Below are 57,373 nucleotides of genomic sequence, written 5' to 3'. Positions count from 1 at the left end.
AACGAATCACGCGGCCAGCTCATTATTAAGGGCACCTCCTTTGAGAACAACAAAGGATTCAACGGTGGCGCTATCTACAGCTTTAGCAGCACGACCTTCACCGTTGAAGATTCAACATTCTTGAACAATGTCGCTAAGAATCGCGCTGGCGGCGGCGCAATCATGACAGATGGAGTGAGTTCGAAGAACTATAACTCCGGTCTCAAAAATGACGGCAAAATTATCATAAAAGGCAGTAGATTTGAGGGCAACCGGGCTGAAGGTCTAGGTGGTGCGCTTTATCTATGGGGCTATGGAGATGATCAGGCAATCATCAAAGATACGGTGATTGTCAATAACACCGTCGATTTCAATCGTAAAAATCAAGCTAAAGGCGGTGGGCTTTGGGTAAAGATGAAGCTCAATATGGATGGTGTTACCGTCGCTGGAAACACAGCACAGCAGCAAGGCGGTGGCCTGTGGCTAGAATCTAGACAGCCTGCAGCCATCGTCAACAGCACCTTTTCTGGCAATGAGGCCGTTCGCGATGCTGGAGGAGCTATGTTCCTCAACAACAGCTCGAACCCTGTCAATATCACGAATTCTACAATTGCTTATAACGAGGCAGGTAGGGCCAACGGCGCACTGTGGTTTGATAGAAGGGGCCAAATCAAACTAAAAAACTCAATTGTAGCTTTCAATACCGCCCGCAAAGATCGTAGGCAGGATCAAGTTGGTTTTCGTGTCATAGACAACGGCGGCAATCTAGAATTCTCGCTATCTAGAAAAGCTATGCGGATGAGTTCTAAAAGCCTTGTAGCTGATCCTCTATTGCAGCCTTTAGAGAGGGTAGACGGTGTTCTAATCCATACTCTGGCCTCCGACAGCCCGGCTATAGACGCAGGCGTACGCAAAGGTACACCCGAACTTGACCAAAGAGGTCTAGATAGGGATAAACAGCCTGATATCGGTGCTTTTGAATATGTTGAGAAGACTAGTCATCCCATAGTACAGCCGCCAATGGGGTCGGTAGCCTATTTCGACTTCGATCAGACAGATGGAAATGTTGTGCGCGATCGCTCCCTTAACGGAAAATCCCATACTGGCAAGCTGGTTGGTCGGGCAAAGCTTGACCCAGGATTGAATGGTAACGCGCTTTACCTAAGCGGTAATCAAGACGGTATCAGAATAGGCAATTCAAGCGATATTAACTTAGATACGCATAGGCAACGAACGATTTCGCTAACTTTCAAAGCTAGTGAACTGAATACTGGCAAACAGGTTCTCTACGAAGAGGGTGGAAAGAAACGAGGTCTCAATATTTACATCGACAAAGACCGACTCTACGTAGGTGGCTGGAACAATGTCACCGAAGAGAGCAGCTGGAAAGGTACCTGGCTTAGCACTAGCAAAGTATCCGAAGACCAGTGGCACCAGGTTGAGCTAGTGCTCGACGGTGGAAAGGCTGTAGCCCAAGATGCCATACGCGGCTACATCGATGGAGAGCAGTTTGGCAGCGGTGCTGGTTCTCAGCTATGGCGACATAGCGGCGGTATTGGAGTTGGTGCAATCAACAGCGGTACTTTGTTTCACGATGGCATACAGGCAAGTAAAGGTGCTGGTTTTACAGGCGTTGTGGATGAAGTCGCGATATTTAATGATGCTCTAACCAATAGTGAAATCAGCGCGCTTTTGTGAGTCTGGATACAACGACTTACGAATAGAGACAGTAGGGTTAGATAGTTTTTTGACTACTCTGCGCTCTTGAATAGACACAGTTAAAGCCTCGAAATGGTTACGTTTCGAGGCTTTGAATTGGATAGCAATATGGTGGGCAGGACCAAAGTTTACCTATCTTGTCCTAGAATTTCTTTGAACGATTGCAATTTGATTGGTTTTCGAGTTGCTCGTAAATTTCGTATGAAGCCTCCGGGCGACCATCTAACTATGTCTTGATGTATGACAAAATTTAAAAAAATTGATATGTGGTTTTCATCCGAGCAGATCAGCTCGCTTCGGAAAACCCTTCTATTGTAATTAGTACAAATAAGAAAAACTGGCTTCTCATGCGACTAAGACTGCCTAGAATAGCCAAAAGCGTAGTGAAGGCTACTAGCTTCTGGAAAGAGAATCGTCTGATCTTGCGTGAGTTCAGACACTTTCGTCGGGTCGCCGTGTTAGCTGTTGTCTTTGCACTTATAGCGGCTTTTTTTGAAGGGGTTACGGTTGGCTTTATTGCCTCGTTTCTACAAGGCTTGACTAACCCTGAAGAACCCCCTATTCAAACGGGCCTTGCTTGGTTTGATACGGTAGTTTTAGCAACGGAAGCTCCCGCCGCAGAAAGGCTGTATCGGCTCTCTGGGCTGTTGCTAGTCGGTGTATGTATGAAGGCTGGGTTTGACTATTTAGGCAGCGTATATTCTAAGCGAGCCTCTTTGAGTCTAGTAGATCAGCTGCGTCAGAGAATCTTCGATCAGCTAGAAAGTTTGAGTCTGAGCTTTTATTCGACTGCTAACCCAGGCGCTTTGATCAGTACAGTTAGAGGAGAGGTCAATCAGGTTCAGAGAGCATTTAACGTGCTGTCTACTTTTATAGTTCACGGTTCTAAGCTACTAGCCTATTTAATCTCTATGCTGTTGCTGTCGTGGCAACTGTTTGTGACTTCGGTGCTAGTGTTTGGACTGATGTCTGTTGGTTTGACTTCTTTGACCGCAAGGGTCAGAGAAGCGAGCTTTAAGGTGCCAAAGGCTAACAAGAAGTTTACGTCTAGCGCACTGTCTTTTATCAGCGGAATTCGTACGGTTCACGCTTCTGGGACTCAGAAGTTTGAACGCCAGCGATACTATGCGGCTACGCGAGAAGTTTATCGGGCTCAGTTTAGCTTGATTAAGCTGTCGTCTCTCGTGCAGCCCATAGTTGAGGTATTAGGCGTGATACTCCTAGTTGGTATGGTAGTAGTGTCTTACAGCTTGTTGATTTCTACAGGGCGGCTAAGGGCAGCTGAGCTACTAACTTTCTTGTTTGTGTTGATCCGAACAACGCCGTTAGTATCGTCGCTCAACAATGTCAGAGTCACTTTTATTTCCTCACAGGGCTCTTTGGCGGCGGTTAGCGAGCTGCTGCAGCGTGATGATAAGCCCTACTTTGTAGATGGACAAAAGTTATTTACTGGCTTACAGCGGTCAATTGACTTTGAATCAGTTGATTTTTCCTACGTTCTTGGAGAACCAGTGTTGCATGACATCACTCTATCGATTAAGCGAGGGGAAACAACAGCTTTAGTAGGATCTTCGGGAGCGGGTAAAACGACCTTGGCAGATTTGCTGCCAAGGTTTTATGACCCTACTAGAGGAAGAGTGATAGTAGACGGTGTGGACTTGCGCGAACTGAAGATTAATTCGCTACGTCAGAAGATGGCAATTGTGAGCCAGGATACGTTCATCTTCAACACTACGGTCAGAGAGAATATTGTCTACGGCGTTGACCGTGCCACTGACCAGGATATCTATGAAGCTACGCGAATGGCTAACGCCTTAGACTTTGTTCTTGATCTGCCGTTAGGATTTGAGACGGTTCTAGGCGATCGCGGCGTTCGTTTATCAGGTGGACAGAGGCAGCGGATTGCGATCGCTCGCGCGCTGCTACGCAATCCAGAGATTCTAATTCTAGATGAAGCTACTAGCGCCCTAGATTCCGTAACAGAGAATTTGATTCAAGAGTCTCTGGAGAAGCTATCAAAAGGTAGAACAGTCATTGCGATCGCCCATCGCCTATCAACAATATCTGGCGCAGATAAAGTCGTCGTAATGGAAAAAGGGCGGATTGTCGAAGTCGGCAGATACCAAGACCTGCTAAGAGCACGCGGGGGGCTGTGGAAGTATCACCAGATGCAGCACAGCTTAGAACTGGCGTAGGATATATACTTACACACTAATTATGAATGTTTTAATTACTGGAATCGCGGGTTTCATTGGTTACTCATTAGCGCAGCGGCTACTATCAGAAGGTTTTTCAGTATACGGAATAGACAATTTAAACGACTATTACGACGTTAGTCTCAAAAAGGCTCGACTTGAAAAACTGCAAACTTTTCAGAATCTGACTTTTCAGAAGATAGATGTTTGTGAAAGAGAAAAAATACGCGATCTGTTTTGCGCCATCCAGTTTGACTATGTTTTCCATCTTGCGGCGCAAGCAGGCGTTCGATATTCAATCGAGAACCCGTTTGCTTATGGCGATAGCAACTTATCGGGCTTTCTAAACATTCTCGAAGCCTGTCGAAATGCACCGCCTCGACATTTTATCTTCGCCTCATCTAGCTCTGTCTATGGGGCCAACCGTAAAGTTCCTTTCTCGATCTCTGATAGCGTAGATCATCCGGTTTCTCTCTATGCTGCAACCAAGAAGGCAAATGAACTGATGGCGCATGCCTACAGCCATTTATATGAGATACCTACCACGGGGCTGCGATTCTTCACAGTGTATGGTCCCTGGGGAAGACCAGACATGGCTTACTTCAAGTTTGTCGATGCGATTGCTCACGATCGTCCGATCGAAGTTTATAACTACGGTAAGATGAGACGGGATTTTACATACGTTGATGACGTTGTTGAAGGTATTGTTCGCATAGCACGGCATCCGCCGGAATGTGTTGAATCGACGACTAACACTTCTAGCAAAGCACGCTTCAAGGTATACAATATCGGAAACAACAATCCTGTCGAGCTACTCGAGTTTATCAACGCAATCGAATCCGCGATGGGTGAGAAAGCGAACATGATCATGAAGCCGATGCAGCCAGGAGATGTCGTAGAAACTTATGCAGATATTGAAGAGCTTAAGGAGAAGATAGCGTTTTCTCCTAGTACCTCTATCGAAGATGGAATTTCAAGATTTGTAGAGTGGTATACAAAATACTATGTGCGCCTTTAGTTGAAGCAAATTTAGTCATAGTAGATGATCCTTGCAAGGGGTATATACGGAGATATTTTTATGCATTCTCTAAAAAGAAAAGTAGAGCCACCTCTAAGCTTCAAAGAAGAGGTTCCACTGGCACCTTATTCAACTTGGCACATAGGAGGTCCTGCCCGGTGGTTAGTAGAACCTACTGTTGAGGAACTGCCTAGTCTAATCAAATGGGCTTTTCATCACGACGTTCCTGTTTACTTTCTAGGTCGTGGCTCCAACATCTTAATTGATGATGCAGGTCTACCAGGTTTGGTAGTTGTGACTCGTAATTCTATGACTGAGCTACGACGAGAAAAAGACCTAATCGTCGCTGATAGCGGAGTTTTCTTACCTCACCTTTCGCAGTTTGCAGCTAAAGCGGGATTCTTAGGATTCGAGTTTCTTATAGGCATTCCTGGCACTGTGGGAGGCGCACTAGCGATGAATTCAGGACTGACTGTCTTTCGGCCTCGCGAGATGGCCTCTATTGTTAAAGATTTTGATGTTGTAAATGTTGATGGCAGCTTTGAAACGCTGACCCTCGAAGAGATCAACGTCGGCTACCGTAGGACGGATTTACTTAGCGGCAAACGATTCGTAACGAGAGTTCGCTTTCGGCTAGAGAGCAAAGGCGACCCGGAAGAGATTCGTAGCAGTACGCTCGCCCATCTAGCAGAACGTAAACGTAAGCAACCTTTGGATAAACCAACAGCGGGTAGCACCTTCAAATCGCCACCGGGTAGTAAAGGTGCTGGGTGGTACATCGAGCAGGCAGGGCTCAAAGGATTTCAGATCGGCCAAGCGAAAGTTAGCCCAAGGCATGCTAACTGGATTGAGAATCTAGGCAACGCGACCGCAGCAGATGTGCGATCGCTCATAGAACATATTCAAAATAGAGTCAAGGTACATAGCGACATTCAACTTGAGCCTGAAGTTATTTTCTTCGACTAAACTTAGTTATTATTGGACTCATCCCATGATCACAACAAGAATCAACCCTAAAAAGGCCAGCTCCTTAAAAATGCAGGTTGCAGGGCCGCAGGTACCTTCTGGAACAGTCCGGGTAAGCGGAGCAAAAAACGCAGCTACTCGCCTTATGGCGGCGGCGATGCTGACTGATGAGCCTGTCGTTTTGCTCAACTTTCCAACAGGTCTAGTAGACGCTCGGCATAAAGCTCGGTTTATAGAGGCAATGTCTGGAGAGGTCACTTTCGATACCCCCGGCTCAACTGCTTTTCTAAACTGTGCCGACTTCGAAGCTCGTCAGTTAGAAGATTATGACTTTCCTATTCGAACTACCTATCTGCTAGCAGCAGGCCAGTTAAATCGGCAGGGCATAGCCTATGTTCCCTATCCTGGTGGCTGTAAGCTGGGCGATCGCAAGTACGATTTGCACCTAATGGTGTGGGAATCTTTAGGCTGTCGTGTAGAAGAGAAGTCTGACCATATAGAAGTTTCAGGTCGTCTTCTCGGCGGAGATATTCACTTTCCCCTTTCTACTGTGGGCGGCACAGAGAATGCATTACTGTGTACATCTGTTGCTAAAGGTACATCTAGAATCCACAATGCTTACATCACGCCTGAGATCGAAAACCTAATTGACCTGCTCACGCTTATGGGGGCTAAAATCTCGGTTCGAGGAATCAGCCTCATCGAAGTAGAAGGGGTAGAACAACTGCGAGGAGCTACTATACCTGTTATTCCTGACCGGATTGAAGCGTTGACTTGGCTCGTGTTTGCCGCAGTTTCAGGTGGAGATGTTCTAGTCGAGAATGTGCCATTTTCTATGATGGAGATTCCATTACTTCATTTACAGAAGGCTGGAATTGACTATTTCGCCAACTCAACTTCTGTCTGGGTATCAGCAAGAGCGAAGGCGCAAGCGGATATTCAGCCCTTTGAAGTTGCCTGCGGTACCCATCCTGGCATCATCTCTGATATGCAGCCGTTTTTTACTCTGCTGGCGCTGCACGCAAAAGGCAGGAGTCTGGTAGTTGACTATCGCTATCCTGACCGAACGGCTTATCTAGAGCAGCTTTCAAAAATTTATTCCGATTCCATAACCTTCGAATCTGGCAAAATCGTTATCGAAGGCTCGAAGAAACCAACTGGTGCGGTTGTTACTTCGACTGATTTGAGAGGAAGCATGGCTTTGGTTTTAGCAGGGATATTAGCAGAGGGTGAGAGCGAGGTCAAAGATGTAACTATGGCTCTGCGCGGCTACGATCAGATGAAGGAAAAGCTGGCCAGCTTGGGTATTGATATTGCAATTGGCGCATAGGCTCTTTTGTAAGATTCTAGAAAGAGCTCAATCTTTCAAGGTTAAAACTGCACAGATAATTTTGTCCAACATTTCTAAAGGATGGGTGTAGTCGAAGATGGATGAATTAATTAGCGTAGTAACGGGCTTCTATAACAGGGGGGATTTAGTAGAGTCCTCTGTTGGAAGTCTGTTGAATCAGAGTTACCAAAATATTGAGATAATTGTTTTTGATGACAACTCAACTGACAATACTTACGAGGAACTTTTAAAAATAAGGGACGATAGACTTAAAATCATTCATCATGAGGTCAATACTGGATTCGTAACCGGGCTAATTAACGCCGTGGAAAAATCTTCGGGTAAATATATAGCCATACATGGGTCAGGAGATATTTCTTATCCAGAAAGACTTAGAAAACAATATGATCTGCTATCCTCAGACGATGCATTTGGTGCAGTTGGGTGTGACATTTTGAACTTTGCTCAATCTCCTGACGGGAAGATTGCAAGTTTTGTAAAAAAGTGTGTCGCAGATAAAAAAGACAAGGATGGATTGATAAATGGAAGCAACTGCTTCTCTCATGGAGAGGTCATGATGAAGCGACAGTATTACGATATGGTAGGTGGCTATAGAAAGGCTTTTTACTTCTCTCAAGATAGAGATCTGTGGCTTAGACTAATAGACGTTTGTAAGTTTGGCGCTATTAACGAAGTCTTATACGAGCGTATATATATACCCAATAGTTTAAGGTTCAACGTCAAGAAAGTAATTGCACAGAAGAAGTATTCAGAGCTCGCCAGACAGTGTGCGGAGATGAAAAAAACTGGAAAAGATGATCTGGTCGATTCATATGGAATACATGCTGTTGGATTTTTGAATAATTCAAAAAGACTGTCTTCTTCTTATTACCATATGTTTCTCAAGTACTTGAGAGAAGACTTTGAGACTTCTTTGGAATGTTTAAGATTGGCTAATAATGGACAGCTTAGATGGTTGAGTTTCGTCAGCTACAGCACAGTACGTATTCTAGGAAATAGCCGACTTTCTGTTTTCTTGGTTGGTAAGTTCTCTATCCTCTCGATGACTTTATTTAAGATAAAAAGAAAAGTGGTAAGCCAAGGCGGGAAATTTAGATCGTTTCTCCGCTCTGCAGATCTAACGGTGTATCCTTCTGGGCATGCATCCAAGGAGCAGACTTGAGTAGTACAGGGCAGACACGATGACTTGGACTATCAGAAGTAGGTCTCCTACTTCTGTAACTAGCATTGTATGGGTACTTAGTAAGCTTTAGAAATATTCTATCGATCAACCTTCACTACTAAAAGATTTAGGGTGCTACTTGGTAAGAAGACGGCATGACTAACGACACTAACAGCAGCTTCACGATCGGCATAGTCGTTCCCTACTTAAAGTCTAGAGGAACTGAAAAACAGGCACTAGCGCTTGCAAAGGGCTTCATAGATAAAAAGGCTAAAGTGATTCTGTTTGTGGTCCAAAGCTGGGGACTTGAGCATATGTATGACGCTTTCTCCAAAGCTGGTGTGGAGGTTGTCAACGTAGGTTTGGCAATTGATATCAATCAGAAGAAGGTCGATAAAAAGCGAGTCTTCAAGCTAGCAAGTTTGGCTCGTCACTGTCAGTGCAACATTCTGCTTAGCAGAGCAGGCATGACCAACCAGCTCTGTGGCCGTGCAGCAGTTCTAGCTCGAATTCCATCGGTTGTCGTTGCTTCTAGCGCAGTTTCATCTTCTAGAGTAGTTAGCAGTAATTCGGCGAAAGAGCTATTAGCAACATTGAAACGGCAATCTGAGTTTGGCTTTCCAAGCCGGGTTGTGACCGTCTCGACTGAGGGTAGCAAAAAGCTAACGTTAGATTATCCAAAGCTTGCTAATCGAGTCTATCCAATCAATAACGGTGTAGATATAGAGGCGGTGCGCCTGCTCAGCGAACAAGAAACATCTATCAGCCTGCCAGAAGATAAGTTCAACTTATGCTACGTAGGCAGCGTTGAACTACAGCGAAAGGGGTTGGACACACTCATTGGAGCTCTTGATCTACTAATTAACGAGTATGGACAAGAAGATATTCTACTAAACATCGTAGGTACAGGCGAGGACCAGAAGAAGGTGTCAGAGCTTGTTCAAGACTGCCGGTTGGATTCGTATGTAACATTTATAGGTGAGGTAGAAAATCCCTTCCCAATCACCAAACAAGCCGACGTTTTTATCCTTCCTTCGCGTAGAGAAGGACTGCCGAATGCCCTACTAGAAGCAATGTCACTTGGGGTATGTGCTATCTCTACCGATTGCAATACCGGTCCAAGGGAAATTATTCAAGATGAAGTCAATGGACTATTAGTCTCTGTAGACGATAGTGAAGGTATGGCTAAGGCAGTACTACAAGTCAAAGAAGATAGTGGTTTTAGAAACCGTCTTGCTCGCAGTGGACGTCAAACTATTGAAGAGTCATTTTCGTATCAAGGTATGATAGATGCTTACTACAGTCTTCTTTCTAGCCTTTCATCTAAATAGACTATTAAATAAAATCTGTAAATCTGTTCAAAAAGATGAATCTTTACGACATCATAGTAAGTAGTGCTAGTGCAGCCTTGTTATTGCAAGACCCACAAAAGGGAAGCATGCCTCCAGGGCACAATGGTTCCTATCATGACCTGGAGACGCCTGTACGCAACACAGCTCATTGGCTGATCACATTCCTCAAAGCTTACGATATTTCAGGAAAACAAAGCTTTTTAGATGCTGCTCATAAGGCTGCCGATTATCTATCTAGCAGCGACGCTCGCCCAATGGATGCAACTTTTTGGCATCGTAAAAATCCTGAGAAAGATACCTGTAACGGCCTGATGGGACAAGCATGGACTATTGAAGCGCTGACAATTGCTGCTGAGGCACTTGATAGACCTGAGTTGTTAACGCTATCAGAGCAGGTGTTTCTACTACACCCCCACAATTCAAAAACTGGGCTTTGGCAAAGCGTCAGCGTAGATGGCACCTACTTAGATTTTGACTACACATTCAATCACCAACTATGGTTTGCAGCCGCTGGCGGGTTGTTGGCGAAGCACGCCCTAGCAGACGATATTAATTTGAGTGTTCAGTGCTTTCTAGACCACTTGGATAGTAATTTTCGTGTGCATTCGTCTGGACTCATTAGGCATATAGTGTCGTTCCAACTTTTTCCAACTCGCAGGCGTGTAGAGAAGGCAGCAAGCAAAGTCTGGAAGATTAGGAATATAAAGAAACTATCTAAGCGTAATAAGTATCTAGAACAAAAGGAGATCGGATACCACAGCTTTAATCTATATGCGTTTAGTTTACTAAGACGTGCTTACCCCACACACTCTTTTTGGAAAAATAAGCAGTTTCTATCTAGCCTAGACTATGTGAGGTCCGAAGATTACTCAAAGCATGTTCGGGCCAGTAAATATGGATATCCATACAATCCACCGGGCTTTGAAATTCCTTTTGTTCTAGAAACTTTTTTCGCCGATGAAGAGTCTTATGATCTGCGATCGCAATGGGTATCTGAACAGCTATCACAGTGCTACGATTTTGACTCGAACTTAATGACTAATAACACTGCAGATAAACATACTCACGCTGCACGAATCTATGAGGCGACTCGGCTTAGCGACCTGGCATTGAACCTGCAAGAGAAAACTTTGAGTGGGGTAGCGTAAGATGAGAAAAAGCAGCAAAAGCTATAGATTCGTCTCTATTGTTATTCCTGTATATAATGATGCTGCTCGGTTGATCAAATGTCTCGAAGCGCTCAGCACTCAAACCTATCCTCATGATTTGTTTGAAGTCATTATCGTTGACAACCGTTCAGAAGACGACATTAAATCTCTAGTGTCTCAGTTTGACTGTGTAAAGTATGCCTTTGAATCTAAGCCCGGTTCATATGCAGCTCGCAATCACGGCTTGTCAGTTGCTAGGGGTGACATCATCGGTTTTACAGATTCTGACTGTGTGCCCGCTCCTGATTGGATAGAGAATGGTGCTAAAAAGCTGTTAGAAACAAATAACTGTGGGTTAGTTGCCGGACGTATCAACTTTTCATTTAGGAATCCTGAACGACCAACGACTGCTGAACTCTATGATAGCCTTACTTTTCTAAACCAAAAGCACTACGTTGAGATAGAACACTATGGTGCGACTGCTAACGCTTTTACCTTTCGAGAGGTATTTGAGAAAGTCGGATTATTTGATGCCGATCTTAAGTCGGGAGGTGATCGCGATTGGGGAAAGCGAGTCTACACGGCGGGATATCAACAGGTGTATGCTTCTAATGTCTGCATCACTCATCCGGCGCGTCACAGTGTCAAGGCGCTCAAAACTAAAGTTGTTCGTGTAGTGGAAGGTCAGAACGCGACGGATGTGTCAGAAAGAAAATTACTCTCTGCCTTTACAGATTTTCTAAAGGATGCCAAGCCTTACCTAGGTTACGCAAGATCAGTTCTTCGTAATGGAGAGATTTGTAGTATTGGCTATAAGATTGGTTTAATCCGCATACATATCGTTCTAAGGTATACAAGGGCCTGGAAAAAATTTCAGCTGAGCTTTCGATAGATATGAATAAACTCGTTTCCGTTATCATACCGTGCTACAACGCCGAACGCTGGCTAAATGAAGCCATCGATAGCTGCTTAGCTCAAAGCTATCAGCCAATCGAAATTATTGTAATTGACGACGGCTCTACTGATAGTTCATTAGACATCTTAAAAAGCTACAATAGTTCTTCTTCGAGGAAAGCAGACCAACGTATCCTCTTTGAAACTGGGCCCAACAGAGGTGGAAACTACTCTAGAAATAGAGGCTTTGCTTTATCCAAAGGACAGTATATTCAATTTCTTGACGCTGATGATTACCTACTGCCTAAGAAGATAGAGAAGCAAGTAGAGTTTTTAGACTTTACGAGCGTGGATGCTGTCTATGGGGATTGGCGACATCAATATCACCATGATGATGGAACGATCGAGTTGGATAGCATAAAGGTCTCTGATAGTCAGCCCGATATTCTATGGTCTTTACTATCTGGATGGTGGGTCTCGCCGGCTTGCCTTCTGTTTCGGCGTTCGGCTGTCGAAGCCTCGGGAGGCTGGGATGAATCGCTTAGCGTTGGACAAGATCGAGACTTTTTCTTGGCTGTAGTTATGGGCGGGGTAAAAGTTCGCTACCAGTCAGGCTGTGATTCTATCTATCGGCGTTATGGGAATGTCACTGTCTCGTCGAGTTCTCAACAAAAATATCTGTCAAATCACCTGAAGATTCTTGAAAAGTACGAAGCTCGCTTAAAGAAAGAAGAAGCGCTATCGGATGCCTATAAAGATGCTCTAGCACAGTCTTATTTCGTTATCGCTAGAAAGTATTTGCCTATTGATTCAGCACTCTACGACCAGTTCCTAGAAAAAGCACTATCGCTTTCGCCAAGTTTTCAGGCGCAGGGCTCAGAAAGGACTTTCCTCTATAGCCTTGCTCAGAAGATATTTGGTTTCAAAAAATTAGAGCTATTAGTCGTATCAGTGAAGAGATTTAGAAAGAAGATTCGGCGAGTGCTTGAAACGCCGCTCTCAGTGTGATCATTTTTTGTTTAAGAACTATACATAGATAGTCGTGTCGCTAGAGGAGAAAAAGTTGTATGTTGTCTACTCCTAAGAGTTTTGAACAACTCAAAAAGGGCTATGGATTTAGGAAGGCTCTATTCAAGGCCCACGTCAGAAGAAGCATACCTTGGCCAATTCGAACCAGACTAAAAAGTCCAATATTTATAATTGGCAGCAGCCGTTCTGGCACTACTATGCTGACTGACATCCTGGCGGCGGCAACCGAGGTCTGTAGCTTCTCGGAAAAGCCTATCGTCCGTCGTCATATGTGGAACATGGTAAAGTTCCCAGATTCTCTTTCTTACAATCTACCGCAGCTAGAGAAGACGCTTACTAGGCTCAGTGGGATTAAACCAGAACAGCGCTTGCTTGAGAAGACACCCGGTCACAGCTTGATAGCCGGTGCTCTAGCAACTTACTTTCCTGATGGCAGTTTTATCCACATTATTAGAGATGGAAGAGATGTCAGCAATTCTATGCTGGGACATAGCTGGATTTCTAGAGAGTTAAACGAGGAAGTAGAGGTGTTCTGGTTTCCTTACCTACCCCAAGTCTATCAAGAGAGATGGCCTAAGCTAGATTTATGGGAACGCGGAGTTCTTCGGTGGGCTGTCTATGTTACGGCAGCTAGAAAAGCCCAATCAGCGACAGAAAGATATTTCGAGACTAGCTACGAAGAAGTATGCAAAGATCCCCAACAGCATATATATCGACTCTTCAATTTCTTAGAGCTGACCGTTTCTTCAGACTGCAAGCAAGAAATTGCCAAAGTTAGACCAGTTAGTTCTAAAACAGATAAACGTAAGAATCTTAGCGAAAGGCACCAGCATTTTTATGAAGAAGCGCTATCAAATTTTGGCTTTAGTTCGCTGCAGGTAAAAAGCTAGCAAGAAAATTAAGTGACGTTTTTGGCCAACTAAATAAATGTTGAGGTGGAAGGAATTTGTACCACACCAGCATTTATCCTGTTCGCCTGTAGCGCTATGAATGGAGGGAAGTTCTACGCTGTCACATGCGGTTCGGAGTACCGCGCCAAGTACTTCTTGTACAGCTTAGGATAGCGAGACTGATAATAGAGGTCAAATTCATTTCTCTCTTCAGGTGTCAGAGCCTTTTTTGAATGGTACCTAAGTTGTTCTTCATCACCCAAAGTGACAGACTGCTGATTGTCCGTGTAGAGACTGATCGACCGCTGCTTGTGGAAGCTAAGGTCTTGTTTAAATTCCTCTAAGCTCTTCGATTTATGGCTAAAATCCATGAAATCTAGAAACTGGCTAAGCGTACTAGCTGGTTGAGTGACTAGGTCTTCATAATATAGTAAGGCCTTCTCTCCCCGGAACTTATCATATGCTTGCAGATTTTTGATATACCAATAAGCAGGCTGTAGAGCAGACTTACCTTCAAGAAAATCTGTAACAGTAGAGGCAGCTTTCCATTCCTCTGATAGGTGTCTCACAAGACACTCTTTGTAGTTACGTACGAGCAAGAGCACCTTTTCGTATTTGTCGATCTGCATAAAGCCTTTGTGCGCTCGATCAAATAGAAACTCACCATCGCCAGACTTGAGTAGCCTTTGGTGGCCAGGCGTAGGGTGTCCCGTTAGATATTCTGCTGAGTATCTCAGCCAATTCATTCCGCTCCTTGAGTAGCTAATCACAAGGGGCCTATCATACATTCTAAATCCGTATATCACATCTCCATCAGTTATTTTCTTTCTATACATCTTATAGGGAAGGGATAGAAGCGCTAGAGTCATTGGCCGATTTCTTACTTTGTTCCTCGATAGGTAGCTCTGTAATTCTTGAGAAAAATTCTTGAGATTCATTTGTTTGTCCTAAATCTTTCAAAAACGGCTCTACTCGATCACCGATGTACTGGCTAGCAATATTCAAGCTAAAATATAACAGGTTTCTTATATGTTCTCTCTTGCTACTGCTTTCAGAAGTATATCTAAGAGATCAAGTGTGTAAGGGTCAAACCTGTAGAAACTTCAGCAAGGCTCTTATCTGATAAGGTCCTGATAAGGTCTCTTTAGGGATGAATTCAAGGACAAATCGCCATCTATTCTTGTGCTCAAAGCCTACAACTTTACAGAATCTTTTTATTGTAAGTCATCCTTGTAAGTTAGGAAAATAGAGGTAGCTCAAACCGCTACCGAAGATACGCTTGAACATCAGACTAAATTACTCTTTGTATAAGGTAAGTGCTCTATGAGTTCTTCCTTCAGCAGCTCTTCTTGCTATCAGACTTCCTAACAAATAGCTTATAGAAGATGGCATTGCAGAGTATGGCATTCGGTAAGATGGATTACCTTACTTAAACCGCCGCAACATATAAGGTAAAGGAAGTGATGGTTATACCCCCCTCCGTCAGCGTCATTATTAATAACTACAATTATGAACAGTTCCTTCCAGAAGCAATTAATAGCGTGCTCAATCAAGCATACGAGCGTGTAGAGGTGATTGTTGTCGATGATGGATCTACAGATGGATCGAGTCAGGTGATTGCTGATTTTGGCGATCGCATTCAGGCTATCTTCCAAGAAAACGGTAAGCAAGCTGCTGCTCTAAACACAGGGTTTAAAGCAAGCAGCGGCGATATTGTTCTATTCCTAGATGCTGACGACTACTTACTGCCTGATGCTATTCAAAAGATCGTAGCAGCTTTCCAAGAAGGGGTGGGAAAAGTACACTTTCGGCTTCGAGTAGTCGATGGGAAAGATGAACCGCTAGGCTACTCTATCCCTTCTGCAGGAATGAGCCTAGCCACTGACGAAGTGTGGCGACAGCTACTACAGACTAGTAGCTACGTTAGCTCACCGATGAGTGGTAACGCTTACCTTCGCAAAACGCTAGAGCCGCTCTTCCCCATTCCTGACGAGTACAAAATGACTGCTGACGACTATCTGATGGTCTCCACGCCATTCTATGCAGGAAAGCTAGCTAGCATTGATGAAGAGATTGGTGCATACCGGGTTCACGATAGTAATCAGTGGGCACTAACTGCTGTTTCCGGTAGTCGGTTCCGCCGCTTCGTCAAGCACGACCTGCAGAACTTCGCGCTGTTGAGACAAAGGGCGAAAGCCTTTGACCAAAAGGTTCCAGAGGATCTAGAGCGGCGATCGCTCGGTCGCATCTGGTCGCGCCTAGCCTCTTTGCGGCTAGAGCCCCAGGAGCATCCAGTGAGCAGCGATCGCGTCCGGCAGCTTGTCTGGTGGGGAATCTACGCCGTCTGGCACTTCTCTAGCCACAATCTACCTAAAAGGGGGATCTACACCATCTTATTTTTGTGGGTGGGATTCATGCCTATCCCCTTAGCACGGTTAGGCATCACCTGGCTGTATGCGCCGCATCTGAGGCCAAAAGTGGTAGATACTACTCTGAATCGACTGCGCGCCCTGGTCAGCTAGGAGTAAACAAAAAGAAGCCTCATGCATATTGCTATTCTTCGCAGGGTGCCTAGATTTTCAGTCAGTATGGATGTCTATGCTGATGGACTGATAGCGGGTCTAAAGGCCGTTCGTCCAAGCTGGACTATCTCTGAGTTGCATCCTACCGTGTCAGATAGCAACGCCTTCAAGCCGCTCAACGGCATTCAGAAATATTATGAGCGATACTGGCGCTATCCCAATCGCTTGCGCCAGACCAAAGCTGATATCTTTCATATCATCGATCACAGCGACGGCTATCTTAGTAACTGGCTATGCCAAGACCAACAGCCAAATGTTGTCACTTGCCATGACTTGATCAATCTCATCCAGCCAGAAACGTTCAGGGGCCGCGCTGTATTCCCCTGGCTGAGTATGACGCTGTGGAAACAGGCTGTAAGGAGCATGCGACAGGCGGATCACGTCGTCGCGGTGTCTAGTCACACGAAGCAGGATACCGTAGAGCACTTGGCGATCGCCCCTCAATCTATCACTGTTGTTCCTAACGCCGTTGGCAGCCAGTTTACTGTTTTGCCTTTAGATCGCCGTCAGCGGGTTAGACAAAACTACGAGGCTGATACCAAAGCGTTTTGTCTGTTGAATATAGGGTCAAACAACGCTCGGAAGAACATCTCAGCTATTCTATCAGCAGTCGAAATTGCCAAAGATGCTGGCGTACCTGTACGCTTTTGGAAGGCGGGAGCCGATTTTACAGGCGAGCAGAAGCAGTTTATTGGCGATCGCAACCTACAAAACGAAGTAAGCTACCTTGGTAAGCTAAATGAAACCGAACTTATCGAGCTATACAACGCCGCTGACTGCCTGACGGCTCCTTCCCTATACGAAGGATTTGGGCTCACAATTCTAGAGGCAATGGCCTGCGGCACCCCCGTAATTACGGCTAATATCAACGCAATGCCAGAAGTCGCCGGAGAGGCGGCTCTATTAGTCAACCCTACTAGTATCGAAGAGATAGCTCAGGCCATTCAGAAGCTCTATAACCAGCCTGAACTAGCTAACATTCTGGTGGATAAAGGGTTAGCACGAGTTAAGAACTTTACTTGGGAAAAGACAGCAGAACAGGTTGCACAAGTTTATGAACAGGTTCTATCTCAAAACAAAAAGTGTAAAGATTGAGTAAAGCCAGATTGGCGGAGTTGAAAAAACAACAGATTTAGTATACACAAACTACTCTAAACAAACTTATAAGCAGAAACATATGAGTTACCAACTTCGAGATACCGTCCGTCTCCAGGGGCGAGACTTAGTGTTTGCAACTAAATACTGGCAAGAACGGCTGCTAAGTCAGTTGAAAGGCAAATTGCCCAAATCTTTAGTCATTTGTAACTCGTATCCCAAAAGCGGTACGCATCTGCTGTATCAGATCCTATACTCGATTCCTGGTTTGCAGCAGTGGGATGATATCGTTTCAGTTCAGGCGCTGTGCGGCATTATGAATACCCCATCTCATGTCCGCTGGAAGATTGGGTCTGCGCCCAGCGGCTCGATCGTCAGAAGCCACCTAATGCACTGCGATGAAATTTTAGAAGTGCTAGCTGAGTTTAACTGCAAGGTCTTATTTATATACCGCGATCTTCGAGATGTCGCTGTTTCTCACGCTCGCTGGGTAATGAAAGAGGAGCGTATCTTCTTGCATGACATCTATCAGCAGACTTCTGGCTTTGACGAACAGCTAATGAAGTCTATTAAAGGCGTTCCTGTCGGCAGTCCTTTTGCCTCCAATCTGTCGCAGCCCGATATCGGTACTGATTTTTCTAGATGGCAGGGTTGGGTGAGAGAAGATAACGCCTGCGCGGTTAAGTTTGAAGAGCTAGTTGGCGAGCGAGGCGGCGGGTCTGAAGAAAAAAGGCTGTATCTCGTAGAACAGATTCTGGACTACTTAGGCATTAATCTATCAGCTAACCAAATTAAGTCTCAGTTTGCCTCCTATGCGCTCAATCCAGAAGAGTCTCACACCTTTAGAAAAGGTGGCAAAGGAAATATTGGCGCTTGGCAGACGTCTTTCAAAGATGCTCATAAACAAGCTTTTAAGTCGGTAGCGGGGAATACACTAATCGATTTGGGTTATGAGTCACACTTAAACTGGTGAAAGAGACAGAAGCACTCGTATTCACTTTGTAGTGCAATACTCTGTAAATAATGAGTTAAATAATAAGTTGAATAGTCAACTGTAGATAAACAATCGATTAAGCACAGCTATTTTTTACGGTTGAGTTTGGGCTCAGTCGTAACATCAAGATATCAAATAGTATTGTCATAATTAATGTTATGGATAAAGAGTTTAGGCTTGGTGTCGTCTTCACCCACCCGACTCAGCATCACGGGCCGCTGTGGAGAAAACTGAGCGAGCAGCCTGGGCTTTCCCTCAAGGTGCTTTATCTCTCCGATGAAAACCAAGGTAGCGGCGATAGCTTTTTGGGTGAGAAAGCCCAGGCTTGGGATGTCGATCTGCTAGGTGGCTATAGCTATGAATATTTAAAAGATCTCTCTAATAAGGTGCCGACTAAGCGAACCAAGACCGTAATCAGTCCGGCGCTGCTCAGCCAGGTCAAGCCGCAGAACTTTGATGCCATCTTCATGCAGAGCTTCGTCAACTATTCCTATCGGATCACAGCGGCGCTGTGCAAACTGCGAGGCATTCCTCTGATTATGCAAAACGACGCCAGCATGATGAGTGATGGGCGCTACAGTCGCGCTCGGCTGATTGCCATGGCCTTTTTGTATCCTTGGATGAATAACCTGGCAGACTACTGGCTCTCTTGTGGGGATCACAACGAGGTTCATCTACGTCACTATGGCGTAGCCGATCGCAAGATTGTTAGAGGCTGCCATCCTGTAGATGGCGATCGCTTTCAAAAAACCATTGCTGCTCAGCCGAATGAAATTCAGCAGATTCGCCAAGAGCTCTGCTGGGATGAGAATACTCTGCTCTATGGTTTTATGGGCAAATACATTGAGCGCAAAAATCCCTTTGAATTTATTGATGGTATTGTGCTTGCCCATAAGCGCGACCCTAGAGTGCGAGGCGTTTTGTTTGGCGGCGGTGATCTAGAAAACGAGATTAATCAACGGATTGCAGAACTCAACGGTGAAGTGATTAACTATGGCTTCGTCAATCAGTCAAAAGTACCGCTTTACTTTGCGGCGCTCGATAGCTTCGTGGTCACCTCCTGGATTGATCCGCACCCGCTGGTTGTCTCAGAGGCTATGGTCTCAGGCACACCGCCTATCTTGAGCGATCGCTGTGGCAACTGGGGCTATAGCGATACCGTGCGCCATCGCTACAACGGACTGGTTTATCCCTGTGGGAGCGCTGAGGCGCTAGCAGAGTCGATTTTGACAATGGCAGATGGAGATACGCGATCGCGCTACAGCCAGAATTCAAAGCAGGTCTTTAGCGAGCAAGACATCAACTGCGAAGTCGGTGCGTTTCTAGAAGTGATTAAGCGTATTCAAGCGAACAAAGGCCATCGCTTAGCGACAGTAGATACCGCTAAAGATACTGCTGGGCTTGCTCAAACCTAAGCCTCGAACTTTTCTAATACTCGAATCGAACGGTAATCGAATGGTAGACGCTAGATAATGAAAGTACTGATATCTGCTTACTCTTGCGAACCAGGTCGAGGTTCAGAACGTGGCGTTGGCTGGAACGTTGCCTGCGAAGTTGCCAAGCGCCATCAGGTGTGGGTACTCACTCGACCGGACGAAAGCAAAGCAGCCATTGAGGCGGAACTCGCGGCCAACCCCAATCCTAATCTTCACTTTGTTTATTTTACGCTGCCCTTTTGGCAGGACAGTATGCGGTTAGGCCAGTCGGGCGCGATGCAGATTCACTACTACTTGTGGCAAATTCAGGCTTATCTTGTTGCCCGCCGCCTGCATCAAGAAATCGGGTTCGACATTTCTCACCACGTCACGTTTGTCAAATACTCTGCTCCAAGCCTACTCTCGCTGTTGCCCATTCCCTTTGTTTGGGGATCGGTAGGAGGCGGCGAATCCGCACCGCCTAAATTTTGGAAAGACTTCAGTCTGAAGGCTCGCAGCTACGAGATAGCGCGAGATATTTCTCGTAATATTGGTCAGCGAGATCCATTGGTAAAACTGACTGCCCGGCGCAGCACTGTCGTGCGATCAACGACCGATGATACCGCGAAGCGACTATACAAGATGGGCGCATCACACGTGGATATTGTTCCAGAGGTGGGACTGCTCGGCGAAGAGATTGCCGCGCTAAACCAATACCCCTTACCTCTATCGCAGCCAGTGCGGTTTATTAGCATGGGCCGTTTGCTGCATTGGAAGGGGTTCCATCTGGGCGTACAGGCATTTATCGAGGCAAATCTGCCTGATGCGGAATACTGGATAGTCGGTGATGGTCCCGAGCTAGAGTCTCTAAAGCAGATAGCGCAGGCGAGTAGTGTAGCTGGCCAAATCAAATTCTGGGGTAGGCTTCCTCGTGAGGAGACACTAGAAAGGCTAGGGGAAAGTCACGTTTTGGTTCATCCTAGTCTGCATGATTCTGGGGGCTGGGTATGTGTGGAAGCGATGGCTTCTGGGCGGCCCGTCATTTGCTTGGACTTAGGCGGTCCGGCTGTACAGGTAGGTGAGAAAACTGGAATCAAAGTGTCTGCCCAAACACCAGAACAAGCAGTCGAAGATATGGCAGTTGCCATGAGAAAGCTAGCTGCAGACCCTGCTTTACGCACGCAAATGGGCCGCTCTGGCCGTCAGTATGTCGATGAGAACTTTAGTTGGACAGTCGTTGGTGAAAGGTTAGATCAGCTCTATCAAAAAACGGTTGCCCTAGCTACTTCTTAGTTCTCTACCAATAGGATCAACTCACGAACGATTGGATCGTTTCTTCTCCGTATGCATGTGCTCATCCCGGCGCTCCATAGACCCACTAGGCCAACAGGCGTCTGCCGACATGCTGCAAATTTGGCCCTATGTCTGGCAAGTCGCGATCGCATCCACAGAGTCACGCTTATTATTGGACGCTGGCAACAGGGCTACTTCGAGCGTACGTTCGATCTTTCATCTGAGAAAATTACTGTTGTTCCGGTTGATATCAAAAACAGCTCGGCCTCTCGAAACTATTGGTTTTTGCAAGGGCTGCCTAAAGTTGCCAAAGCGCTAAGCCCAGACATTATTCATCTCTCTTTTCCATTTCCTTTTATTCGCAAATGGTTCAACGCACCTGTTGTCTCTACTATCCACGATTTGTATCCCTACGAATATCCCCAGAACTTTGGCTATCCTAGAGTACTGTTCAATCAGGCTTTCTTACAGCAGTGCGTGCGCGGCAGCGATGGCCTTGTCTGCGTTTCCAAAGAAACTTTGGAATCTCTAGAAACCTATTTTTCACGAGTCAAAAGTCAGAAGCAGACCACTGTTATCTATAACGTGGTTGATTTTTCAGGCATCTCACCTCAAATGCCCAGTTCAGTCGCTGAAGATCTCTCTAAGTCGTTTTTACTGACCGTTGCCCAGCATCGTCAGAACAAAAACCTGGATCTGCTCATTCGAGTCTATGCCACTTTATGCGACAATCATACGCTCTCGAATGAGACCAAACTCGTTATAGTAGGCAGTACCGGGCCTGAAACAGAAAACCTTCAGACCCTAGTGGCCAACTTAGGCGTACAAGACCGGGTTCTTTTTCTTTCAGGTCTCGAAGACTCAGAACTCCGATGGCTTTATGAGCAAGCTGAGTTGTTTGTGATTCCTTCTTCTACAGAAGGCTTTTGCCTACCGCTAGCTGAAGCTCTATCACTTGGTTGCCCGGCTGTCTGTTCAGATATTCCTGTTTTTAGAGAAGTTGGGCTCTCTTCCTGTCGGTACTTCAAGCTTGACGAGCAGGCCGCTCATACACTCGCCGAGGTAATGACCGACGAACTAAACATAGGCAGGCCATCGACAGCCATTGCCGATTCCCGATTTCTCAAGCAAACCGTATCCAAGCGGCTATTGGATTTTTATATGCAGCTCGCTGTCGATCAGTAAAAGCCATTTATCTAAAGGGCAACCCTTAATCAGCTATGGATCAGCTCAGACTCAAAAATCAAAGCTTTGCCTACCAGGAAAAGGGCATTGTTAGTAATTCTAGACTGATCTTGATTGGGTTTGCGAGTGCTTTCTTTCCCCGCCTGCTAGATTCGCTTGGCGCACCAGCGGTGATCAATTTTGTTCACTTTGGCATTGTTCCTGCAGTTTTCCTGATTGCTCTCTTTACGACTAAGACGCGCGATCGCAAAAGAACACGTACCGTTGCCCAGCTGGTATCAGCTATTTTCGCTCTGCTGATCACACTACTCATTAGCACTGTACTCAACGGCGCTGGCATGCCGAATATAGCTTTGCAGTTTATGTTTCAGGCGGAGCCATTCTTGCTGCTCACAGCCATTATTGCTGTGCCGATGACGGGCGAGCGACTAGAGAAATTTCGCTACTGGGTACTTGGGTTTGCGCTATTCAATCTGGTATTAGCGATCGCGCAGTCAATCCTATTGCCTTTGGGGCTGTATCCTAAACCTACAGGTGGCACGCTTCAAGACAACATCGGCGGCGTCTTTGGCGGCGGCGGCGGCAGTGCTGCTAACTATGTCTCCTGTACAGTATCACTTTACTTCAGTATTTACTTCTTTAATCATTTCAAGCAGTCTCCACTCTGGCTACGCGCTCTCCCTGTATTGGCGGCGCTGTACCAGACACAAGTATCAGATTCAAAGCAAGTCTTTATGGGGCTTGCTATAGGATGGGGGTTGCTAGCAGCTACAAACGTCGAGAAGCCACTAAAACTCATTGCTTACCTATCGGTTGGCAGCATTGCTGCCTTCGTGTTTGGCTGGATGCTGCTTAACCTAGATGCTGCCTTTCTAGCACCTTATCAAAATTGGACAAATCGACCTATTTGGGGATGGGATGGGTTAGCTGCACAAACTAAATTTGCTGGCTTTCGCATTATTCCGACCCATTTCGAGTCCCCTTTAAACTGGCTTTTTGGCTTAGGACCTGGCCATACGGTGAGTCGTCTGGGCGGCTGGGTAATGCGAGACTACAGAAGCTTATTAATGCCTTTGGGCGCAACCACGAATCAGGCATCGGCTGACGTTTGGGAAGTCGTATATACGGTCTATCTACCTCGTGAATCAACCGTCTATTTTCCACTGTTTTCCTGGATGGGTTGGTGGGGAGACTCTGGCATTGTCGGTATCCTAATCTATCTCTACCTTTGCTTCGTTGTATGGCAGAAAGTGTGCGTAGATGACTTTGGCAAGTTTTTACTACTGTCTACCGCTAGCTTTGGCTGGATCTTGACACAGATGGAAGAACCAGGACATGTACTGACAGTGGCCTGTTTGCTCGCGCTTAGGTGGCAAGAGACTAGAGAGAAAGAGACATCTAGATAGCGTATTCGATTAGAGCGCGTAGTGCGTATAAAGATAAGCTGGAACCTCGCTAAATATGTATCACTCAAAAAAAAGACTACAGAACGTCATCTATCAGTTGAATGACGTTCTGTAGTTAATTTGATCGCGGAACTAGTGCAACGAGCTTATGATTCTATGTCAACTCTACGCTTGCGAACCGCCGCAATGCCCATACCCACAAGTCCGGGAAGGAGCGCAGGCGTTGGTATGGGTGTACCATCAACAGGGGCACGGTAGAAGAGGCTAACGTGTGATACGTCTTTTAAGTTGCCGTTGTTGGGGTTTGTGAAAGGTGATGTCCAACTATACTCTCCATTACTATTAGGAACATTAAGGAGATATGCCACAACCGTACTCGGGTCTACGTTGTTGGCGGCTCCCTTGAATGTGAGCAAAAGATCTGTAGGACTCGATGAACCCTGACGACCACTGGTCAGCAACGTCACAACGCTTTGATCCAGTGTGGAATCGTTAAGCAGTTTAATTATGCCGTTTGTTCCGCCAATGAAGTTGAAGTCGTCGCCGCTATTTTGTCCGGCTCCATCGTCTTTCCCGGCAACTATCCAGTCGCTTTTACCGAAGAAAGCTTCGCTATTTATATCTGCTTCTTTGTCATTATTTAGAACATCTGAGTACTGACAGCCTAGCGATGGATTGTTTTGGTCGGTAGGATTTACTTGGGTGACCAAGGATGTGAAATTTGGAGCACAGGAGAGGGCAGCGGCAGCGGCAGGCTTGAGCTGAAGGATCCAGCTCGCCGCTACGGAGCCGACTGCGATCGCCGCTACGCTAAGCGATTTTTTCGTTAACATCATTTGTTGTTCCGAAAACGTAATTGTTAAGACATATGAGTTATTTCTGTCGCGCAGGATAGTAAAGAGTATCCACTTGGACAGTAACCATCATGAACTTTCTATAACCAGCCGTAAGAAAGGTGAAAATTTCTACGCCCCCTTTCTAACATGTTTGAGAGTTACCTGATCTGACAACTAACAAGAGTCAGAGCATGAGCACTCGGTTCAACAGGGCAGCTTGACAAGAAGTCACAATTAGTTAGAATACACCTATACAGCACATAGTCCCGTACGCAGCCTTACCTGTCAATGATTAGCTGCCTGATATATCAAAGTCTTTATATATATCGTGTTCGAGATTATATTCAACTAGCGTCAGTTGTCGTTTACCTTCGTGGATTTACTTTTGGCCAGACCTTCCACTACGTAATAGTAGATCGTAAACAGCACGCCTGAGAATATCTGCCCTCCCCAGAAGCCATGCCAGAACTTAAACCACTCTGGCCCCCAATATATCTCTGCAATGGTGACCAACATTAGCCGAGGGATATTGGCAAGGAATGCGATCGCCACTGCCATAGAAATCAAGGCGATCATTTGATTCCTAGGTTGCTTATACAAAATCCCCATGAACAATCCAGCGGCGGCCAGGGTAATTGCCATGTCCAAGCCATTACAGCCCCACCCCACTTCGACTGCCCCTTCAGGAAAAGTGATATATATATCCTGATTGACGGCAGGAAACCCTACGCTCTGCATTGCCAGCGTTGCCCCCCAGGCCATAGCCTTTTCCAAACCCTGATGAGGAACAAAAAACTCCCATAGGAAACGCGATATCAGACCTATCCGGGGATATACCGTAAGGCTAATAAAGAACGTTGGCATCAGAAACAGCCGAAAAAAAGCTGCGCCCCAAAGGCTAAAGACGATGCCGACAAGTATCAATAACCAGAGTAGAGACTGAGGCCAGATCGCAAAGCGGCAAAATGGAAAAAGAATCGCGCTAGAGCCGATTAGTAGATAGCCCAGCAGTCGGTCCTCTTCAGCCGATTCTAGCTGCCTTAGAACTTTTCGCTTGCTCCATAGCTCCAGGCCCGCTAAAAACAACATGCTAGCTATCAAAAACCAGCCTATCTTGCCTTTGAGTATTCGAGGAACTAGGTAGCCAAGCCAAGCTGGCAGATACAGCAAGCCAATAGATAGCCCTAATAGCGAAAACCGGCCCTGGTTAGTCTGTAGCGCCTGCTGTAGCAAACTTTGCAAATTGCTGCCAAGCTTTTGTTTCCATAACATGGTAAAGATATCCTCTCCGCATTGAGGCCGTTGCGTAAGTTTGTCGATTTAGTACTGAAGCAATACATCACTAACGACGCTTCAACCCAATTCGGCTTAGCCCAATCATGCCTAAGCCAACAACGACTAAGTTACCCAAGCTAGCAATCCCTGACTTTGTAATGCCTTGCCCTCTGGTTTGTTTGAGCGTTTGAGCTCGGCTAGAGATTTCTTGCGAGGCCTGACGTAGCTGATCTGGTGTCAGCTCAGCAGCTAGCTCCGGGTTGCTAATTGTTTCATCTATCTGCGCCTGTAGCTGTTGCTCTTGAGTAGAGATTGCCTCAAAGGCTTGATTCCTAAGAATTAGACTGTCGCGAATAACTAATCCAGAAGAAAGCAGCATGGCGACGCCCACGACCAGGCAAAAGAGAGAAAACGGTCTCTTTAGTCGACGATTGTCAAAGATGCTGTAGAGCAAAAGGGCAACACCAAAGAAAAAGACAATGCTGCGATCGCCCGCCTGCTGAAGAAAGCCAATGCGCCATTCTAAAGCTAATGGATTAGGCGGCGTACTCAGCACTAACAAATCGACAATGAAGCCGCCAACGCAGGCAATGCCGACAACAGTACAAATGCTTTTGGCCAAACCGCTGTTCTCATAGGCAAGCGGCTGTCCTGAGCTAGGTTGACGAGATTTCAGGATACTAGTCATGTTAAATACAAAGAGTAAGTTAGCTGTATTAGTGGAAGTGCATTGATTGCATTGATGGAAGCTTGATTAACTAATGCAATAGTTTATTTAATAGTAGGATAAGGCTTGTCGGTCATCGACTCTGATTAGTGCAAGTTTGATTAAGAATGTTTTTATACAATCAATGCTTTAGCTTCATCAACAAACTGTTAAAAAGCCGTCACAGAGCGTTTGTCTCTTATCTGAAGCTATTTAGCTGATACCATTCCGCTAAAGAATGACTTAGGGGCGAGAATTAAATAAAAGGTACAGTTAGTTTCCGAGCCCTCATCCCCAACCCTTCTCCCGGAGGAGAAGGGGGCCGGATCTAGCTCCCTCGCCCTTTGGAAGAGGGTTAGGCTGAGGGTGACAAGAAGCAGTAGCTTGGACAAACTATTTAATCCTCGATCCTTAAAAATCCCTCATGCCCGAATAAGAGCGCAAGGGATCTTTAAAGGAGAATCTTTAACTACAACAGCACTTAGACCACGGAGCCGAAGCGGCAGCAAGCATTCTCATTCGATTGGTGAGTTCTAGGATTCAGCCGATTCCAACTCTTCTTCCTTGCGACGGCGCAGGGCAGCAACGCCCATTCCAATCAAGCCTGGTAGCAAAGCAGGCGTGGGAACAGTCGTGAAGGAGTAATTTAGGAAGTCAGACTGGACTGGGTTGCCACCACCGTTAAGCGCTATGACAACACTCGAAGGACTGACAGCCGTATTATTCGGTCCACTCGTGAAGAAACCACGAAGATCGGCTGCAAACAAATCGTTAGGTCCAACAGGGCTAAACAAAACATTGGAGACGCTAGTTGCAGTAAAAGATGGGCCTGAATCAACAGAGAAAAGCACTTGCGGGCCACCCAGCAAGTTTCCAGCACCATCTAAGACCAAATCGTTTAGAAACACCGTGTTGCCAATCAAAGTAGCGAAATCTTCAGTACTAGACGAATCTACTTCACTAGTAGCCCCACCAACGAAGTCTATGCCTGAGCTGGAAACATTCTCGATGAAGTCACCCTGAGGCTCAGCACTATCCTGATCAAAAGCGAGCCTACCTCGAAAGATTGCTGCTTCCGAGGCTGAGAAAGATGCTGATGCTAGAACTGCACCTACTGCGAGTGCACTACTGACTAAAAGTTTTCTTTTCATTATTTTTTCACTACGTATACTGCTTTCTTAGACTATAGACTTACGTGCTTTGTGCGGTTGCCTAAGGTGACAAACTACTTTCAGTGGAAAATACACAAAAGCCTAGATACACCCATACTCGTATAAACACCATAAAGGACTCAATATGGAGACCTTATGTAGGGCTATTCAATTTGAAGACAAAACCTTACGTAATTATACTAGCGATACTTACTATTATCTATAAAACTTGTTCTATGTAGGTAAACACTAACATCTTCATAGAAACTTTGGAATACGACCAATTACCAGCAGTCGGGCTTAACTTTCTCTAGAAACCACACCTAGTACATTGATATTTGCAATCTTCAACTGTTCCATTGCTCTATCTAACAGTGGCTGTCTGAGCTTGCCAGGATGAGTGACTAATAGCACACCATCTGCGTGATTTGACGCCAGGTAGGCGTCCGATTGACCTAATAGCGGCGGTGTATCAAAGATAATCAGATCAAATGTAGATTGAAGCCTATCGATGACTTGAGCCATGCTGCGAGAAGATAGCAATCGGGCCGGCTCGACGGCAATAGAGCCTGAGCAGAGGACATACATATTCGGCTCTGTAGAAAGCTTTTGGATGGCCGCAGAGTTAGAATCGCCTGAGCAAAGGTTCGTTAATCCAAGGTCGTTGGGTAGCTCTAGATATTGATGAATGCTAGCGTTTCGCAGATCCGCGTCGACGAGCAATACACGTTGACCCATCGCGGCAGCGGTTTCGGCTAGATAGATGGCGACGGTTGATTTGCCTTCTTCTGGCATAACTGACGTAATCACAACTGATTTCAGGGGATTGTCAGAATCTAGAAGTCTTAAATTGGTGAATAGTAATCGGAAGGCTTCGGAGAAAGGATCGCTCTGATAGGACCGAGACTGTCCGTTGGTCTGCTCGGAGCTAATGGACTGATCCCTGTCAGTGACATTTATAGGTGCATCTTCTGTGATGACGGCAGCAGCACTGTCTTTAATATTGGCACCTACATATTGTAGAGATTCGGTGACACTCTCTTGGGCACCAGTTCCGTTCAAAATTCGGTTGTTCGGTATTCTAGCTAATATCGGCAGCCTGGTTGTCTTTCTAATATCAGTATCACCGTAGATAACGCCAGTTGCTCTATCGAACAATAGCGCTGAGGCGACGCCTAAAAGAATGCCTAGTATCGCACCTAAAACTAGATTCTGAGGAAGGCTTTCTGGCTGCGATCGCGGTGTAGTTGGCGGGGTGACAATTTCCCAGGGAAGCTCCCCTTGGGCCGCATCGATCTGCAGCGCCTCTCGTTTGGCCAGAAACTGATTTAGGTTATTAGTTGCAATCTGTAGCTCTCGCTCAATATCTGTGTAGTCTCTAGAGATAAAAGAGAGATTGTCGATATTGCTATTAATTTCATTGAGCGCCGTTGTCAGCGCCCTGTCTCTGCTGGTCAATTCACGAATCTGCGTCTGTAGCTCTTCTTGTGTCTGCAAACCCTGTTCGGCTAGCAGGTTGCGTAGATTTTCCCGTTCTTCTAGAAGTACTTCCATTTCTGGACTGGTTTCTAGATAAAGGGTAGAGGCTTCTGCAATTGCTGCGTCAAGGGCAAGCAATTCATCTAGCACCCTCTGGTAGCGGGGATTTTGTGCTAAGGCAGACGAACTAGCTTGCACTCTAGGATTGGCAAGCTGCTGAGTCAAATTAGCGTAGGCGTCTTGTACTTGAGAGAGCTGCGATCGCACCTCAAGCTGCTGTTGGGCAAATGTCGCTGCTTGGCCCGTGAGCTGACCACCTCGAGAACCGGGATCTATCAGGTTATTTTCTAGTCGCAGTGATTGCAGCCGTCCGGCAAAATCATCGACCCTTTCTCTCAAATCAGGAATCTTCTTTTCTACAAAGTCTAGTCCTAGCCTGATATCCGCTTGCCTAGATTCTAGGCTGTAGTCTAGATAGGCTGCGGATACCAGATCTAAAACGACTCGCACTATCTGCAGGTCTGGCGACTGGAAGGAAACTTGAACAATGTTAGACCCCTTGCCCAGTGGAGAGACTCTAAGCTGCGAAGCTAAGCGGTTGTAACAGGGATCGTAGTTTTGCTCGAAGGCACTGGTCAGCGGCGGACAGTAGCCGGGATAGCGATCGCGAATGCCATCGATCACAGGCTGAAGCACCGTTGGACTCGTCAGCAGTTTCAGCAGATCGGTATTGGTGACTTGCTCCGGGCGAGCGGTTAGCGTATCCGGTACATCTGAAATAATTTCTGTTTCTGTACTCCCGGCCTGGATCAAAAGCTCAAACTGCGCTCGATAAACTGCCGTGCTTGAGAGCACTCTTACTCCTGCTAGCGTAGTCGTCAGAACGGTCATAGTGGCAATTAGCCACCACTTACGCAGCAAAGCTTTCCCAATCGAAGCAATATTCAGCCCGCCCTCTAAGTCTTCGAGAGCCGCATCTGAGATATCTGCTGCGCCTCTTGATTGTGATGTCGCTAGTGTCATTTTATGCCCACTCCTTAATCAAGAACGTTCAACAGCCGTAACGGTAAGAAAATACTCTGGATCACCCGGCTCACTGGCCCTAGAATAGAACCAACAGTATCATCGACGTCTGCTAAGAACGATGGGTTTACCACAACTACATCGTTATTTCGCAGCAGCGGGTTGGATTCCTCGTTGATGCCTTCGTCGAAGTCGACAGAAATTATTCGCCGGGTCACGGTTCCGTCCGGGTTAAGCCGAATCAGTTCCGCTTCGGCTTCATTCGCTCTGTTGTTAAATCCGCCTGCTGCCAGAACTGCCTGACTCAGCGCCGTATTTGGCTCTAATTCTAGCGTGCCAGTCCGCTCTGTTTCGCCAACAATATTGACCCGGATAGAATCGGGAGAGAAGCTAGCCGCCGCCAGCTCGGGTACTTCTTCGGGATTGAGTGCGGTGGCAGCCGGCACAAAGACCGTATCGCCTTCTTGCAAAATGGCATCCTGCTGTAGATTCCCCGACTGTAGCAACTGCCACAGATCAACCTCAAACACCTGGGGCGCACCTGCTCTAGTGGCTCTAGACACCTGCACGCTTCTAATATCCGCCTGCGGCTTGATTCCGCCGGCTACCTGCAGCGCCCTTGTAACCGTCGTCGCACCACTGCCACCGCCCGAAGACCCCGGTGTGCCCGCATTGCCGGTTCTTGCCTGGCCGCCCTGTAGCGTGTAGGGTCCTGGCCTGTACACTTCGCCGATGATGGCAATATTAATCGGCTGGTTCACGTTACTGGCAAAGCTGGCATCTGCTAGCAGTGCCGACTCTTCTAAAGGCACCATCGCTGTGGGCACAAAGATAGAATCGCCGTCTCGTAGGGTGAGATTTTGAGCCTGATCGCCGCTGCGTATTAGCTGCCATAGGTTGGCTTCTAGGGTTTGGTAGGTGCCGTCTTGCTGACGGCGATACACCAGCACCTGACGAATATCTGCCGTTTGGGTGGTTCCGCCTGCGGTTTCTAGTAGCTGGGTTAGCCGAGGAAGGACTGTGCCTTGGGCGGCGATCGCATAGGCACCTGGGCTGTTGACTTCGCCTGCGATCGCAATTTGTACCGGACGAGTTGAGCTCAGATTGACAGTAATGATAGGTCTTCGTAGGAATTCACCATATGCCTCGGAAAGTCGTGCGGCTGCTTCTGGCAGGGTGAGCCCTCTCACATCTATAGCACCCACCAGCGGCAGGTTGAGCGTCCCATCAACTAGTACCTGTCTTTCACCGCTGTATTGGGGTACTCGAAAGATATCTATCTGTACAATATCTCCTGTCCCTAGCGTATAGTCGCCTCTGGGGGGCTCAGGTAGAGTCTCGCCCGTTGCAGGAGGCATTAAAATGTTGCGAGCAGGTGTGTTGTCAACTTGAGGGAAGCTAAGCGGAGCAGCTAGCACACTAGGTGTAATTCCTAAAAATGCGACGGCTGCGAGTAGAAGCTGAAAAGGACCACGAGACACGGTGGGGATACCAAACGGCGTTTTCAATCAGGCCAAAAGCTGCATAAATCTCACCAGACCAACAAAACACGCTCTTCAATTCAACCCAATACAAATCAGGAAAAATGAAGACGTACCCTGATAGCCTCACGAAGCCTTCATCATTAAGCAAACGTAGGTAGCGGCTTTCACCTAAATACCTGTATAACTTACGACGTTTTTCAGGCGATCACCGTAGCTTTGTATGAAAGATTGATGAATATCCTTCTAAAGTAGGTTGCTCTGTATTGTCAGCACGGTCACATATACGTACTATTTGATGAGTGGTATTCGCTGCAGGGCTCGGATATCCAGTTTTGATAGGTGTGTATCGACGTCTGGCAGGCTGCTGCAAAATTACTAGGAAAAGGATTTATGCAATTCTTAGTCCGGTGATGCCCGCATGGTATTGCTGTGCGAGTACTACAGGGAACTGCCTGCAGTTGCAGGGAATGTGATCAGTCGTAACATCTGTAACACTCTACAGCAAGAGGTAAGTGCATACTATAGACGCTATACAAAAGAATCAAGCTTCTAGCGTTTTAATAGCCGAGAAATGGCTCCAACTCTCTCAATGAGTGCTATCTCAGCAGGTCTTACCGGGGGAAGCTGGAGATAATAGACTCCGTCCTGACCTGATTTTGTAACAGAAGTTTCTAAGCTGTTACAAGAAAATTGGAGTGATTGCATAGACTTCGGCTTCTTTGACTCTCCATATGGCTGAAGAAAAAGGTTGAAGTCATCCAATCGTAACATTCTCCTCAACTGCTTTATTTGAAGTTTGTTTGAAAGATCAGGTAGGGAGAAAGGTAGAGTCTATGCTTCTAGTGCTAGAGCACGATGCACCCACATACGCTTGCGGTTCGCTTGATGTAAGAGCTCTAATCGTTAGGCACTTTTGTTGATAGCTACCGATAGCGCAAAGGGTGATAGTGCAAGGTGGTAGCACAAAGAGTGCTCCGTTGAAGCGCGGTTGCTTTCCCCGAGCTCTTTTGCAGAGCTGTTGTTTAGGAGTGGAGTTCGCGTTGTTCCATAAAGACCTTTCCATTTCGCGAAGCATCTTTCCAATTTCTGTTAACGCTTTTCTACTACTGCTTTAGGATGAATACTGTAAAGGTATTTCCTACCACGCAGTTATGACATTTATCTAAGGTTCTTTCCTTAGTTTGTAGTTTTATTCCTATTTCTGTCGCTATTATGATTTACACTCATTCTCCTGAAACGTCTCGTACCTCTACGTTTCGCTCTAGTGGTCTAAAGGAATTATCCGATACTGTCCCTACGCAAAATGTGGTTGATTTTGATGTCTGCACACTGTCTTTTGAAGGACATATTGAAAGAATTCTACAGTGGGCTAGTGATGGTTTGAGTAAGGTGGTTTGCGTGGCCAATGTCCATATGCTAATGGAAGGCCACTGGCACACAGACTTTGCTGCGGTGCTCGATAAGGCGGATATGATAACGCCTGATGGTATGCCGCTTGCCTGGATGGTGCGATTGTTGAAGCTAAGCAACCAGGATCGTGTGGCGGGTATGGATATTTTGACTGGCCTATGTGAAAGATCAAAGCATCAGCCAGTGAGTTTGTTCTTTCTGGGATCACAGCCAAAGACACTGTCGCGGATTCGATCCCGAATCAACGCGCAGTATCCAAACGTGAGAATTGCTGGCATGGTGTCGCCACCGTTCAGAGCAATGACGTCTGATGAAGATCGAGCCATTATCGAGCAGATCAACAATAGTAAGGCAGGTATCGTTCTAGTGTCGTTTGGATGTCCTAAGCAAGAACGCTGGATGTATTACCACAAAGGCAAGGTCAATGCTGTCATGATTGGGTTAGGCGGCGCTTTCTCTGTTTTTGCGGGTGAGGTGAGGTGGGCTCCTCGCTTTGTGCGGAACTTGGGATTGGAGTGGCTATATCGCCTCGTTCAAGAGCCGCGTCGTCTTTCGAGGCGCTACATTAGTACTATTCCACCTTTCTTGTATCTAGCGTTGAAACAGGTGGTTGCTGGTAATCGTTAGTATTGAAATAGTCCTACGCCCTCTTTTACAGATGTTGATTGATGGCGTAGGACTTAGCTTTCAGAAGAAAAAGATTGCTCTGGTCAAGAAAGACTAGATGAGAGCATCTTCTTGGTGCGTTTGGATGGTGCAATCAGAAGTCGCATAGGCTACGCAGGTGAGTACGAAGCCTGCTTCCATCTGGTCGTCGTCTAGAAAGACCTGGTCCTCTTGGTTGACAGAACCAGACACCAGCTTGCCAGTGCAGCTAGAGCAAGATCCCGCCCGACAAGATGCTGGCAGATCGATGCCTGCGTCTTCGGCTGCTTCAATGATGTATTGATCGTCTGCGACTTCAATCGTTTCGTTGATGCCCTCATCTTCGTTGACGAGCGTAACGTTATAAGTTGCCATGGAAAACCCTCAAGGTGAATCAATAGAGTGTGAATCGATAGAGTAGTTAGCGATCGCGAGTACTATCTGTATGAAAAGTTTGTTTAAGCTCTCGTAACACTCTTGTAACAATATATACTGATTGCTGCGCTGAACAAAAATTCGCGGGGCTTCCCTCATCAGCAATAGGTCTGAGCGATAGAATGAGTAGCTGACAACCGACAGCTAACCCCCACTTCAATAGTTAGAACTTATGGCAATCTCTGCGGCTCGCTCATCCCAAGCCTCTTCGCCTGAAGCCCGTTCATCTGAAGCCTGCTTACCCGAAGACATCGCCTCAGAAGGACTGAAGCCAGATGAATATGACGAGATTGTCAGTCGGCTAGGTCGGCATCCCAACCGGGCTGAGCTCGGTATGTTTGGGGTGATGTGGTCAGAGCACTGCTGCTATAAGAACTCGCGGCCTTTGCTGAGCCAGTTTCCCACCGAGGGCGATCACATCCTCGTTGGCCCTGGCGAAAATGCTGGCGTGATCGATGTCGGTGATGGTATGCAAGTCGCCTTCAAAATTGAATCGCACAATCACCCGTCTGCGATCGAACCTTTTCAGGGCGCGGCGACCGGCGTGGGCGGCATTTTGCGTGACATTTTCACGATGGGTGCTCGTCCAATTGCAGCGCTCAATTCCCTCCGGTTTGGCAGCTTGGAAGATGCACGTACCCGCCAGATCTTTACGGGCGTTGTGTCGGGTATTGCTCACTATGGTAATTGCTTTGGCGTGCCGACTGTGGGCGGAGAAGTCGCTTTTGACCGGGCCTACAGCGGTAATCCTTTGGTGAATGCCATGGCGATTGGCCTGATGGAAACGGACGAGATTGTCAAATCAGGCGCGGTGGGGGTCGGCAATCCGGTTCTATACGTTGGCTCTACGACTGGGCGTGACGGCATGGGCGGAGCCAGTTTTGCTAGCGCAGAACTTAGCGACGAATCGGAGGCGAATCGACCGGCGGTGCAGGTGGGCGATCCTTTTTTAGAAAAGTCTTTGGTTGAAGCTTGCTTAGAAGCGTTCAAAACGGGTGGCGTGGCGGCAGCCCAAGATATGGGCGCGGCGGGGATCACTTGCTCTACAGCAGAAATGGCGGCGAATGGCGGGGTGGGCATTGAGCTGGATTTGGATCTAATTCCTGAGCGGGAGCCGGGGATGGTGCCTTACGAATATCTGCTCTCTGAGTCGCAAGAGCGAATGCTGTTTGTGGCGCACGCGGGTCGTGAACAGGAACTGATTGACATTTTCCATCGCTGGGGACTGCAAGCAGTGGTCGCAGGGTCGGTAATTGAGGAGCCGATTGTCAGGATTTTGTTTGAAGGGGGAGTGGCTGCAGAAATTCCGGCGACGGCACTGTCGGATAATACGCCGATCTATAAGCACGAGCTGATGGAATCACCACCGGAATACGCCCAGAAAGCTTGGGCTTGGCAGGAGAGCGAGCTACCCGAGGCGACGGCTAACGGCATTAGTGGCAAAAGCTGGAATCAGGTGCTGTTGGATTTACTGGCGACGCCAACGATCGCATCAAAGCGCTGGGTGTATCGGCAGTATGACCACCAGGTGCAGAACAATACGGTGATGATGCCAGGGGGTGCCGACGCGGCGGTGATTCGGTTAAGGTCGCAAATTAACCCAGACCCAGAAGCGAATGCGGGCTTGGCGGCGACCGTCGATTGCAACGCCCGCTATGTCTATTTAGATCCGTACGAAGGGGCCCTAGCTGCAGTGGCAGAAGCTGCCCGAAACCTGAGCTGCGTCGGGGCAGAACCCGTTGCCGTGACCGACAATCTCAATTTTGGCAGTCCTGAAAAACCTGTTGGCTACTGGCAGCTCGCTGAGGCCTGCCGAGGTCTGTCAGAAGGCTGTCGAAAATTCTCGACGCCTGTGACGGGTGGAAATGTCTCTTTGTACAATGAAACGTTAGACAGTGAGGGCAAGCCACAGCCGATCTATCCAACGCCCGTCGTTGGCATGGTGGGCCTGATTCCAGATCTGACTAAGGTTTGCGCTCAGGGATGGCGCTCGGCGGGTGATCTGATCTATTTACTCGGTGTCAGCTCTGATCAGACTAGGGAAGGCGCGGTGACACTAGGCGGATCTGAATACCTCAAGCAGATCCACCAAACGGTAGCTGGAAAGCCGCCGACTGTCGATATCGATCTAGAGCTGGCGGTCCAATCAGCCTGTCGTTACGGTATTCGGCAAGGGTGGATACGATCGGCGCACGACTGTGCGGAAGGGGGACTGACGATCGCACTTGCAGAAGCCTGCATCAGTGGTAATAGAGGCGCAAAGGTCACCTTGGCACCGGGCAGCTTGAGGCTAGATACCCTACTTTTTGGTGAAGGTGGCGCTAGGATTTTGGTCTCAGTTGCAAAGGCCGATCAGGCTGATTGGGAAGCGTATTGTCGAGACAATTTGGCTGAGTGCTATCAGATTGGTACGGTCGGCGATCGCCAGCAGCCGCTAGAGATGAGGTTGGCTGAGTCAGAGATTGCTCTGATTTCAATAGCGGTGGCAGAGATTGAGAATCGCTGGGGAAATGCGATCGCCAACGCCTTGACTACTTCATAGAAAATCTACGAAATCGAAAATGTACGGAAGTATTCTTTGGAAAAAAGTGCGGGCTTCGTCATTATTCCGCCCAGACTTTTCCACAGAGAGTGATAGGATTTGAGCAGAGATTAAAGAAATATTAAAATAGTTAAATGCCGTTTAATAGTCGGTTTTTAACTATCCGACAAGTGAGCTTTATAAGCGGTTTTGCCCGCCATTTGTCGCCAGAGTTTTTGCAACAGCCCAGCTATTTCATGGCTATCTCTGTTAGAAGGAAGTAAATAGTCAATCGTAAGGTTCGCTTTGATAGAAGTTAGCCCTACTGTTTTCATTGGAGTTTGAACCGAGCATGTCCCAGTCTACTGATTTTGCTGTTTCTGGTAATTCGTCTGTGATTAGTCTTGATGAGGGTGATGCAACCGCAAGCAAACAGGTAGAGGATGTCGGTGGCTCTGATAAACCAGAAGAAGCCTGCGGTGTCTTCGGCGTTCATGCCCCTGAAAACGACGTGGCAACGCTGACCTATTTTGGACTGTATGCTTTGCAGCACAGAGGTCAAGAATCAGCCGGGATCGCTTCTTTTGACCAGGGCGAAGTTCACACGCTGAAGGGCATGGGCCTAGTCTCTCAGATCTTTACAGACAAGGACCTGCACGAGATGCCGGGTGAGTGGGCGGTGGGCCATACCCGCTATTCCACGACGGGCTCTAGCCATGCGGCGAATGCCCAGCCCGCGATTGTGAGCACCAGGCTAGGCGATTTGGCTCTAGCCCACAACGGCAATATCGTGAACGTCAATAGCTTGCGAGCTGCCCTGCTAGAGCGCAACCACAGTTTGGTGACGACATCGGACTCTGAGCTGATTGCGATCGCCCTGGCAGAAGCTGTCAACGATGGCGAAAGCTGGGAATCGGGTGCGATCGCTGCCTTCAAGCGCTGCGAAGGTGCCTTTAGCCTAGTGATTGGTACCCCCGAAGGCATTATTGCCGCTCGCGATCCCCACGGCATTCGCCCCTTAGTTCTAGGCTATATCGGCTCTAGCGCTCCAGAAGAAAAAGGCGCAGGCTACGGCCCCGGCAAATTGGTCGTGGCCTCAGAAACCTGCGGTCTAGATATCGTCGGGGCTACCTATCTAAGAGATGTCGACCCTGGTGAAATGCTGGTGATTGACGATAGCGGCGTCAAATCTGTGCAGTGGGCCCAAGCAGAACGCAAGCTATGTGTCTTTGAAATGATCTATTTTGCGCGTCCAGATAGCGTATTCCACGGTGAGAGCCTGTACAGCTATCGCAAACGGATTGGTCAAAGACTAGCCCAAGAATCGCCCGCCGATGTGGATTTGATCATGGCCGTTCCCGATTCAGGCGTGCCAGCGGCCATCGGCTATTCAGAAGCCTCTGGGATTCCGTATGCAGAAGGGCTAATTAAAAACAGATACGTAGGCCGCACCTTCATTCAGCCCACCCAGGCCATGCGCGAGACCGGCATCCGCATGAAGCTAAACCCGATGCGAGACGTGCTAGAAGGCAAGCGAATTCTAATCGTAGATGATTCGATCGTGCGCGGAACGACCAGCCGCAAGCTAGTGAAGATGCTCTACGACGCTGGCGCAACCGAAGTCCATATGCGAATCTCTTCGCCGCCCGTCACCCATCCCTGCTTTTACGGCATCGACACCGATAATCAAGATCATCTTATTGCCGCGACTAAGTCTGTTGCAGAAATCGAGCAACAGTTGGGCGCTGATTCTCTGGCGTATCTGAGCTGGGAAGGCATGTTAGAAGAAACCCGAGCTGCCACCAGTAGCTTTTGCTCGGCCTGCTTTACCGGGGCATATCCGATCGAGATTCCTGAGCAGGTCAAGCGATCGAAGCTAATGCTGGAAAAAATTCCGGCTGGCGTTGGTTAGAGGATTACAACCAGGCCCCCATCAGAAATGGCTTTTGTACTCAAGCAAAGCGGAGTCACTGTTACAGTGCAGACCCGCGATTATCGGCCACCTCACGTACATGTCGATTCTCCAGATGGCAGTGTTAAAGTCGATATCTCTGGTGATGTGCCAAAGCTATTGACCATCAGCAAGAAGAAGCGGCTCAAAAATACAGCCGCATTTGAGCGGAAGGCGCTGAAAATGGTGGCAGACAACTTAGCAACCTGTCGAGCAGCTTGGAGGAAATATCATGGCAATCTATGAAGATGAAAGACTGGCTGTATCTGCTCGCTACATCTCGTCAAGCCGAGAGTTGGAGATTACTTTAGACGATGGCTCACGTCATCTCATTCCTGTCGATAGGTTGGAAATGGTTGAGAGTGCGCCTGATGCCTATGTTCCTATTGCTAAGCCAAGCGATGAACAGCTAGGCGATGTCAAGGTGTGGGGCGGTGGCTCCGCCATTTACTGGGAGTCTATAGAACAAGTGTTTCGAGTTGATGAGCTCATGGCTGGCATCTATGGCCGTCCGGCTTGGATGAAAAACATATCTGTCTCAGTTTGATTGAAGCTTCTGACTAAAGCTTATGCTCTCGCCTTCGCCCTTCAGTCTCATCGTTGCCTAGAACCTTGACAGAGTCATTTTGTTAGGGTCTGCTTTTACCCAATTCCTTCTATGACTGGATGAAAATAGAAGGATAAAGCAATTACTGTATAGGTCGCTAATAGCAAAGTGCCTTCCAGCCAGTTTGACTTGCCGTCGGCGCTGATGGAGTTGGCGACTAGCACTGCCACCACGACAGAAAGCAGCTCAAAGTTGTTGAAGTCTAGGTCCATGGGCTGACCCATGAACGCACCAATAATGACTAGCAAAGGGCCGACAAACAGGGCAATTTGCAGGCTAGAGCCGACTGCTACATTCAGCGATAGATCCATTTTGTTCTTGAGGGCGACGGTGACGGCGGTGGCATGTTCAGCCGCGTTGCCAATTACAGGCAAGATAATCACGCCAGTAAACAGTTCTGACAGACCAAGCTGGCTGCTGGCAACTTCTAGCGTACCGACTAAAAATTCTGACTCGACAGCAACCGCTAGGGTAGCAGCTAGCAAGACCCCTACCCACAGTTTGAGATTGGGCGCTTCGGCGTGTTCAGTCGTGCTCTTCTGCTCAACTGCGATGCTCTCAGAGAGCGGCTTCGCCAACGCATTCCCGTCGATCAGCACCGTGTCCTTATTTGCCACGGCATCCTGTCCTTCTTCCGCCATTCCTACGTCATAGAGATAGGAGTGCGTCTTCATTGAGAATAATAAGGTGAGGCCATAGACCAGCATCAGCACTACGGCTACCGCGATAGAGAGCCTTTGAAGTACTGGTTCTTCAATACCGGTAGAGGTGAAATCGACGGCGGTAGGCAGCAAAACGGCAATCACCGCTAAATTCATCGAAGACGCATTCAGCCGGGCAATCGTAGGCTGAAAAGTTTGCTCCTTGAATTTGAGGCCGCCGAGCAGCATTGCTAGTCCCATCACCAGCAATAGGTTGCCGATAATAGAGCCGGTGATACTGGATTTGACAACATTGATCAGGCCCGCTCGCAAGGCAAAGATGGCGATAATTAGCTCAGTGGCATTGCCAAACGTGGCGTTCATTAGCCCTCCCCAAGAAGGCCCCAGCACCACCGCGATTTCTTCGGTTGCGGTTCCCATCCAGCCTGCCAGCGGGATGATGGCGATCGCAGCGGTGACGAATATAATCAGGTCGCTCCAGCCGAGGAAATGGGCGGCGATGGAAACGGGAATGAAGGCTAAAAGGCCGTAGAAGATTATATTGCGGGGCGTCATGTAGGAATGGGGGATGGGGAATTAGAAATGTTTACAGTAGATTACCTCTGGGTTAGCGCTCCTATCAAGATATGTTGAAGTGAATATGCTGTGGTGGGTAAGTTGGAGTGGGCAAATGGATGAATTAGTGAGCGTATGAAGATCTTTTTGAAGTTGCTAGGGCTGGCGGTGGGACTGCCGACGGTAGCGATCGCACTGTTCTATTTCTGGGGGTCATCTAGTGGACACAGCCAGAAGAACTATGCCGACACCGTTAGCTACACAGAAGGCGGTGGCCTCAACTACGGCGCAGTTTTCGTGCCAGGCGAGACTATTCATAGCATTGTCAGCTACAACTTGGGCTATCTCTCAGGGATGACGAACAATACGACTGCGAAGCTAGACCGCGCCGCTTTTGACGCGAATCAGCAGCAGGTGATTGCTGCGCTCAATGAACTAGGGCCGGATATTGTGGCTTTGCAGGAAGTTGACTTTGGCTCGCAGCGCTCTTATGAAGTCGATCAGTCGCAGGCGATCGCCCAAGGACTCGGTCTAGATTTTGGTGCGATCGCCATCGGCTGGGATAAGAACTACGTTCCCTTTCCCTACTGGCCACCTGCCGCGCACTTTGGCAAGATGCTGTCGGGCCAGTCGATTATCAGTCGTCATCCCATCCAAGAAAACAGCCGCCTTGTTCTAGAGAAGGTGGCAGATAATCCCTTCTACTACAACGCTTTTTATCTCGATCGGCTAGCCCAGGTTACTCAAGTTCAGTTTGGCGAGCAGCCGCTGATTGTGATCAACGTGCATTTAGAAGCCTTTGACGAGCCGACTCGGGTCAGCCAGACTCAGTTTGTGCGATCACTCGCTGAAGACTACGCCAAGACCTACCCCGTCATCCTTGTCGGCGACTTCAACAGCGCCCTCAATCGCGGTACCTTTATCGATGCCAGCGGAGTAGATCACGGCGAAACCCAGTTTTCTATCAAAGAAATGCTAGCCTCTGAAGTGCTGGCTTCAGCAGTCCCCGAAGCCGACTGGAGTGAAAATCTAACCTTTCCCAGCAACCAGCCCGAATACAAACTCGACTATATTTTTTATACGCCCGACACCATCGAAATAGTTGAAACGCAAGTATTAACAGCAGCAGGCGAAGCCTCTGACCATCTGCCTTTGATGATGCAATTTCGATTGAAGTAAGCAATCATGGCTCTTTCCACTCGGCCCCCGAGCCGACAGCTTAGCAAACAGAAAATAGGTGCCCTGTTGAAACTCGCGAAGCGTGGGCATGGCAAAACTACGACACGTCCCCCGATTATCTGGACGCTTCCGCCCATGCTTTCCTTACCCAGACTCAAGGCGCTACTACCCGATAACCTGCCCTATGCAATTATTGGCGGCATTGCAACTACTTTTTATATGCCAGCGCGTAATACTCAAGATCTTGATTTGTTAATTCTGGCAGATGATGCCGAGCGTCTAGAGCAAGCGCTAATTAAGCAAAGCTGGACGCGGATAGAAAACATCCACATCTGTAGCGATGGCGTCGAAATCATAGGAGGTGCCTGGCGGTCTATAGAAGGTGAACTTTTAGATCTTCTCTATACCCCCAATCTCGCCTGGGCTAGAACCGCATTGCAACCCGAAGAGACAATCACTACGCCCGATGGTCTAAGAGTGATTGCCCTACCTTATTTGATCTTATTGAAGCTGCTAGCTAGGCGGAACCGCGACATTCTAGATATTGAGGAGATGTTGCAGTATTGCGACCAGCAAAAAGTTGCTGACATTCGCTCGGTTGTTGCTAGGTCGATGCCTACGTTTTTGGAATATTTGGAGCAGCATATTGTGCTCGCTCAGATGGACTAACCAGAATCGCTCGCTAGCTCTATCTACGGGTGCGGACTTTTTTGTAGGGGTTTTGTTTGGCGATCCAGGTGAGGAATTTGATCATGTCGGGGTGCGATCGCAGCAGGTCAGCCGAATAGAGGTCAGCCGCGAGTTTTTTGTTCGTAAACAGCGTATGAATTTGCTTGTGGCAAGGCGGACAGATATCGATGGTGGGGCCAAGGTCGGCGCGGTTTTTCTTCTTTCTGCGTTTGGTTTCCTGTCGAGGAACGAGGTGGTGTTCGGTTAGCTTTGGGCAGTTGCGATCGCACAATTCACAGTTAGAGTCACAGCTAGATTTACGACGAGCCATTGGCAGATAAATTCATTCGCGGTTTACGGTAGGCTTAAGAACTTCTGACAAGCTTTGCTTCGTCTAAAATCGCCTATCTATTTAATCCATTCTAGAATTTCTATGCTTGGCCTTGCCATCCATACCGCTAGTCCACAGCTTGGGCTGATGCTACAAAGCATTGAAGGCACTGTCGAGGGCGCTGTTGAAGGCACTAGCACAGCAGTAAGGCGGCATCAGGTATGGGATCTAGGCCGTGAGGTCTCCAGTCAGCTCCATGTCAAGATGATGGAATTTGTGTCGCCCTACACTTGGCAAGATTTGAGCTTTGTTGCTGTCGCTAAAGGGCCAGGTGGCTTTACCGGTACGCGAGTTGGTGTCGTCGCCGCGAGAACGCTAGCACAGCAGCTAGAGATTCCTCTGTTTGGCGTGTCTACTTTGGCGGCGCTAGCGATGGGTGTCGCCAGGGAATCTCAGTCAGCGTCAAAAGATATTGCCGTGATGATGCCTGCTAAGCGAGGTGAGGTATTTTGTGCGATCTATCGGTTTGATAAGGTTGGACAGCCAACACCTGCGTTTGAAGATCAGGTGCTGATCGAGGCGGAATGGGCAGAGACTATTAAGCATTGGGATAGGCCGCTGGTTCAGATTCAAACAGCAGCGGGAGAAGGAATTGCTAATTCTGTGGTGGGCGTGAGTGCGATCGCGCATACCCGATACAGAAATGGTCTCCGGCCCGACTGGTCTGCAGTCATGCCCTTCTATGGACAGCATCCCGTCGTCAACTGCTAGCGTTTGGATTGTAAATGAGTAGACGAGGCGTTGGTTCGATATTAGATTTTGCTAGTTTAAAGCAAGGGCTACCTGCTATTACGCCTGCGTTTGGTGCAGCTTTGGCTGAGTCTGTCGCTGTCTGTCTAGATGAGCAAGGCCATCAATCGGGTGTATCCCTGAAGCTATTAGGTGATTCTTCAGGTACTTTCTTGCTGCTCTATTCTGAAGTGACTGAGCAAATGAGACGCTGTTGGAATGACCGTGAGTATGCTACTGAGCAAGCAGCTTATGGTGTGGCGCTGTTATTGATACAGCGATTAACAGAATTCACAGTCATTGAGCGTTCTCGTAGAGGAACTGGCTTCGATTACTGGTTAGGCAAGGTTTCAGACGTGAGTGAACAACCTTTTCAAAAGCTCTCTCGACTAGAAGTCTCCGGTATCCGGCAGGGTTCTGAACAGCAAATTCGGACCAGGGTTAGAATGAAGATCCGGCAAGTTCAAGCTGTCAATAATCGCCTATCAGTGTATGTTGCAGTGATTGAATTTAGTCGACCTCTAGCTTGGGTTGTTAGGCGATGAGTGCAGTTCAAGAACTTCATCAGAAAGCCATGGATCTCGCTGAACAAGCCGATCTTGCAAAGTTACGCGGTCCCTCTGGTCAAGTGCAATCGATATTGAAGCAAGCACTAGCCCTAGAATCTGAAGCTGCTCAACTAATAGCTCATGATATTTCTGCTGAGCCTTCAAGATCTGTGCTGCATCGAAGTGCAGCGAGCCTAGCTATAGAATGCGGCGAACTACAGCTTGCTGAGAAGCTAATTGCACGAGCGCTAGCTGGCACACCTCCCGCAGACATTGAAGAAGAATTGAAAGATTTATTCATCCAGATAAACTTACCAAACTATTTGAGCCGTCAAGGTATAGAGCTGACGGAATCTCAACGACAGCTTCTAGCCTATTGAAACAGTTCCAACTATTGGCTTCGACTATTGCTTGGTTTCAGTGACGAGTGTAAGGCTAGTCCAAGCGCCTGTGGTGTCGTAAGTGCGAATCAGTCTCTGACGGGTTTGCAAGTTGAGTAGCCAGCCGACTTCTAGGAAGAGGGGCTGACGCGGTGTGATCTGGCTAGGGCAGGTTGAGGAAGCGCCGTCTGGTAGGAGGAGAACTTGAACGGGCTGCGATCCGTCTGAGAAGCTGATTTTTTGACCTTCAAGGGTGCCTGTAGAGGTAATCGACGTAGCAGTGGGACTGAATGTGATGGTTTGGCGGATAGTGCGATCACCCACCCGTTCAACCGTAAGCTGAGTTTCGCTATGCTGCGCTGGTTGCAAGTCGGCGTATTCAGTCACTGCTTTGCCTTGCCAGGTGCCTAGCAGATCCGAAACTTTTAGCGGCGGACGTTCTGGTGTGGATGACCCTTGAAGCTGTTCGCGGATCAAAGTGAGGCTTTTGAGCGTGCTGGCCTGAGCGCTGGCCTGGTCGCTGGTTTTATCAAAAAGCTGAACCAGGCGCAGGCGGCGATCGCCCGCAATCAGTCCTAGCTCTGCGCCAAAGGTAGAAACCGGGCTCCACTGGATAGAGCCCTGTGAAAATGCGCCTGTTTCAAAAAAGCGGGTGGCCCGGTTGAGGGTGCGATAGTCGAGCTTTTGAATCTGGGCGGGAGCATCAGCGGGGTAGCGACGGACTTCTTGGCGCATGGCCTGGCTGTCGTCATACGGCGCTAGCTCTACTTCTGTGGGTGTGTCAGAAAGGATAGCGCCAGCGGGTGAGAGCTGCGTAAACGAGCCCTGCCAAGTGCCTACATTTTTGAGCAGGCGTTGCCATTGGGTCAAGCTTTCGGATGAGTGAGAAGTAGGCATAATCAGGCATTAGAGGATAGCAAAAATAGAGATAATGATGATAATCATTGAGTGAGCCAAAGCCTTCTAAACTGTAGAACGGTGCCGCAGTACATTCTTTTTTGGAACGCTGATGACTTCTCAATCTCCCCATCCTTCTACGCTGCCAACCAAAGAGGAAGCAACTGGTCTAGGGACGTTTGGCGGCGTGTTTACGCCTTCGATCTTGACTATTTTAGGCGTGATCATGTACCTGCGCTTTGGCTGGGTAGTGGGTCAAGTGAACCTGTATCCAACCCTGGCGATTGTGACGATTGCTACGTCGATTACGTTTTTGACGGCGCTGTCGATTAGCGCGATCGCTACTGACAAAGTTGTCCGGGCGGGCGGTGCCTACTATATGATCAGCCGCTCTTTGGGCATCGAAACCGGCGGGGCGGTCGGCATTCCGCTGTATTTTGCACAGGCGCTATCGGTGGCACTCTACACCATCGGTTTTGCCGAAAGCATACAGCTGGTGTATCCAGGTGCGCCTATCGTGATTGTGGCTTTGATTACTACGGTGTTAGTGACCGCTTTAGCACTAGCCTCGGCGGATATCGCCATCAAAGCGCAGTACGTCATCATGGCGGCGATCGCCCTCTCTTTAATCGCCCTTGTGTTTGGTCATGATGTCGTCCCTGATCCTTCCGATGCGATCAACATTACCGAAGTCGAAAAGGTCGGCTTCTGGGCCGTCTTTGCTGTCTTTTTCCCGGCAGTTACTGGCATCATGTCAGGGGTGAATATGTCGGGCGATTTGAAGGATCCGATCCGCTCAATCCCTCGGGGAACGCTGGCTGCTGTCGTCGTTGGATACGTCATCTATATGGTGATTCCCTTTATTTTAGTTACCCGAACGCCGACCGCATCTCAGGCGTTGCTTAACCCCGATCTGATGGTGATGAAGCGCATTGCGCTGTTTGGCCATCTGAAGATTGATTCTGTAATTTTGGGCGTATGGGGCGCAACGCTCTCTAGTGCGATTGGCAGCATCTTAGGTGCGCCGCGAATTTTGCAGGCACTGGCTCGCGACAATATTTTGCCTCGCAGTTTGCGATGGCTAGGTAAAGGGAATGGGCCGACAGACGATCCTAGATTAGGGACGCTGTTTACACTGGGGATTGTGCTGGCGGTGGTGATGCTGGGGAGTTTGGATGCGATCGCGCCTGTCCTCTCTATGTTTTTTCTCACCACCTACATGGTGCTAAACGTTGCCGCCGGACTTGAAGGCTTTTTGCAAAGTCCCTCTTTTCGGCCTACTTTCAAAGTTCACTGGTCACTTTCGGTATTAGGGGCGATTGGCTGTATTGCTGTCATGTTTTTGATCAATCCTGTTGCCACCATCGCGGCGCTAGTGATTGTGGGCCTAATTTACTTTTGGCTAGAGCGTCGGCAGATTGAGAGCACTTGGGGCGACGTGCGCCAGGGGATTTGGATGACCATTGTCCGCACAGCCCTACTCAACATCGACGACAACGCCGATCCTAAGAACTGGCGGCCTCATCTGCTGGTGCTTTCTGGCGCACCTTCTAAGCGGTGGTATCTGATCGAGATGGCTAGAGCCATGACTCACAACCGAGGCTTGATCACGGTGGCTAGCATTATTCCTAGCGGCTCGCGTAGTATTGCCCAGCAGGAAAAAGCGGAAGTCGTTCTTAGAGACTTTCTAGACAAGCGCGGCGTCCAGGCATTTGCCAAAATTGTCACCGCCGACGATCCCTTCATCGGCACCAAGCAGCTATTAGAAACCTACGGGATGGGACCGCTGATCCCAAATACGGTCTTGCTTGGAGACTCTGATGATCCTGAGCTTGAGAGCATCGAGCGCTATTGCAACACCATTCGGGTCTGTCATGAAGCCAAACGCAACGTCGTCATTTACCGAGATGAGAAAGGGTCAGATGCACCAGACTCGCTGCATCCGCCGATGTACGCTAGCCCTGAAAAGCAAAGAATTGATGTGTGGTGGGGTGGTTTGCAGTCCAACGGTGGACTGATGCTAATCTTGGCCTATTTGCTGAGGACTAGCTGGCAGTGGCGCTCAGCAGAAATCAGGCTAAAGCTGGTGGTAAACGATGAAGAAGCTCAAGAAGCTGCTCAGATCAATCTAGAGAACCTGACTAACAGCCTTAGAATTGGGGCCAAGTCCGAGATTATTTTGGCGAACAAGCGACCCTTTAAAGAGATTTTGCGAACGTCTTCGGCTAGCGCGGATCTAGTGTTCTTAGGACTAGCCGTGCCTAAAGTAGAAAGCTATCAAGCGTATTATCAAACTTTGCAAGATCGCGTTGTGGGTTTGCCTGCCACGGTCATGGTTCTAGCGTCTGAGAATCTAGACTTTTCTGAGCTTTTGCAGAAGGACTTGGCATAGGTGAAATGCATCGGTGAACTAGGGATAGGCCCGCCCTAGATATATGATCTGAATCAGCAGACATTAGAAACTGTATGAGGTAGGTAAGCGATGGCTATGCGGCGCATGGAGATGACTCTAAAGAATATCAAGCGAAAGCGAGCCCTGTTGATGCGGCGCGTGGTGATGATGGCGGCGGTTAGCCTAGTGCTGATTTTTGGATTTTGGGTGACGCCGGCTCTAGCTCAAGACAACACAGTCGATTACACCCTGACGAATCAGGCGGGCGGAGACTTTGCGGGTAAAAATCTCTCCGGCTCTTCTTTCGCTGCCGCCGATGCGCGTGATGCCAGCTTTGAAGGGGCGGATATGAGTGGCACGATTTTGACCAAGGCGACATTTCTACGCACAAATTTGAAGGGCGCAGACTTTACTAAGACGTTTGCCGATCGAGTGCTGTTTGACGGCTCGGATTTGACCAATGCGATTTTTGTAGAGGCGATCGCAACCAGCAGCTCATTTGGTGACACCATCATTACAGGCGCAGATTTTTCCGATGCCATCATCGATCGCTTTCAAGTGAAGAACATGTGTAAACGCGCCGACGGCGTTAATCCCGTTACCGGCATCTCTACTCGCGAAAGCCTAGGCTGCCGCGATTGAATATCTTTGTTGCTCAGCAGCTCAGCATCTCAGTAAGCAGTGGACACCTCTTCTCCTTAGATGATACGATCGGCAAACTGCCTACAGTGCGAGTCCTACTGATGTCTGCTGATCCGCTTCCTGATGACTCAAACAGTGTTGATATTGACCTCAGCATTGACCTCGATATTGATGCTGGTCTTTCTAAGCAAAGGAAAGTCGTCGACGGAACTATTGAATCTACACTAGATAGACTAGATGCCGAGGGAAACCGTGTTCGGGAATCTGCTCCTCCTACTCACGTATCTGGTCATGTTAGTGGGCACCTAACAGTTGCTAGCAGTACTCCTGATCTATCCAAAGCGGTCATCGCCAAAAGCGCAGCTCATGCCACAGTTCACGCTGTCTCTGTAGCGGCAACTACGATGAACCACGCTCCGACAACCAATGCACTTAAGATAACTCGCCGCCAGCGACCAGGTATCTATCGAATAGGTTCTGCTGCCTTAGGAGGGCTTTCAGTTGGGACAATTGTAGGCGCTGCTGTTGGAGGTCCCGTAGGTGCTATTGTTGGCGCAGCGACGGTGGCTGGGGTTTCTGCTGTTTCTACGCTCAATTCCAAGCTGAACAGTTAATCAAGAGATCGACAATGGATGGTGAATACACAAGGCTTGTGGTTTTTGCTGTCCTTACTATCCTGTGGAGTTGCCTACGCTCTTGGCGACTAAAAAGACTGCTTGACACCAATCAGTTTAACGAGATTGCTTGGGCTATTGGGGGAGTTGTTTTGACATCTGGGTTACTTTTCAAAGCTATAGATAGCGCTGAGCTTAGAAAGATAATTGGAACAGATGGATGCTTGGCCCTTTTAGTAGGAGCTGGATCGCAAGTTCTAAGCTCATTGAGCGACGGTATAAAAGGGGATATTGCTCACCTTCAGAAAAGCATATTTCGGTCCAGACAGAAAAATCGCAATCCTTGATTGTCGTTGCAGGCTAAACGCATCTATCCGCATTTTTCAGAAGATTTGCAGCAGCGACCGGGCAAAGATGCCAGTGCCGATGACGACGATTCCGCAGGCGCTGGCTGTAGGTACCCACTCTACGATCGCCCTTTTAGGCGCTGGTAGCTGCTTAAACATCTGCTTTGCATAAACCAGCATTAGTCCCAACGCGGTCAATACGACTGAAAGTCCTAGGCTAAAAATCAAGACCAGCACTAAGCCAGAAAAAGGATCGCCGATTGCGATCGCCCCTAGCAACAGTACCAGCGCCGCCGGACAAGGCACCAACCCTGCCGACAGTCCCAACAGCAATAGATTTCGCCAGGTCACCGGCTCTCCTGCTGCGGCAGGTAAGTGAGAGTGGGTGTGTCCGTCGTGAGAATGCTCGCCATGCGAGTGGTGATGATCGTGATCGTGGCTGTGATCGAGGTGATGGTTGTGATTGTGGCCTTGACCGTGATCATGGTCATGCTCGTGATAATCGGGTTCATGATGATCGTGAGCGTGGTGATGGCTATGGCTAGCTTGAGGGTGACTGGGTTGAGAGTGACTATGAATTGCGCTTGCTTTGGTCGATCGCTGTGATCGCCTCCATCGCCCCCATCGCTGCCACAACAAATTCAGCCCAATTACAATCACCATGCTCCCTGATACCAAACTCAGCCAGGGATAAAGCTGTTCGGGCAATATATAGCGGGCCGCGAACAGCGTCACGAACCCCAAAGCAAAGACGCCCAATGTATGGGTAATTGTGGTGGTCATCGCTAGAAACACAGCGTGGAGTGGCGTTGCCCGCTCGCCAATCAAATAGGCCCCGACTAGCGTCTTCCCGTGCCCTGGAGACATCGAATGCAGTGCCCCCCATAAAAAGGCACCCGCTAGTGACAGTAGCCATTTTCCTGAGATACTCGCCGCGCTTCCTGCTATGCCCTCTGGCGTCAACGCTAAGGTGGTTTTTCGAGGCGTAAATACATGGTTGGCCAACTGCCCCGCATGCGAAATAGTTGCCACACAGCTCGCTTTGGGTGCGCCTGGCAAAAATAGGTGATAGTCAATGGTCAGGTGCTGAAATGGCTCAGACCAAGCGTAGTTCAACAGAAGATTCGTATGCGTTTTAGGCGCGATCGTCCCGGTGACGGTGCCATTGGCCTCCAGACTCTCGCTACGAGACTGCACAGTCAAAGCGGCTGTCTGATCGCGTTCATTTGTCAAGAGAATACGATCTTGAAAAAAAATCTGAAGCGCCTCTCTATGTTGAGCGATCTCTGCGCCTGAAAGTCGGCCATCGTCATCGTCATCGGCAAAGGCAGTCAGCTCGCCAGGATAGACGAGGGAAATCTGAGCGCTGGCTGCTTGCACAGTGATTTTGGCGGTTGCCAGATCATCCCAGTGAGCGGCGCTAGGCATCGCTGTCGATAGCCAAACAGACAGTAAACCTATGCTAAATAGTAAGCTTGGCCACCTAAATTGAGGGCGCTTTGATTGAGCGCGTTGAAGGAGCCGCCGCCTTCCTGCTATCAAGCTTCGAGACAGTCTTTGCCAGGATCTGCGAAAGGATGTTTGAGTCATAGCAGCGAATCTAAAGCTGAAAGTTATTATGCAAGACTTTGACCTGAAAAAGCATTGCAAAATTGTTTCAACGCTTCCTTGATGTAAGAGGGTTCCCATCGGGCTTTCAAATCAGCTTTTGGGCGGCCACTACCGAATATAAAGCAGTCTACACTGGTGCATTTATGGACAGACCAAAGCAGTCGCACAGCTACCTCAACCCGGCTCGTTCTATACGCTGTATCCTTTGCCCTATGCCTGTCGTTTTCGTTTAAATATCAGATAATAGAGAAAGATTCGATCAGCCTTTATAAGCTTGGCTGTGCAAAGGTTTAAGCATGATTCAAACCACTCTATTTCCAGATACTTTTAGACAAGTTTTCTCTCTTTCTAACGACGAGATTGCGATCGCATTTGAGCAAGTCGCAGACCTTTTAGAAACCCAAGGCGATGACTACTACCGCATCCGTGCCTATCGCAAAGGGGCGCAATCTGTTCGCGCTCAAGCTCAGCCTGTCGTAGACATCTTTGAAACCGAAGGCGTAGCGGGTTTAGAGCAGCTTTCATACATTGGCAAACGGCTAGCCGCCTCAATCAAGGAGCTAGCGCAGACTGGTGAGCTGAGCTTATTAGCTCGTTTACAGGCAGAGACCTCGCCAGAGCTGTTTACAAAAATTCCTGGCATAGGCCCAGTTCTGGCCAATCGCATTCACAAAGAGCTAGATATTGACTCTTTAGAAGCGCTAGAGCAAGCGGCTTACGACGGCAGCTTAGCTCAGCTTTCTGGCTTCGGAGAGGGGCGGACTATGCTGATTCGCGATTCAGTCGGTGCGATGCTAGATAGGGCCGCTGCTAGGCAGCTACAGGAAGCAAGAGCTAAGGCGATGTTGCCGTCTAGGTCTTCACCGTCTGTGGCACAGCGCTTACGAGGCTCGATTAACCGTCGGCAGAAGACGCTAGCGCAGACCGTAGACTCGCCCTCTATTGAGCTACTGCTAGAGGTAGATGCTCAGTATCGGTATTTGGCAAAAGCTGGGCAGCTCAGAATGATCGCGCCTCGTCGGTTCAATCCAGATGGAGAACCTTGGCTGCCGATTATGAGATTACAAAAAGAAGGCTGGTCTTTCAATGTGCTCTACTCCAACACGGCTAGGGCACACGAGCTGGATAAGACGCACGACTGGGTTGTTGTTTATTACGAGAAAGTAGGTAAAAAGGCTAGTCAGCGTGGGCAATGTACTATCGTGACTGAGACTCAGGGAATGCGTGAGGGCGATCGCGTCGTCAGAGGTGAGCTAGCAGCGGCTTCATAAACGAACAAAAAGTGAAGACGAGGCTGTGAGGACCGCATTGGAAATTACAGTCTGTATACAATGGCGATAGCTGCCCCAGCGCCTTACTGTATTTGCCAGAAGAAACCATGCGCCTATTCTCAACGCTTTCAACCCTCTCAGCTACTGCCATAGCATTAGGTCTAGCGCTGAGCTGTCGCCAGCCGCTCTCAACATCGACTGAAGCAACACCAGCGAGTCCGATAGTAGAAGATGCTAGCTCTATACCCCAGGTTTCGCCCGATACTGATGCAGTCGAAACTCAAGCTGCTACGGATGTACCGCCTGCAGTCTTTACCGAAGACAATATCGCCATTCGCGGCGCCGATCCGGTTGCTTATTTTGCAGAGAACCGCTACGTTCCGGGCAGCGCTGATTATACCTACAACTGGGCAGACGCCACTTGGCAATTTGCCAGCAGCGAAAATCGCGATCTATTTGCCGAAAATCCTGAACAGTATGCTCCCCAGTACGGCGGCTTCTGTGCCTGGGCTGTAGCCGAAGGATACACCGCGTCAGTCGATCCCAATGCCTGGGAAATCGTAGACGGCAGGCTATATCTCAACTACGATACTCGCATTCAAAGGCGTTGGCAGCGAGATGTTCCCGGCAACATTGCTAGGGCCGACGAAAACTGGCCAGCAGTGCTTAATTAGTGCGAATCACTGATCGCCCACATTACTAACTTCGCTGCGATGGAAGCATTAGCAATCCGTTGGCGATCGCAGTTCCCAACAAAATCAAGCAGCATCCCAAAACTATCGCGACTGTGAGGGTTTCATGCAAAAAGACAGTTCCCCACAGCACCGCAAAGATAGGCACTAGATAGGCCACTGTCAGCGCTTTAGAAGAGCCAACGTTTTGAATTAGCCGAAAGTACAACAGATAGGCGAGCGAAGTCGAAAAGAGCGCCAGGGCCAGAACGGCCAACATGATTCTAGCTGAGGGCACAGCAGCGGGCGCTGTAAAAGGCAATAGCGGTAGCAGGGCTACAGCCGCGCTGAGCTGGCTAGCTGGCGCAATCAGCAGAGGCGGTATTCCCGACAGGTGGCGCTTGGCATAGGGAGCCGAGATCGCATACATGATCGCGGCCATCAGCCCTGCCGCAATCGAACCGATCACCATTGGCGTTATTGTCATCGGCTGCAGTCCAATCAACACAACAACGCCAGCAAACCCTAAAAGCAGTCCCAAAGTTCGAGCAATCGTTAACTTTTCTTGGAACCAGGTCGCTGCTATCAGCGTGCCAAATAGAGGCGTCGTCGCGTTCACAATAGAGGTATAGCCCGCCGGTAAAGAGAGCGAAGCGAAGGCCAAAAAGAGGAACGGCAGGGCCGAATTGATACTACCCACGATGAATAAGGGCACCAGGCTCGGACGAATGACTGACCATGCTTGCGATCGCAACAGCAAAGGCAGTAGCGCTAAGCCAGCCAATAGCACCCGACATTCAATCAGCCAAACTGGACCTAGAGCAGGCGCAGCTATCCGCATAAATAGGAAAGAGCCGCCCCACAAAGCAGACAGCAGCAGCAGCTCAAGGACATCTGAAATCCGCATTAGTTTTCCTTCCTGGCTTAGTTAAACTCAGCGCTAACTTAGCTCGATTGAATGGGGCTCGATTGAATAATTAGTGACGACCAGATTGAGCCGCTTCCCAGCCTAAAATAGCCTGCTTGCGATCGCTGCCCCAACGATAGCCACCCACTTCCCCCGAGCCGCGAATGACCCGGTGACAGGGAATCAAATAGCCGATTGGATTCTTGCCAATAGCAGTGCCAACAGCTCTAACCGCTGTGGGCCGCTCAATTATTTCAGCAATCGTTTTATAAGTTGTGAGACTTCCCGATGGAATCTGCAATAAGGCTCGCCAAACCTGAAGCTGAAAGTTTGTTCCTTTAACCAGCAGCGTTAGGGGCTGATGCGGCTGGGTCATTGCTGGCGAAAAGATGTGATCGCATAGTGCTTGCGTCTTTTCAGGCTCTCTTACTAACTGGGCATGAGGCCAAGTGCGGCTGAGTAGCTTGCCTACATCTGATTCGCCATTGTCTAGATCACCGCCCCGACCGTCACCTAGAAAGTGGAGTGAACAAATGCCTCTTTTGGTAGCTGCGATCGCCACAGCCCCAAATAAAGTGGAGTGCGAACCATAGTGAATATCAAGCCCTTCGCCGCCATTTTTGTATTCACCGGGCGACATCGCCTCTATCGAGACAAACAGATCGTGCAGGCGGCTAGGCCCAGAAAGCCCAAGATCTATGCTGAGTTTCAGTAGGCTATCTGTGCGGGAGATATTAGCTTTGGCCTGCTCGATCGTCAGGTACTGTAAAAACCGTTTGGGGCTGATACCTGCCCAGTGGGTAAAAAGCTTTTGAAAGTGATACTCGCTAAGCCCAACATGCCTAGCGATCACAGATAAGTCTGGCTGCTCAGCTTGGTGCTGTCGGATAAAAGAAATTGCCGCCGCGACCATCTGGTAATGATCTAGCAGGTCATCTTTTAAATCAAGTCTGGGTAGACTCATCTCCACTTTGCTCTCTTTCTGCGCTCTGTTTCTGTGCTCGCATCAGCTTACACAGGCCGTGAGCGCAAAAGCCACCTGATTCTTGCGACATTCGCTTTTTGGAGTGTCTGGTGTAATGTCTGAATCTACAAAGCTATCTAATTCACAGGCTCAGGGCGACTGCCCACCGCATGACGGTCGATTACCTGATCAACCAAGCCGTATTCCATTGCCTCTTGAGGAGACATGAAGAAGTCGCGCTCGGTGTCTTCTTTAATCTTTTCCAATGACTGACCCGTGTGCTTAGCCATCGCTTCGTTCAGCATCGTCTTTAGATACAAGATTTCTTTGGCCTGAATCTCAATATCAGTCGCTTGACCCTGCGCGCCGCCAGAGGGCTGGTGAATCATCACACGGCCATTGGGCAAAATCATGCGCTTACCTTTGGCACCCGCGCTGAGTAAAAAAGCCCCCATGCTAGCCGCTAACCCCATGCAGATCGTTGCCACGTCCGGGCGAATATGGTTCATCGTGTCATACAAGCCCAAGCCCGCAGAGACAGAACCACCAGGCGAGTTGATATATAGATAGATATCCTTCTCAGGGTCTTCAGCCTCTAAAAAAAGCATCTGAGCCACAATCAGGTTCATCGAGTCGGCAGTGACCTGACCATGCAAAAAGATGATGCGCTCTCTGAGCAAGCGTGAATAGATGTCGAAAGCGCGCTCGCCGCGACCCGACTGCTCAATAACGGTTGGAATCATTAGAAGCTCTAGAGAATTTTTAGATGTTCGTTTTCCTAGATTGTACAGACTCCACACACTTCCTGGTTGGATCTAACGAAGTGTGGATAACCCGAATTTTCTTCGTAAGGTTTGCCTTGAGGTGTATAGGTCTAAACTGGCGATTCGATGTAATAGTCGAAGTGTTGTTCTCACCTAAAGTGCTATGTCGGTTGTTTTTCTTGCTGGAGCTAGTCGAGGGGTTGGTCGTGAAATTGCCAAGCAGCTAATCGCCAAGGGGCATCAGGTAATCGCGCTTTTGAGAAGTAAGGATGCTGAGAAAGCGCTAGCGGATATGGGTATCACTGTCAGATTTGGTGATGCTTTGGACGTGGATGCTGTGAAAACAGCGGTTGGCGCACAGGCTGTTGATGTGGTGATTAGTACAGTGGGCGGCGTTCCTAGTATGGAGGCTAGCGATCTCCCTGACTATCTGGGCAACAAAAATCTGATCGATGCTGCTGTTGTCGCCAAGGCTAAACGCTTTATCTTGATTAGCTCGATTGGCAGTGGTGATAGCGCGATCGCCCTGCCGCCAAATGTGTTAGAAACTCTCGGCCCTGTTCTTAAAGAAAAGGCGCAGGCAGAAGATTATTTAGTCAATAGCGGACTAGACTACACCGTCATTCGACCCGGCGGACTCGTTTCAGAGGCAGCGACCGATCAAGAGATTCTGACCGCTGATGTGTCTGTCTCCGGGTCAATTCCACGCGCTGGGGTCGCTCGACTAGCGGTGGCCTGTATGGAGAGCGGTCGCGCCCAAAACCAAATCCTTTCCGCTATCGATCTGTCCATGCAGCGAACCGAAGGTGATATCGATACCTTCGATCTGTAATGGGCGAGCTAGCGGGCGATCTGTGCTAGTGATCTGTAGTGGGCGGTCTGTAGTGGTCTAGCTCGCTGACTCTAGTCAACTGGCTCAATCCACTGGCGGCTAATCGCAAAATCTAGCGCGTAGCGAGCAGAGACAAACCACAAGAAGCTTTCGCCCGTTACTAACAGCCAGGGAATGAAGGTAAAGGTATCGTCCCAGGTGGCTTCGATTTGGGCGAGTGATCGCACCAGTGCAAACGCTCCGACCGCCCCGCCGCCCAGATGCAAATTATCGTCTTGCCTAACAATGTAACGATACGTAACGCCAAAAAAGAAACCCGATGCGATCGCCACCGCTAGGTTCACTACCCAGCCCAAAATACTTCCTGGTATGGGCAAAGACAGTTCGACAGCAACTGCGCCAAGCATCACCGTCATTGAGACAAAGCCAACTACGCTCGCGCCAATCAGACCAGATTTAACTGACTCTAACCGCGCCTGGTCAAGTGTCATTTCTGATGAGATCACATTCAAAATCCTGCTTTTTTCCTGAGCAAATCACCTTGCTGACCATGAAGGCAGCTCTAACTTTACCGTATGATAGAAAGTGAAGAATTTACCCCTTTAAAACAGACTATGGATATCTTGACACTTGGCTGGGTTTCTTTGCTGACCTGCTTTACCTTCTCTATCTCTATGGTGGTTTGGGGCCGTAACGGATTTTAGTCTTAGTGCTAGTAAAAGGCGCAACAGACAAGAATAAACAAGGCAAGGATAGATAGAAAGATGAATGCTTTTGTCAGCGACTTTCTAAGCATGGCATCACAAAACCAGGTGCTGACAGTACTGGCTGTGATGTCTTTTGTTTTATTGATTGTCGTAACGGGCGGCGTAGTCTATCTCACTGCTATCGAATGGCGAGATAAGAGACGCCGGGGCGATGAAGCGAGGGCGATGCCTGCTCGTGGCGTTCGGGGTAAGCGGAAATAAGTTTGACCCAGCCTAAAGACCTCGCTAAAGCGGCCAGTTTTAAAACGACCAGTTCTAAAACGGCTAGACAAATCGCCTTTGAAGCGCTCCGAGCTATCGAACGGGGCGCTTTTGCTGATGTCGTTATTGACCGCAAGCTCAAGGCCAGTCAAATTGGCACCCAGCCCGGTACTCAATCCAGCAC

General features: G+C 48.4%; 53 protein-coding genes (1 of these 53 cut by a window edge). 37 read left to right on the top strand and 16 right to left on the bottom strand.

Features of this window, described 5'->3' with window-relative positions:
- From IQ256_RS09795 to IQ256_RS09745, 11 genes are all read left to right on the top strand, one after another.
- Nucleotides 1-1,677: the 3' portion of a LamG domain-containing protein gene (locus IQ256_RS09795; protein ID WP_193855363.1), read on the top strand. It extends 492 nt beyond the left edge of the window; the window shows 1,677 of its 2,169 coding nt (coding positions 493-2,169); the start codon falls outside the window, past its left edge; its stop codon occupies nt 1,675-1,677.
- Nucleotides 1,678-2,045: 368 nt separating this feature from the next.
- Nucleotides 2,046-3,893, top strand: coding sequence for a heterocyst formation ABC transporter subunit HepA (hepA, locus tag IQ256_RS09790; RefSeq protein ID WP_193855362.1), 1,848 nt, complete (start codon nt 2,046-2,048; stop codon nt 3,891-3,893).
- Between the two features lie 22 nt (nt 3,894-3,915).
- The gene (locus tag IQ256_RS09785; protein WP_193855361.1) at nt 3,916-4,911 is read left to right on the top strand and encodes an NAD-dependent epimerase; all 996 of its coding nucleotides are present in this window, start codon (nt 3,916-3,918) and stop codon (nt 4,909-4,911) included.
- 60 nt (nt 4,912-4,971) lie between these two features.
- Nucleotides 4,972-5,877, top strand: a complete 906-nt coding sequence (gene murB / locus IQ256_RS09780) for a UDP-N-acetylmuramate dehydrogenase (protein ID WP_193855360.1) — start codon at nt 4,972-4,974, stop codon at nt 5,875-5,877.
- Nucleotides 5,878-5,902: 25 nt separating this feature from the next.
- Nucleotides 5,903-7,207, top strand: coding sequence for a UDP-N-acetylglucosamine 1-carboxyvinyltransferase (locus IQ256_RS09775; protein WP_193855359.1), 1,305 nt, complete (start codon nt 5,903-5,905; stop codon nt 7,205-7,207).
- 97 nt (nt 7,208-7,304) lie between these two features.
- Nucleotides 7,305-8,390, top strand: coding sequence for a glycosyltransferase family 2 protein (locus IQ256_RS09770; RefSeq protein ID WP_193855358.1), 1,086 nt, complete (start codon nt 7,305-7,307; stop codon nt 8,388-8,390).
- A gap of 155 nt (nt 8,391-8,545) precedes the next feature.
- A complete protein-coding gene (locus IQ256_RS09765) occupies nt 8,546-9,721 on the top strand; it encodes a glycosyltransferase (RefSeq protein WP_193855357.1) in 1,176 nt (391 codons plus the stop codon).
- A 107-nt stretch (nt 9,722-9,828) separates the two neighbouring features.
- Nucleotides 9,829-10,890 carry an agl cluster protein AglQ gene (locus tag IQ256_RS09760; protein WP_193855356.1) on the top strand — a complete coding sequence of 354 codons (1,062 nt, stop codon included), beginning with the start codon at nt 9,829-9,831 and terminating at the stop codon, nt 10,888-10,890.
- A gap of 1 nt (nt 10,891) precedes the next feature.
- Nucleotides 10,892-11,782 carry a glycosyltransferase family 2 protein gene (locus tag IQ256_RS09755; protein WP_193855355.1) on the top strand — a complete coding sequence of 297 codons (891 nt, stop codon included), beginning with the start codon at nt 10,892-10,894 and terminating at the stop codon, nt 11,780-11,782.
- A 2-nt stretch (nt 11,783-11,784) separates the two neighbouring features.
- On the top strand, nt 11,785-12,792 hold the full coding sequence (locus IQ256_RS09750) for a glycosyltransferase (RefSeq protein ID WP_193855354.1): 1,008 nt from the start codon (nt 11,785-11,787) through the stop codon (nt 12,790-12,792).
- A 59-nt stretch (nt 12,793-12,851) separates the two neighbouring features.
- Nucleotides 12,852-13,703 carry a sulfotransferase gene (locus IQ256_RS09745; RefSeq protein ID WP_193855353.1) on the top strand — a complete coding sequence of 284 codons (852 nt, stop codon included), beginning with the start codon at nt 12,852-12,854 and terminating at the stop codon, nt 13,701-13,703.
- 113 nt (nt 13,704-13,816) lie between these two features.
- Here the strand turns inward: IQ256_RS09745 and IQ256_RS09740 are convergent, their stop codons facing one another.
- Nucleotides 13,817-14,572, bottom strand: coding sequence for a sulfotransferase domain-containing protein (locus IQ256_RS09740; RefSeq protein WP_228024732.1), 756 nt, complete (start codon nt 14,570-14,572; stop codon nt 13,817-13,819).
- Nucleotides 14,573-15,166: 594 nt separating this feature from the next.
- Here IQ256_RS09740 and IQ256_RS09735 point away from each other — a divergent pair.
- The 7 genes from IQ256_RS09735 to IQ256_RS09705 all read left to right on the top strand — a co-directional run bounded on the left by IQ256_RS09735 (nt 15,167) and on the right by IQ256_RS09705 (nt 23,673).
- On the top strand, nt 15,167-16,225 hold the full coding sequence (locus tag IQ256_RS09735) for a glycosyltransferase family 2 protein (protein ID WP_193855351.1): 1,059 nt from the start codon (nt 15,167-15,169) through the stop codon (nt 16,223-16,225).
- A 21-nt stretch (nt 16,226-16,246) separates the two neighbouring features.
- The gene (locus tag IQ256_RS09730) at nt 16,247-17,380 is read left to right on the top strand and encodes a glycosyltransferase family 1 protein (protein ID WP_193855350.1); all 1,134 of its coding nucleotides are present in this window, start codon (nt 16,247-16,249) and stop codon (nt 17,378-17,380) included.
- 82 nt (nt 17,381-17,462) lie between these two features.
- On the top strand, nt 17,463-18,353 hold the full coding sequence (locus tag IQ256_RS09725) for a sulfotransferase domain-containing protein (protein ID WP_193855349.1): 891 nt from the start codon (nt 17,463-17,465) through the stop codon (nt 18,351-18,353).
- 179 nt (nt 18,354-18,532) lie between these two features.
- On the top strand, nt 18,533-19,789 hold the full coding sequence (locus tag IQ256_RS09720) for a glycosyltransferase family 4 protein (RefSeq protein ID WP_193855348.1): 1,257 nt from the start codon (nt 18,533-18,535) through the stop codon (nt 19,787-19,789).
- A gap of 57 nt (nt 19,790-19,846) precedes the next feature.
- Nucleotides 19,847-21,082, top strand: a complete 1,236-nt coding sequence (locus IQ256_RS09715; RefSeq protein WP_193855347.1) for a glycosyltransferase family 4 protein — start codon at nt 19,847-19,849, stop codon at nt 21,080-21,082.
- Nucleotides 21,083-21,133: 51 nt separating this feature from the next.
- Nucleotides 21,134-22,267 (top strand): glycosyltransferase family 1 protein, encoded by a 1,134-nt coding sequence (locus tag IQ256_RS09710; protein ID WP_193855346.1) that lies wholly within the window; start codon nt 21,134-21,136, stop codon nt 22,265-22,267.
- 35 nt (nt 22,268-22,302) lie between these two features.
- Nucleotides 22,303-23,673, top strand: coding sequence for a hypothetical protein (locus IQ256_RS09705; RefSeq protein WP_193855345.1), 1,371 nt, complete (start codon nt 22,303-22,305; stop codon nt 23,671-23,673).
- Nucleotides 23,674-23,819: 146 nt separating this feature from the next.
- Here the strand turns inward: IQ256_RS09705 and IQ256_RS09700 are convergent, their stop codons facing one another.
- From IQ256_RS09700 to IQ256_RS09675, 6 genes are all read right to left on the bottom strand, one after another.
- Nucleotides 23,820-24,509: a PTPA-CTERM sorting domain-containing protein gene (locus tag IQ256_RS09700; RefSeq protein WP_193855344.1), complete on the bottom strand. Its 690-nt coding sequence runs from the start codon at nt 24,507-24,509 to the stop codon at nt 23,820-23,822.
- A 354-nt stretch (nt 24,510-24,863) separates the two neighbouring features.
- On the bottom strand, nt 24,864-25,781 hold the full coding sequence (crtC, locus tag IQ256_RS09695) for a cyanoexosortase C (protein WP_193855343.1): 918 nt from the start codon (nt 25,779-25,781) through the stop codon (nt 24,864-24,866).
- A 70-nt stretch (nt 25,782-25,851) separates the two neighbouring features.
- On the bottom strand, nt 25,852-26,472 hold the full coding sequence (locus IQ256_RS09690) for an HpsJ family protein (RefSeq protein ID WP_193855342.1): 621 nt from the start codon (nt 26,470-26,472) through the stop codon (nt 25,852-25,854).
- Between the two features lie 551 nt (nt 26,473-27,023).
- Nucleotides 27,024-27,641, bottom strand: a complete 618-nt coding sequence (locus IQ256_RS09685) for a PTPA-CTERM sorting domain-containing protein (RefSeq protein WP_193855341.1) — start codon at nt 27,639-27,641, stop codon at nt 27,024-27,026.
- A gap of 300 nt (nt 27,642-27,941) precedes the next feature.
- Nucleotides 27,942-30,143 carry a polysaccharide biosynthesis tyrosine autokinase gene (locus IQ256_RS09680; RefSeq protein ID WP_193855340.1) on the bottom strand — a complete coding sequence of 734 codons (2,202 nt, stop codon included), beginning with the start codon at nt 30,141-30,143 and terminating at the stop codon, nt 27,942-27,944.
- 14 nt (nt 30,144-30,157) lie between these two features.
- On the bottom strand, nt 30,158-31,624 hold the full coding sequence (locus IQ256_RS09675; protein WP_370623398.1) for an SLBB domain-containing protein: 1,467 nt from the start codon (nt 31,622-31,624) through the stop codon (nt 30,158-30,160).
- 1,215 nt (nt 31,625-32,839) lie between these two features.
- Between IQ256_RS09675 and IQ256_RS09670 the strand changes: the two genes are divergently transcribed.
- Nucleotides 32,840-33,664, top strand: a complete 825-nt coding sequence (locus IQ256_RS09670) for a WecB/TagA/CpsF family glycosyltransferase (RefSeq protein WP_193855339.1) — start codon at nt 32,840-32,842, stop codon at nt 33,662-33,664.
- A gap of 93 nt (nt 33,665-33,757) precedes the next feature.
- On the opposite strand, the gene IQ256_RS09665 is transcribed toward IQ256_RS09670, so the two are convergent.
- Nucleotides 33,758-34,057 carry a 2Fe-2S iron-sulfur cluster-binding protein gene (locus IQ256_RS09665; RefSeq protein WP_193855338.1) on the bottom strand — a complete coding sequence of 100 codons (300 nt, stop codon included), beginning with the start codon at nt 34,055-34,057 and terminating at the stop codon, nt 33,758-33,760.
- A 232-nt stretch (nt 34,058-34,289) separates the two neighbouring features.
- On the opposite strand from IQ256_RS09665, the gene purL reads away from it, so the two are divergent.
- From purL to IQ256_RS09645, 4 genes are all read left to right on the top strand, one after another.
- Nucleotides 34,290-36,659 carry a phosphoribosylformylglycinamidine synthase subunit PurL gene (purL, locus tag IQ256_RS09660; RefSeq protein ID WP_193855337.1) on the top strand — a complete coding sequence of 790 codons (2,370 nt, stop codon included), beginning with the start codon at nt 34,290-34,292 and terminating at the stop codon, nt 36,657-36,659.
- 331 nt (nt 36,660-36,990) lie between these two features.
- Complete coding sequence (gene purF / locus IQ256_RS09655; RefSeq protein WP_193855336.1) at nt 36,991-38,550, top strand: amidophosphoribosyltransferase; 1,560 nt, start codon at nt 36,991-36,993, stop codon at nt 38,548-38,550.
- A gap of 27 nt (nt 38,551-38,577) precedes the next feature.
- Entirely contained in the window at nt 38,578-38,835 is a 258-nt protein-coding gene (locus tag IQ256_RS09650) for a DUF4160 domain-containing protein (protein WP_193855335.1), read from the top strand.
- Nucleotides 38,822-39,136, top strand: a complete 315-nt coding sequence (locus IQ256_RS09645) for a DUF2442 domain-containing protein (protein ID WP_193855334.1) — start codon at nt 38,822-38,824, stop codon at nt 39,134-39,136. Before IQ256_RS09650 ends, IQ256_RS09645 begins: the two co-directional genes overlap by 14 nt.
- 95 nt (nt 39,137-39,231) lie before the next feature.
- On the opposite strand, the gene cax is transcribed toward IQ256_RS09645, so the two are convergent.
- The gene (cax, locus tag IQ256_RS09640) at nt 39,232-40,413 is read right to left on the bottom strand and encodes a calcium/proton exchanger (RefSeq protein ID WP_193855333.1); all 1,182 of its coding nucleotides are present in this window, start codon (nt 40,411-40,413) and stop codon (nt 39,232-39,234) included.
- 135 nt (nt 40,414-40,548) lie between these two features.
- Between cax and IQ256_RS09635 the strand changes: the two genes are divergently transcribed.
- Nucleotides 40,549-41,592 carry an endonuclease/exonuclease/phosphatase family protein gene (locus IQ256_RS09635; protein WP_193855332.1) on the top strand — a complete coding sequence of 348 codons (1,044 nt, stop codon included), beginning with the start codon at nt 40,549-40,551 and terminating at the stop codon, nt 41,590-41,592.
- A gap of 6 nt (nt 41,593-41,598) precedes the next feature.
- Complete coding sequence (locus tag IQ256_RS09630) at nt 41,599-42,261, top strand: hypothetical protein (protein ID WP_193855331.1); 663 nt, start codon at nt 41,599-41,601, stop codon at nt 42,259-42,261.
- Between the two features lie 19 nt (nt 42,262-42,280).
- Here IQ256_RS09630 and IQ256_RS09625 read toward each other — a convergent pair whose 3' ends face one another.
- Nucleotides 42,281-42,592: an HNH endonuclease gene (locus IQ256_RS09625; RefSeq protein ID WP_193855330.1), complete on the bottom strand. Its 312-nt coding sequence runs from the start codon at nt 42,590-42,592 to the stop codon at nt 42,281-42,283.
- Nucleotides 42,593-42,694: 102 nt separating this feature from the next.
- Between IQ256_RS09625 and tsaB the strand changes: the two genes are divergently transcribed.
- Genes tsaB through IQ256_RS09610 form a run of 3 tightly spaced genes read left to right on the top strand, consistent with a single transcriptional unit; the run spans nt 42,695 to nt 44,309 of the window.
- Nucleotides 42,695-43,363, top strand: a complete 669-nt coding sequence (gene tsaB, locus IQ256_RS09620) for a tRNA (adenosine(37)-N6)-threonylcarbamoyltransferase complex dimerization subunit type 1 TsaB (RefSeq protein ID WP_193855329.1) — start codon at nt 42,695-42,697, stop codon at nt 43,361-43,363.
- 14 nt (nt 43,364-43,377) lie between these two features.
- A complete protein-coding gene (locus IQ256_RS09615) occupies nt 43,378-43,926 on the top strand; it encodes a hypothetical protein (protein WP_193855328.1) in 549 nt (182 codons plus the stop codon).
- Nucleotides 43,923-44,309 (top strand): hypothetical protein, encoded by a 387-nt coding sequence (locus IQ256_RS09610; protein ID WP_193855327.1) that lies wholly within the window; start codon nt 43,923-43,925, stop codon nt 44,307-44,309. The genes IQ256_RS09615 and IQ256_RS09610 overlap by 4 nt, the downstream gene beginning before the upstream one ends.
- Nucleotides 44,310-44,333: 24 nt before the next feature.
- Here IQ256_RS09610 and IQ256_RS09605 read toward each other — a convergent pair whose 3' ends face one another.
- A complete protein-coding gene (locus IQ256_RS09605) occupies nt 44,334-45,206 on the bottom strand; it encodes a DUF3598 family protein (RefSeq protein ID WP_193855326.1) in 873 nt (290 codons plus the stop codon).
- Between the two features lie 112 nt (nt 45,207-45,318).
- On the opposite strand from IQ256_RS09605, the gene IQ256_RS09600 reads away from it, so the two are divergent.
- From IQ256_RS09600 to IQ256_RS09590, 3 genes are all read left to right on the top strand, one after another.
- Nucleotides 45,319-47,598 carry an amino acid permease gene (locus IQ256_RS09600; protein WP_193855325.1) on the top strand — a complete coding sequence of 760 codons (2,280 nt, stop codon included), beginning with the start codon at nt 45,319-45,321 and terminating at the stop codon, nt 47,596-47,598.
- Nucleotides 47,599-47,688: 90 nt separating this feature from the next.
- Complete coding sequence (locus tag IQ256_RS09595) at nt 47,689-48,240, top strand: pentapeptide repeat-containing protein (RefSeq protein ID WP_228024731.1); 552 nt, start codon at nt 47,689-47,691, stop codon at nt 48,238-48,240.
- Nucleotides 48,237-48,854, top strand: a complete 618-nt coding sequence (locus IQ256_RS09590) for a hypothetical protein (protein WP_193855324.1) — start codon at nt 48,237-48,239, stop codon at nt 48,852-48,854. Before IQ256_RS09595 ends, IQ256_RS09590 begins: the two co-directional genes overlap by 4 nt.
- A 383-nt stretch (nt 48,855-49,237) precedes the next feature.
- On the opposite strand, the gene IQ256_RS09585 is transcribed toward IQ256_RS09590, so the two are convergent.
- Entirely contained in the window at nt 49,238-50,629 is a 1,392-nt protein-coding gene (locus tag IQ256_RS09585; protein ID WP_228024730.1) for a nickel/cobalt transporter, read from the bottom strand.
- 479 nt (nt 50,630-51,108) lie between these two features.
- Here IQ256_RS09585 and IQ256_RS09580 point away from each other — a divergent pair, with 479 nt between their 5' ends.
- Both IQ256_RS09580 and IQ256_RS09575 read left to right on the top strand, forming a co-directional pair.
- A complete protein-coding gene (locus tag IQ256_RS09580; protein ID WP_193855322.1) occupies nt 51,109-52,083 on the top strand; it encodes a helix-hairpin-helix domain-containing protein in 975 nt (324 codons plus the stop codon).
- Nucleotides 52,084-52,190: 107 nt separating this feature from the next.
- Nucleotides 52,191-52,757: a YHS domain-containing (seleno)protein gene (locus IQ256_RS09575; protein WP_193855321.1), complete on the top strand. Its 567-nt coding sequence runs from the start codon at nt 52,191-52,193 to the stop codon at nt 52,755-52,757.
- A 25-nt stretch (nt 52,758-52,782) separates the two neighbouring features.
- On the opposite strand, the gene IQ256_RS09570 is transcribed toward IQ256_RS09575, so the two are convergent.
- The 3 genes from IQ256_RS09570 to clpP all read right to left on the bottom strand — a co-directional run bounded on the left by IQ256_RS09570 (nt 52,783) and on the right by clpP (nt 55,368).
- Nucleotides 52,783-53,661, bottom strand: a complete 879-nt coding sequence (locus IQ256_RS09570) for a DMT family transporter (protein WP_193855320.1) — start codon at nt 53,659-53,661, stop codon at nt 52,783-52,785.
- A 70-nt stretch (nt 53,662-53,731) separates the two neighbouring features.
- On the bottom strand, nt 53,732-54,625 hold the full coding sequence (locus IQ256_RS09565) for a methylated-DNA--[protein]-cysteine S-methyltransferase (protein WP_193855319.1): 894 nt from the start codon (nt 54,623-54,625) through the stop codon (nt 53,732-53,734).
- A 137-nt stretch (nt 54,626-54,762) separates the two neighbouring features.
- A complete protein-coding gene (gene clpP, locus IQ256_RS09560) occupies nt 54,763-55,368 on the bottom strand; it encodes an ATP-dependent Clp endopeptidase proteolytic subunit ClpP (RefSeq protein ID WP_193855318.1) in 606 nt (201 codons plus the stop codon).
- 184 nt (nt 55,369-55,552) lie between these two features.
- Between clpP and IQ256_RS09555 the strand changes: the two genes are divergently transcribed.
- On the top strand, nt 55,553-56,221 hold the full coding sequence (locus IQ256_RS09555) for an SDR family oxidoreductase (RefSeq protein ID WP_193855317.1): 669 nt from the start codon (nt 55,553-55,555) through the stop codon (nt 56,219-56,221).
- A 71-nt stretch (nt 56,222-56,292) separates the two neighbouring features.
- Here IQ256_RS09555 and IQ256_RS09550 read toward each other — a convergent pair whose 3' ends face one another.
- Complete coding sequence (locus IQ256_RS09550; protein ID WP_228024729.1) at nt 56,293-56,727, bottom strand: hypothetical protein; 435 nt, start codon at nt 56,725-56,727, stop codon at nt 56,293-56,295.
- A gap of 108 nt (nt 56,728-56,835) precedes the next feature.
- On the opposite strand from IQ256_RS09550, the gene petN reads away from it, so the two are divergent.
- The 3 genes from petN to IQ256_RS09535 all read left to right on the top strand — a co-directional run.
- A complete protein-coding gene (gene petN / locus IQ256_RS09545; protein WP_193855316.1) occupies nt 56,836-56,925 on the top strand; it encodes a cytochrome b6-f complex subunit PetN in 90 nt (29 codons plus the stop codon).
- Between the two features lie 60 nt (nt 56,926-56,985).
- A complete protein-coding gene (locus tag IQ256_RS09540) occupies nt 56,986-57,189 on the top strand; it encodes a hypothetical protein (protein WP_193855315.1) in 204 nt (67 codons plus the stop codon).
- 2 nt (nt 57,190-57,191) lie between these two features.
- A partial coding sequence (locus tag IQ256_RS09535) for a hypothetical protein (protein ID WP_228024728.1) occupies nt 57,192-57,373 on the top strand: 182 nt, incomplete at its 3' end.

The sequence above is a fragment of the cf. Phormidesmis sp. LEGE 11477 genome (assembly GCF_015207105.1).
Lineage (GTDB): Bacteria > Cyanobacteriota > Cyanobacteriia > Phormidesmidales > Phormidesmidaceae > Phormidesmis.
This window is presented reverse-complemented; position numbering and strand designations above follow the sequence as displayed.

What these genes read in the sequence shown, in the direction of transcription:
- purF (WP_193855336.1), top strand. Translation starts at nt 36,991, where the DNA reads ATGTCCCAGTCTACTGATTTTGCTGTTTCTGGTAATTCGTCTGTGATT.
- IQ256_RS09750 (WP_193855354.1), top strand. Translation starts at nt 11,785, where the DNA reads ATGAATAAACTCGTTTCCGTTATCATACCGTGCTACAACGCCGAACGC.
- IQ256_RS09650 (WP_193855335.1), top strand. Translation starts at nt 38,578, where the DNA reads ATGGCTTTTGTACTCAAGCAAAGCGGAGTCACTGTTACAGTGCAGACC.
- IQ256_RS09765 (WP_193855357.1), top strand. Translation starts at nt 8,546, where the DNA reads ATGACTAACGACACTAACAGCAGCTTCACGATCGGCATAGTCGTTCCC.
- IQ256_RS09770 (WP_193855358.1), top strand. Translation starts at nt 7,305, where the DNA reads ATGGATGAATTAATTAGCGTAGTAACGGGCTTCTATAACAGGGGGGAT.
- IQ256_RS09700 (WP_193855344.1), bottom strand. Translation starts at nt 24,509, where the DNA reads ATGATGTTAACGAAAAAATCGCTTAGCGTAGCGGCGATCGCAGTCGGC.
- IQ256_RS09760 (WP_193855356.1), top strand. Translation starts at nt 9,829, where the DNA reads ATGCCTCCAGGGCACAATGGTTCCTATCATGACCTGGAGACGCCTGTA.
- IQ256_RS09730 (WP_193855350.1), top strand. Translation starts at nt 16,247, where the DNA reads ATGCATATTGCTATTCTTCGCAGGGTGCCTAGATTTTCAGTCAGTATG.
- IQ256_RS09605 (WP_193855326.1), bottom strand. Translation starts at nt 45,206, where the DNA reads ATGCCTACTTCTCACTCATCCGAAAGCTTGACCCAATGGCAACGCCTG.
- petN (WP_193855316.1), top strand. Translation starts at nt 56,836, where the DNA reads ATGGATATCTTGACACTTGGCTGGGTTTCTTTGCTGACCTGCTTTACC.
- IQ256_RS09665 (WP_193855338.1), bottom strand. Translation starts at nt 34,057, where the DNA reads ATGGCAACTTATAACGTTACGCTCGTCAACGAAGATGAGGGCATCAAC.
- IQ256_RS09635 (WP_193855332.1), top strand. Translation starts at nt 40,549, where the DNA reads ATGAAGATCTTTTTGAAGTTGCTAGGGCTGGCGGTGGGACTGCCGACG.
- IQ256_RS09540 (WP_193855315.1), top strand. Translation starts at nt 56,986, where the DNA reads ATGAATGCTTTTGTCAGCGACTTTCTAAGCATGGCATCACAAAACCAG.
- IQ256_RS09710 (WP_193855346.1), top strand. Translation starts at nt 21,134, where the DNA reads ATGCATGTGCTCATCCCGGCGCTCCATAGACCCACTAGGCCAACAGGC.
- IQ256_RS09715 (WP_193855347.1), top strand. Translation starts at nt 19,847, where the DNA reads ATGAAAGTACTGATATCTGCTTACTCTTGCGAACCAGGTCGAGGTTCA.
- IQ256_RS09705 (WP_193855345.1), top strand. Translation starts at nt 22,303, where the DNA reads ATGGATCAGCTCAGACTCAAAAATCAAAGCTTTGCCTACCAGGAAAAG.
- IQ256_RS09595 (WP_228024731.1), top strand. Translation starts at nt 47,689, where the DNA reads ATGGCTATGCGGCGCATGGAGATGACTCTAAAGAATATCAAGCGAAAG.
- IQ256_RS09720 (WP_193855348.1), top strand. Translation starts at nt 18,533, where the DNA reads ATGGATAAAGAGTTTAGGCTTGGTGTCGTCTTCACCCACCCGACTCAG.
- IQ256_RS09685 (WP_193855341.1), bottom strand. Translation starts at nt 27,641, where the DNA reads ATGAAAAGAAAACTTTTAGTCAGTAGTGCACTCGCAGTAGGTGCAGTT.
- IQ256_RS09735 (WP_193855351.1), top strand. Translation starts at nt 15,167, where the DNA reads ATGGTTATACCCCCCTCCGTCAGCGTCATTATTAATAACTACAATTAT.
- IQ256_RS09740 (WP_228024732.1), bottom strand. Translation starts at nt 14,572, where the DNA reads ATGACTCTAGCGCTTCTATCCCTTCCCTATAAGATGTATAGAAAGAAA.
- IQ256_RS09755 (WP_193855355.1), top strand. Translation starts at nt 10,892, where the DNA reads ATGAGAAAAAGCAGCAAAAGCTATAGATTCGTCTCTATTGTTATTCCT.
- purL (WP_193855337.1), top strand. Translation starts at nt 34,290, where the DNA reads ATGGCAATCTCTGCGGCTCGCTCATCCCAAGCCTCTTCGCCTGAAGCC.
- IQ256_RS09615 (WP_193855328.1), top strand. Translation starts at nt 43,378, where the DNA reads ATGAGTAGACGAGGCGTTGGTTCGATATTAGATTTTGCTAGTTTAAAG.
- IQ256_RS09670 (WP_193855339.1), top strand. Translation starts at nt 32,840, where the DNA reads ATGATTTACACTCATTCTCCTGAAACGTCTCGTACCTCTACGTTTCGC.
- IQ256_RS09630 (WP_193855331.1), top strand. Translation starts at nt 41,599, where the DNA reads ATGGCTCTTTCCACTCGGCCCCCGAGCCGACAGCTTAGCAAACAGAAA.
- clpP (WP_193855318.1), bottom strand. Translation starts at nt 55,368, where the DNA reads ATGATTCCAACCGTTATTGAGCAGTCGGGTCGCGGCGAGCGCGCTTTC.
- IQ256_RS09725 (WP_193855349.1), top strand. Translation starts at nt 17,463, where the DNA reads ATGAGTTACCAACTTCGAGATACCGTCCGTCTCCAGGGGCGAGACTTA.
- murB (WP_193855360.1), top strand. Translation starts at nt 4,972, where the DNA reads ATGCATTCTCTAAAAAGAAAAGTAGAGCCACCTCTAAGCTTCAAAGAA.
- IQ256_RS09690 (WP_193855342.1), bottom strand. Translation starts at nt 26,472, where the DNA reads ATGACTAGTATCCTGAAATCTCGTCAACCTAGCTCAGGACAGCCGCTT.
- IQ256_RS09580 (WP_193855322.1), top strand. Translation starts at nt 51,109, where the DNA reads ATGATTCAAACCACTCTATTTCCAGATACTTTTAGACAAGTTTTCTCT.
- IQ256_RS09555 (WP_193855317.1), top strand. Translation starts at nt 55,553, where the DNA reads ATGTCGGTTGTTTTTCTTGCTGGAGCTAGTCGAGGGGTTGGTCGTGAA.
- IQ256_RS09775 (WP_193855359.1), top strand. Translation starts at nt 5,903, where the DNA reads ATGATCACAACAAGAATCAACCCTAAAAAGGCCAGCTCCTTAAAAATG.
- IQ256_RS09610 (WP_193855327.1), top strand. Translation starts at nt 43,923, where the DNA reads ATGAGTGCAGTTCAAGAACTTCATCAGAAAGCCATGGATCTCGCTGAA.
- cax (WP_193855333.1), bottom strand. Translation starts at nt 40,413, where the DNA reads ATGACGCCCCGCAATATAATCTTCTACGGCCTTTTAGCCTTCATTCCC.
- IQ256_RS09565 (WP_193855319.1), bottom strand. Translation starts at nt 54,625, where the DNA reads ATGAGTCTACCCAGACTTGATTTAAAAGATGACCTGCTAGATCATTAC.
- IQ256_RS09625 (WP_193855330.1), bottom strand. Translation starts at nt 42,592, where the DNA reads ATGGCTCGTCGTAAATCTAGCTGTGACTCTAACTGTGAATTGTGCGAT.
- IQ256_RS09600 (WP_193855325.1), top strand. Translation starts at nt 45,319, where the DNA reads ATGACTTCTCAATCTCCCCATCCTTCTACGCTGCCAACCAAAGAGGAA.
- IQ256_RS09785 (WP_193855361.1), top strand. Translation starts at nt 3,916, where the DNA reads ATGAATGTTTTAATTACTGGAATCGCGGGTTTCATTGGTTACTCATTA.
- tsaB (WP_193855329.1), top strand. Translation starts at nt 42,695, where the DNA reads ATGCTTGGCCTTGCCATCCATACCGCTAGTCCACAGCTTGGGCTGATG.
- crtC (WP_193855343.1), bottom strand. Translation starts at nt 25,781, where the DNA reads ATGTTATGGAAACAAAAGCTTGGCAGCAATTTGCAAAGTTTGCTACAG.
- hepA (WP_193855362.1), top strand. Translation starts at nt 2,046, where the DNA reads ATGCGACTAAGACTGCCTAGAATAGCCAAAAGCGTAGTGAAGGCTACT.
- IQ256_RS09645 (WP_193855334.1), top strand. Translation starts at nt 38,822, where the DNA reads ATGGCAATCTATGAAGATGAAAGACTGGCTGTATCTGCTCGCTACATC.
- IQ256_RS09585 (WP_228024730.1), bottom strand. Translation starts at nt 50,629, where the DNA reads ATGCCTAGCGCCGCTCACTGGGATGATCTGGCAACCGCCAAAATCACT.
- IQ256_RS09680 (WP_193855340.1), bottom strand. Translation starts at nt 30,143, where the DNA reads ATGACACTAGCGACATCACAATCAAGAGGCGCAGCAGATATCTCAGAT.
- IQ256_RS09745 (WP_193855353.1), top strand. Translation starts at nt 12,852, where the DNA reads ATGTTGTCTACTCCTAAGAGTTTTGAACAACTCAAAAAGGGCTATGGA.
- IQ256_RS09575 (WP_193855321.1), top strand. Translation starts at nt 52,191, where the DNA reads ATGCGCCTATTCTCAACGCTTTCAACCCTCTCAGCTACTGCCATAGCA.
- IQ256_RS09570 (WP_193855320.1), bottom strand. Translation starts at nt 53,661, where the DNA reads ATGCGGATTTCAGATGTCCTTGAGCTGCTGCTGCTGTCTGCTTTGTGG.